Consider the following 47,253-nt stretch of genomic DNA (forward strand, 5'->3'; position numbering starts at 1 on the left):
CATTGTTGGCACCGGTCAGCTGACCTTTACTGCCGAGGCTTCTGAGGGGACTGCAGTCGTTGAGATTGCCGTGACCTCTGATGTGCCGGTTGCTTCTGCTGTTGCCTTTGAGACTTTGACTTCGGCCCAGGTCAATAAGGATGGTTCGGCAAACGAGACTGGTGAAAACACTGTCATCGCTGAGCATAAGGACATCAACGACAAGGCTCAGACCGTAACCGGTGAGACTCCGCAGACCCCGACTACTACGCCGGGTAAGCCGGGCGAGTCGACGGAACCGTCGACCCAGCCGTCCGAGTCCACCACGGAGGAGACTACTTCCGAGGAGACGACCGAGAAGACTACCCAGCCTTCTGAGTCCACCACGGAGGAAACCACTTCCGAGGAGACTACTGAGACGACGACCGAGCGCACCTCGGAACCGTCTGAGGAGCCGACTCCGCTGAACCCGTCCATCAAGACGGTGGCAGAGCTGGAGGGCAACGAAATCGTTGCCGGTGCCGAGGTCACTGACACCGTCACTTACGAGGACCTGGTTCCGGGCGCTGAGTACACGCTGGACGCTTCCTTGATTAATAAGGAAACCGGCGATGTTATTGGTCGCGGTGCAGTCAGCTTCACGCCGACTACTTCCAGCGGCAAGGTTGATGTGGTCATTACGGTTAACAAGAACGTCGACAAGCCTGTTGCAGAGGCTGTGGCCTTTGAGAAACTGACGTCGACCCAGGTCAACAAGGATGGCTCGGTGAATGAGGAAGGCACCTCCAAGGAGATTGCCAACCACGAGGACATCAACGACGCCAACCAGACTGTGACCGGCGATGTCCCGGAGACTCCGGAGACTCCGGAAACCACGGAACCTGAACAGCCGACCGACGAAACCTCGACCACTACCGAGACGACGGAGCCGACCACGTCCACGACCGAGCCGACTCCGAACCCGGGCGGAGAGAAGGAGCCGAGCGAGACTCCATCGACGGAGCAGACCACCGAGAAGACCACTGAGCCGACTGACTCCACGGACACGACGGAGCCGTCTGACCAGCCGAGTGAGACCCCGTCGACCGAGCCAACCGAGCCGACCGACAAGCCGAGCGAGACTCCGACGACCGAGCCTGGTCAGCCGGGCAAGCCAGGTAAGCCGGGCCAGCCGAGCGAGAAGCCGTCTATCGAGACTTCCGCTGGTATCGCTGGTAAGGCAATGGTCGAGAAGGGTGCAGTTGTCATCGACACTGTTCACTTCACTGGTCTGAAGCCGGGCACCAAGTACGAGCTGACTGGTGAGCTGATGTGCAAGGACACCGGTAAGAGCACCGGTGCAGTTGGCACGATGCAGTTCGTCCCGACTACGTCGGCAGGCAGCATCGATGTCCCGATCGTCATCACTGATGATCAGTGCGCCACCCAGGTTGTCTTCGAGACCTTGACTGACGTTGACGGTAAGACTGTTGCTGTCCACCACGACATCAACGATGAAGCTCAGACCGTCACCGATGGCAAGACTCCGGAGCAGCCGAGCGACAACGGTCAGCCGAATGACAACGGTTCCGACAACGGTCAGCCGAACGACAACGGCACCGACAATGGTGCCGACAACGGTCAGCCGAACAAGCCGGGCAAGTCTGGCAACACCACTAACAACAACCTTGACAAGACTATTGGCCAGAACAACCAGAACGTCACCATCATCGGTGGTACTGGCCAGAACGATGTTGAGGATCACGGTAAGGCACTGGCTCCGAACGCCGGTCGTCAGACCATTAAGTCCGTTCCTTCCGGCTCGACCGGTGGGGATGCTCACGCTATGCCGCGAGTGGCTTAAGAAATTGGAGATTCAATGAGCGATCAGTTTAATTCGGACGACGAAGCCCGTCACGACGAAGCCCGCCAGGGCGATGTCCCTAATGGTGATGCCCTCAACGGCGATAGCGCCAATGGCAACGACCGCGACGGTCTTCCCGATGGCGAAGCCGTCACCGACGCTGCCCACGAGGACGGCAACGCCGACGGCACCGACGGCAACGCTGACGACGCTGATACCACCGAGTCCACCTCGGAGGAGTCAGCCACCAAGTCCGGCAAGCACGCAGCTCCGGCGGGAGAGACCCCGTGGTGGAAGCGTCCGCCGTTCATCATTGGCGCGGTTGTTGTGGTGCTCATCATCGTCCTGTTGCTCACGCTGACAGGTAAGGATGACAAGCCATCCAGCTCTCTGGAGGGTGCGCAGGAGCACATTCCGGCGCCGGCTCAGGGAACCCGCGATTCCGTGCAGAGCATGGAAGTGGAAATTGATGGTAAGTCCGCTCCGGTTGATCTCGTCCAATTAACTGATCAGGGATCTCTTATCCCGCCGACGGATGTTTCTCGCCTCGGTTGGTACGCGGCATCGGCAATTCCGGGTGCGGAGGGGCCGTCAGGTTCTTCCGTCATTACCGGTCATGTCAATGCCGCTGACCAGGGCGAAGGCTACGCAGCTCGGTTTGCTGACCTGAAGGTTGGTGACACCGTGACTGTGAAGGTCAATGGTGAGGACCGTGATTTCACGGTCAGCAAGGATCCAGTTCACGTGGTCAAGGGCGCCGATATGCCTGAGTCCGTCAATGACGCTAAGGGCGAAAACCGCCTGGTGTTGATCACCTGTGGTGGTGAGTACGTCGGCGGCAGCCTTGGCTACTCGGACAACATCATTGTCGAGGCTGACCCAGTGCGCTAATCCGCAGTTCAGTCCAAAATCTCAATCCATAACGCCCCGCGCAAGCGGGGAGGAAGGCGCACACAATGCAGAAGTTCATCAGGTTCGCAGGGTGGGCACTGACCCCTATCGTTTTCGCTATCCCGATTTTCATCGCCGCCAATGCAGGCGCGACCCCAGTCGGAGCCGCTAACGACACCGCAACGACCCACCAGGCGCAGCGTTCGATTCTGCACACGGGTAAGGCAGCTGTTGACCGGTTCGTCACCAATCTGGAGGCCGCCGACGGCAAGGACTACGTCAACATTAAATTCACTGGCGACCACAGTGCCGAGGTTCAGATTCTGCCCGACGGTATGACTGACGAAGGCCAGCAGAAGGTCGATCAGATTACGGATGTGTTGAAGCTCAACGGCTACGATGACATTCGCTTTTGGGCAGTGCTCTAAGGCATAGTCCCAGTTCATACGCGCCTCGGCGTGGTACGTGCTGTAACGGCATGTGCCCGCCAAGGCGCGTTTTCTTTATCTTCATCGCCGTCTGCACACGCTTTACGACGGCCTCAGCGACCGCGGCTACACGGTGACGTAGGTGCTCCTTCAGCGGGATGTAGCCACATCAAGTAACTACATTTACTGCTTTGGCCTGCAGGAAAGCGTATTCTTAATCGATTAAATCGAAGGCTTTACTAGGAGTATGGCCAAAAGTTGAATGTTGGAATAACCAAAGGTGGCTAAATGGCTACCACTAAGCGGGGTGGGCGTGACGTGAACAACGTAAAATGATTTCCCCTGGCCGGTGAGGCTAAATCAGTTGTTAGCGTCCTAAAATAAGGGCACCTAATTTGGCGTCACTCAATTGGGCGTATATGTGAATAGCTAGATGACCAGCGACGATGCGGCTACTTTCGCTTGTAGGGGTGACTCGTTGTGGTTGTCGTGTTTGAAAATGTCTAAATGCTAATAACTGCGAATATTAGTGAATAATGAACTACTAAAATATGCGATTCGCTTATTTATGATAGTGAGTTCTCGACATTAATAAACAGTTTTACTGTGAGGATACTGAGTGGTGAACATGCGGGGTTAAAAGTAGGACTAAACCTTCAAGGTGGTAGTCACTGATTAGGATTGTGTAATCGTCTTAAGTGTGAATATCGCTTCTTTGTGATGATGCCTGCTGGGTGGTGATGGGTCGGTGAGGTGGCCGACGGGATTTAATGCCTGAGGCCTGAAGTGGTGTGTCCATACGCCTTTAACCTGCAAGTTCGTGTGCCCAATGCTCTGATAGGTGTCGACAATGGCGATTTATGGGGTAAATTTCAACCATCTCTTGAAGATGTAATCAAACCCACATTGAGCTGCTTTTACTGGGTAAGTAAAAGCCGTTCAATATATTTGACCAGCGTAAATGCTGCAAGTGGTCAACTATGTGCTTATTGATAGCTAATCGCGCATTGTTCGAAGTGGTGCAAGAGTATGAGTTTCTGGTTTGCGGACTAACTCGTTATGGCTATTGTTATGAGTGATCCGGGATAGTTCCCTGAGCGTTGCCTAAGAAATGGGTCGCCGGGAACGCCGTTCTGAAAGGTTCAGGCGCGGCGGTGGCTTGGGTCAAGTAACTCGCAGGCGAAGAAATCCTTCGTTTGCTTGCACTGAAAAGGACTTTTCGCGTGAACAAGTTTTCTCGTACGGCTCGCTCCGTGACGTTCGCTGCTATCGTCGGCCTGTCCATGGGTATCTCTGCTCCAGCTGCTATTGCGCAGGACACTGCTATTAATCAGGCTGCTGGCGATTCTCCGCTGGTGAACAAGGATGCCAAGGGTGCGCTGACTATTCACAAGTTCGGTAACCCGATCAATGAGGGACAGCCGTCGGGCACTGAGGCCGATGTCAACGACGTTAAGGCTAACGGTGGCGAGGCACTTCAGGGTGTTGGCTTCACCGTGTACCAGATCAATAAGACCGCTGACGGTGCTACCGATATCAACGTCACCACCAACGAGGGTCTGCTGGCTGCCTCCAAGCTGACCGCAGGTCAGTTTGCTACTGGTACCCAGGCAACCCAGGAACTGATTGATAATGGCGTTCTGACTGAGGTTGCTAAGGGCACCACCGATGCTGATGGCAAGTGGGTTGTCTCCGAGAATCTTGACCTCGGCGCGTACCTCGTGGTTGAGACCACTCCAAAGGAGGGCTACGACCCGGCTGTTCCGTTCATTGCATTCGTTCCGATGACCAGCAATGGTCAGGTCGGAAATGAAACTCAGGGCGCTACCTGGAACTATGATGTCCATGCGTTCCCGAAGAACTACAAGGACGAAGAGCCGACCAAGACTGTTTCCGATAAGGATCAGAACGCTGGCGATGAGAATCTCGTCTACACGGTCACCGGTACAGCTCGCCAGCTGAAGCCGAACACGGAACGCACCCAGTTCCAGATCACTGACCAGATTGACCCGAAGCTGGAGGTTACCGGCGTAGAGGTCAAGATTGTCAAGGCCGATGGCTCTGCCGACCAGGCTCTGACCGCAGAGAACGACAAGGACGGCAAGTTCTTCGAGGGTAACAACGTCGATGTCGACCTGAACTCGGATGTTGCGAAGTCTCTGGCGGCCGGTGACAAGGTTGTCGTCACCATTACCACCAAGCTGAAGGCTGAATTCCAGAACGCTACCGACATCGCACCGAATAAGGGTCTGGTCTTCCAGAACAACCCGGATGGCACTGAGAATCAGACCCCGAAGGAAACTCCGGAAGTCAAGACCTACTGGGGTGGCCTGCAGTTCAAGAAGGTCGACGGCCAGGGCAACGCACTGGAAGGTGCTGAGTTCCAAATCGTCCGTCAGGATGCTGGCCTTAGCTGCTCCGACATCGATACGACCGCTGCAACCTCCTGGACTCCGGTAAACGGTCAGCAGAACGGTGAGGTTAAGACCACCTTCGTTTCTGGCCAGGACGGCATTGTCAAGGTCACCGGCCTGCATGTTAACGACTTCGAAGACAACGCTGTGGTTACCGACGCTGAGCAGTCGCACTACTGCCTGATTGAGACCAAGGCTCCGAAGGGCAAGGAGCTGCTGCCGGAGGCTCTCGAGTTCAAGCTGGTTGCTACCTCCACCGACCCGGAGCGCGTCTACGAGCTGGCTTCCGTTCAGGTTGGTCCTAACCCGGGCGAGGTCGTTAACACCGACGACACCACCCCGAATCTGCCGATGACCGGTGGTGCCGGTGTTGGCATCCTGGCTGCTATCGGTGCCGCAATTGTGGCTGCCGGTGCTTGGTTCGCACGTCGCGGTTCCAAGAACTAAGTCCGTAACGGACTGAAAAGTCAGCGAGAATCCGCAAACTCGAAAGCTTGCTGACAACCGGGTCACCGTCATAGGTGACGGTGACCCGACCGGGAAAGTAGCTGCCCGGTAGCAAGCAGGGTGTGCGTTGCGCACCCTGCTTGTTGTGGCTTAAAGAACTATGAACGTCGTTAAGCCAAAAGAGCTACCAGATTTTTCCTCGAGCCTTGTGACCGCGGTTCCCGAATGAGGCGGTCGGGTTCGTCAATCGGTAGATACATTTCTATGGAGTAAAGCTGTGAACCCAATGTCCGCGTCTCAGATGGGGGACGAGGCTCAGGTTGAGAAGCCGGAAGCCGGTAAGCACAGGCAGCCGAAGAAGAATTCACTGCTGCTGCCGGCGCTGATTGTGGTGCTCGGCATGCTCGTGATGCTGTACCCGGTGATTTCCACTGTGTGGAACAACCACGGTACGACGAAGGCTGCGGAAGAATACGCGAAGCTGGAGAAGGGCGTTCCACAGGAAGTGCTGGACACGCAGTGGGATTCCGCGCACGCCTACAACGAAAACCGCAACACCGGCCCGATTCTGGACCCGTGGTTGGCTCGCATTGACGACGGCAACGCTGAGTACGCGGCCTATCTGAAGGAGCTGTCGGAAACTGATGCGATGGCGCGTCTGGTAATTCCGAGCATCAAGGTGGACTTGCCGGTCTACCACGGTACTGAAGACAAGACTCTGCAGAAGGGGCTTGGCCACCTCTACGGTTCGGATCTTCCGGTCGGGGGCGAGGGAACTCACTCCGTCATTACTGGTCATACCGGCCTGTCGAATGCGACGCTGTTTGACAACCTGTCGAAGGTCAAGGAAGGCGATGCCTTCTATGTCCAGGTCACGGGCCATAAGTTGAAGTATGTCGTTGACCAGATCAAGGTCGTCCTGCCAAACGAGACCGAAGGCCTGCGCCCGGTCGCTGGTAAGGACTACATCACCCTGATTACGTGTACTCCGTATGGCATTAATACTCATCGTCTGCTGGTGCGTGGTCACCAAGTTCCGATGGATGAAAACGATGCTGCAATTCTGGACCAGACCCACGGCCCTGGTTGGCAGTGGTGGATGTACGCCCTAGTTGCAGCAGCCGTGCTGGTTGGTGCTGGTCTCGGTTGGTGGCTGTGGCGTCAGAAGAAGAAGGCTGATGAGACCGATGAGGTCGACAACAACTCTGAGTCTGACGACAACGTCGACGAAAGTGCCGAGGAAAGCACCGAAGAAACCGCTGCGGACTCCGACGAACAGTCAGAAGCACCGCAAGAGCCTAACGACGATCAAACGTCCTGGTGGGAGCGTGAAGATGATTAAACATTGCAATAGCCAGATTCTTGGCAAGTCCCTAGCATCCGGCCTTATTGCTGCATGCGCTTTCACCGGTATCGGTCTCGGTACCGCGCAGGCGGCAAGGATCGTCGGCGATGCCGATTCGGTGGCTGCTGGACAGACGGCTGGGACCGATAGCTTGAGCATTACGCTCTCGCAAGGCAATCCGGATGATGAGCACTCCGGAGTCACCGGTTCTATTAGCGGTGTGACCATTCACCTGAACCGACTGTCCGGTATTGACCCGCGGGTTCCGGCCGATAAGGCTCGCGTGGAGAAGGCTTCGATTGCTGAGATTCAGGATTGGTCGAAGAACCTGCATTACTCCGCAGTGACGGATGACAACGGTACCGTTCGTTTCAGCAATCTTGAGCCAGGCGTTTATTTGGTGAGTTCCACCGCTCCTGATGGCAACTACCGAGAGATTAACTCCTTCCTCGTTGCCGTGCCTTTCTACACTGTGACGAATAATCCAAACCCTGTCGAAGGCGTGGTAGTGGCGAAATCTCATAAGCCGGGAACTCCGCCACCGACCACTCCGGACGTGCCTCCAACAACTCCGGGTGTGCCACCGACGACCCCAGGTGTGCCGCCGACGGTTCCTGGCGTTCCACCGGTGACTACAACTCCAGGAAAGCCTCCGACGCCGGGGATCCCAGGTATTCCAGGTACACCCGGAACTCCAACAACTCCCACTCAGCCAGGCACCCCGGGAACCTCGGGGCAGTCTGGTGTTCCGGGAACTTCGGGTAGCTCGGAGTCTAAGGGCCCACTGGCAATCACCGGTGTTCAAGCACTCGGACTTGCTGGCATCGCCGCGATGCTTATTGGTGGCGGCGTGGCAATCATTGTTACCGCTCAGCGAAAGAATCGTAAAGGATAACGGCAGAACATGCGAAACACAATTTCGTTAAAGACACTGCGTTCTGTATGGCAGGAGAATTCTGTCGGCGCAGCTATACGCACTGCTTTTGCACTCGTGCTTGTTTTTGCTCTGATTCTGCCGGGGCTTGCTCCGTCGGGGTCCGTGCTGTCAGCACCGAAGGCGGATGCGCAGACTGCGTGGGAGGATTCTGGGACGGCATTTGTCCCGGATACGATGACCTCCGATTACAAGCGGTCATACAACATAACGGTCAATAAGTCAGGCACAATCAACAAGATAGTGTTGGAAGAGCCGAAGCTGATTAAGCCGACAGATCCGATTCAGAGTGGTGCCCGCATCGAGGTGGGCTCTCAGAAATACTCCACTGATCAGGTGCAGTGGAGTTTCGCGGTTGGCCGATGGGAAGCGGTACTTCCGGATGTGCCGGTCACTGCCGGTACTGAAGTCCGTTTTGTTATTGGCTCTTACAACCCGAAAAATCCGCTTCCTAAAATGACCGTCTACGGCAAGTCTGCAGCGCCCGCTCTGACCGAGGTGACGCCTGCTGCGCCGACCGTGGCCGATTCTGGTCAATGCGATGTTCCGAAGACGGTGACAATTCCGCAGGTGGATGGTGTTATCTATAGCCGTCAGGACAACGGTGACACTGTAGTTGTTACCGCAACGCCGGCGGATGGTTATGTGTTCCCTGCAGGTACTCAGACCCGCTGGGAGTTCAATATCGCAGCGGAGCCATGCGGAAGCACCGATCCGACCGATCCCACGGAGCCGCAAAACCCGGATCCAGAGAACCCGAACTTCTCTATCACAGGCGTTGGCGGCATTGAGCTGAAGGACACGAAAACCACCGGTTCTGGTCGTGGCCCGTATTCGTCGACCGCGACTGCTGTGGGCAAGTCGACCTTCGAGAAGGTCGTTGTTCGTCTGGAAAAGCCGGGGCAACGATTTACTACTCGCGATTTCACGTTCAACCTCAATGGTTTCACCGAACCAACTTCCACTGAATTGAACGTAATCCGCAATGATTTGGGCCATCTAGAGTTCGAGTTCTACCCGGTTCGCAATGGCGCGCGCGTGCCGTCGATTGAGCTGACCGACGGCGCTAGCTTCGAATTGATTTCTGCATTCTCCTTCGACCCTGCGGGTGCGAAGGTAAGCATGGACATTCATGGTACGAAGGCTCCCGTGCCAGCGTTCCCTCCGGAAGGGACCGTGAAGCTTCCGCAGTCCGACCATCTGTGCGGTTTTCAGGATGGGGTTCCCTACCTGAAGAAGTGGTGGCGTACCGGCGATAACAACAGTGGTGCCACGCAGAACGTCAGCATGCTGGAAATCAAGTTGAACAATGCATCGGCAATCGATGTCAATGACCCGCGTTTCCGCGTGCAGTTCGGTAACACCGGCAACAATTCTGGTTTCATGAACCTCTACTACGGGTTAGATTTCAGCACCCGCGTCGAGGGCAACTCCCTGTTCATCATCTTCAACAACCCCCTCAAGGCCCCGCCCCACCAGTACTCGGACTTCCACGTCTTCATCCCCGGCGCAAACGGTGGTGCGTGTGATGATTCCGTGCTGACGATTTGGGGCGTTGATAAGGACAACCCGGATACGGGCACTCCGTGGCGAAAGGACACGGGCACTCTCGGTGGAGGAACCGAGGACTCCAATATCCCGAAGGTCAGCTCCACGGGCGTGGACGGGTATGTTCACCTGCTCAATTACGGCACTCAGTGCGAGAGCGGCCGCTACGGCATGATCACGAAGTGGGCTAACGATCAGGGTAATGAAAAGGTGTACTTGAATGGAGACCTGTCGATGGTGTCCGTGGACATGGGCTCCAACATCGGCAAAGTCAGCGACTATCCGAGGCTAAGCGTATCGGTGTACCGCGACCTGAATCTGGGTTCGACATTTGGGATGCAGACTAGGGGCCCGGGCAGCTACACCCTGAGCATTGAGGGCACCCGACTACTGATTAAGTTCAACCAGCCGATCCCGAACAACGGCGCCGCAGCCCGAGCGGTCCGGATTTCCATGGGGAGACCGACGACGGCCTGTGGCTTTAACTCCGTGAAGCTCTACCGTCAGGCCAAGCCGGTGCCTACGAGGTGCGAAGGCAACCCGCTTGGCGCCCCGATTCCTTACATGGGTAACGGACGCGCCGTGTCCCCGCGCCAACCCGCGCGCGAGCTGACTGCTCAGGAGCGTGCGGAGGGCCACCGCGTCTACGTGGCATCCTCTCCGACGAGTGGGCAGGGGCGCTACTCGACGCGCCTGTTCTACCAGAAACAGGGCGCGGACCAGTTCGTACCAATCGGTAATGAGACTGGCTGGGTGATGAACTCGCTGGCGTACAACCCGGACGATAACTGGCTGTATGCCATCTCGCAGGCACGCATCGGCGACAACAAGTTGGTCAGCGACGCCACATCGGGTGATGGAAATAGCTATTCGTGGAAGACGAATGTCTTGCCGCTGGAGGATCCATGCTTCCCGGCCGGTCACCTGCTACAGATCAACCCCGTCACGGGTGAGGTCTTCAACCTCGGGCGCGTGACCAAGCCGAACTCCACGGACTATGCCTTCGCGGGTAAGTACGACCAGCCCTGGCCCAATGACCTCTGGGGAGGCATGACCAATGGCTTTATCGACGGCAACGGCGACTTCTGGGTCGGCAACGGATCACTGTCCGGTAGTGGCGCGCTGTACAAGGTCAACATTGATCACGTCACTGGAGCAGTGCGCTGGGGTAACCCTGGCGATTTGAGCAACGCGCATTCGAACTTTCGCGCGGAGGACTTTGTGTCCCTGCCCAAGAAGGTCGGCGACCAAAGCTTCTCCAACGGTCTGTACGCCTGGGGCATCAAGAGCGCCTGGGCCGGGAACGCCGGCGAGGTGAAGCTCATTCGAGTCGATCTGCGCAACGGTGCTAAGCAAGAATTTGATATCTCCAACTTGCGAACCCCGACCGGCAAGGTCATTGAGGCTGGGAAGCAGTGGGGTAAAGCGTGGACCTACGGTAACGGCGACCTTGGATTCGGAACTGGCAGTAGTGGCGCGAACGCCACCGGTGTGCGTATCAAGGTCACCAATCCAGATTCAGCGAACCCGACCTTCGAGCTCGTGAGCATCGAGAACAACGTGCCTAAGTCGTACAACACTGACGGCACTAGTAACGGTACAGTTCCCCTGAAAACGGACCTTAAAGTGACCAAGGAGTTCTTAGGTATCGACGATTCAGTCACGCCGAAGCGTCTCAAGTGGCGTGCGACGGTTTCAAACCTTGGCCCCGATGGTTCGTCGGGCTTTGTCCTGACTGACCAACTGCCGGCCGGTCTCTCAGATGTACAGTTCTTGAGTTCCACTCACAATGTGAACGTCACTGTGTCTGACCAGGGCAAGGCTTTCCAGGCTGTCTTTGGTGCATTGAAGGCTAACGAGTCCGCAGCGCTGGAGTTCTCCGCTGCTGTTGCTGGTGATACTCCTGCTCGTTGCGTCCCAAATACAGCGACGGTTGTCGGCAATGAAGTTGATCCTGATCCGAACAACAACACCTCGACAGCAGAGTGTCCGCCGGAGTCGCCGGATATTGATATCCGTCTGCAAAAGGTGGATTTCAATGACGAGGCAGTAAAGCTGGATGCGTCATTCAAGCTGTTCGACACTATGATTGGCCCAGATGGAACACCGCAACCAGCCGGTGAAGGTACCGACATTCATGTGACCAAGGACGGTTTGTCTGGTACGGCGACGGTGACTTCTGGCAAGACGTATTTCTTGGTGGAGACTCGTTCTCCGGATGGCTACTCATTGTTGGCAGAGCCGATTCTGCTTTCGGTGACCCGCGGCGAGGATGGTAAGGCCAATATCGAGTTCCAAGACCAGAAGAACGGCTTCCCGGCGTCGATCGTTCCGCCTACTGATGGCTCGGATCCGGATGTGGTGACTATCCAGATTGCGGACATCACCAATGGCGAACTCCCCAAGACCGGTGGTGCCGGTGTGGGAATCTTGGCGCTGATTGGTCTGCTCATTGTCTCCGCAGGTGTGTACGTCGCACGACGCGGTAATAAGGACAAGGAGTAGGACTAAGCCGCGCAGCAAGGCAAGGGCAAGGGCAAAAGGCAGGGGGCTAGGCGCTCAGTCTAAGTCCGAGCCATAACCTAGAGGCCACCAATAAAAAGGAGCTGTTCACGAAATGTGGACAGCTCCCTTGTCGCATCTAGAGCGATCGGCCAAAACTAGAGCGCAGCGCGAGAGCCTTACGACGCGCGGTGGTTGCCGCGGTCGCTGGGGCCGTCGTTAAGCGCGCTAATCAGCTCCCTGCGTGCGCGCGCGACACGGGAGCGAATGGTGCCCACGCGACACCCGGTGATTTCGGCGGCTTCGGCGTAGGAGTAGCCGAGGACCTGGGTGAGGATGAGCGCCTCGCGGCGTTCTTCGGGGAGTTGTTCGAGGAGCATGCGGGCATCGGCAAGCTCGGACCACGAGTCGCCGCTGCTGAGATTGTCCGCGGTGTTTTCGACCTCGACGGCGGACTTCTTCGGCCGCGCCGAATCATGCCGCACCGAATCCACCCACGCGCGACGTGCAAGCGAGAGCAACCACGTGCGCGCCGAGGAACGCGCGGCGAAGCGGGGGAGTGAACCCATGACACGCAGATACGTCTCCTGCGTGAGATCATCGGCGGCTTCCGGCCCGCCCAGATGGGCGACCAGCCGCCAAACATCCTTCTGTGTGAGCTTGACGAACTCCGTCAGGGCAGCGCGATCTCCGCGGCCGGCTTTGAGGGCCAGGTCGGTGATGTACTCGTCGCTAGGGGCGAGTGGCGCTTGCTTCATGCAGCTCAGCATATCAAGTTCTGGGTGAAGCCCATTATTCCGGCCAGTGCGGGCGCGGTCTTGCAAGGGCGTGCGGAGTTCGCCGAAGGGCACCTAATACATCGATAACCTATATCAAAAACAAAAAACCAATAGATAAAACCAAATTGAGCGTGTATGGTGGTGAGTGTCACGGTCTGTAACGGACTTTTTCGACAACTCCTAGCTTTCCCTTCGAATCCAAAGGAGGAACCTCACCCCCATGTCCAACAATCAGCCAGAAAACAAGTACACCGGCGCAAACGAGGCCACAACCCGCCTCAACGGCGCGCCGGTTCCCACCGAGCAGCACTCTGTCACCAGCGGTCGTCAGGGCGGAATTTCGCTTGCCGACGTGCACTTGGTGGAAAAGCTCGCACACTTCCACCGGGAGCGCATTCCGGAGCGCGTGGTCCACGCCAAGGGTGGCGGTGCCTTCGGTGAGCTGACGATTACTGAGGATGTCTCGAAGTACACCAAGGCCGCTGTCTTCCAGCCGGGAACTACCACTGACATGCTGGCTCGCTTCTCCACTGTCGCCGGTGAGCAGGGCTCCCCGGATGGCTGGCGCGATGTCCGTGGCTTCGCTCTGAAGTTCTACACCTCGGAGGGCAACCTGGACATCGTGGGTAACAACACCCCAATCTTCTTTATCCGCGATGGCATTAAGTTCCCGGACTTCATCCACTCCCAGAAGCGTCTGCCGGACTCGGGCTTGCGTGATCCGAATATGCAGTGGGATTTCTGGACTAACTCGCCGGAGTCGGCGCACCAGGTGACCTACCTGATGGGTGACCGCGGTATTCCGAAGACTTGGCGCAATATGGACGGCTTCGGTTCTCACACCTATCAGTGGATTAATAAGGACGGCGAGCGCTTCTGGGTGAAGTACCACTTCAAGACTCGCCAGGGCTGGGACTTCCTCACCGATGAGGAAGCAGCAGAAATGGTTGGCCAGAATGCAGACCACTCCCGCCAGGACCTGTTCGAGGCCATCGAGCGCGGCGACTACCCAACGTGGGACCTGAAGGTTCAGATCATGCCGTACGAGGACGCGGCATCGTACAACATCAACCCGTTTGATCTGACCAAGACCTGGTCGCAGAAGGACTACCCGCTGATTCCGGTTGGTCACTTCACCCTGAACCGCAACCCGCGTAACTTCTTCGCCGAGATCGAGCAGGCCGCATTCGCACCGTCCAACACGGTTCCGGGCGTTGGCTTCTCGCCGGACAAGATGCTGCTGGCACGCGTATTCTCCTACGCTGACGCACAGCGCTACCGCCTGGGTGTCAACCACGACCAGCTGCCGGTCAACCAGCCGAAGTGCCCGGTCAACACCTTCTCGCAGGACGGCTACGGCACCTACCACTACGCCGATCCGTCTCTGCCGGTTCACGGTTCCAACGTTGCTGGACGTGGTCCGAAGGCTGACTCCGCAGATGCTGCTGCAGCCGCTGGTTGCCCGGTTCACTCCAACCACGCTGGCGAAGTTGATGCCACCACCTACGGTCAGTGGGATTCCGTTGGTGAGGAGTTCTACGCCGGTGCCTATGTGCAGCACCCGGAGGATGATGACTTCTCGCAGGCCGGTGACCTGGTGCGCAACGTGATGGATGATGCACAGCGTGACCGTCTGGCAGGCAACATTGTCCGCGCTATGGCCGGGGTCTCCCCGGAGGTGGAAAAGCGCGTCTACCAGTACTGGACCAACGTTGATGAGTGGCTTGGTGCTGAGGTGCAGAAGCGCTTCGAGGCTACGAAGTAGGGCGGCTGGTTAAGCTCTAGACGCAGAAAAGCGCTAGCCCCTCACATGGTGTGAACCATAAGAGGGGCTAGCGCTTTTGAATTTTAAAAATTCTGTCTGTGCACGACAGTCACAGGCCTGCGGCTGCCTGCACACCGCCCGTTTCCGGGCGGTTAAGGAACAACCTTAAGCGTTAGCTACGTTAGGCCTTGAAAGTCGGCAGGCTCGGGGAATCCGGGAACTGCAGCGACGGAGAGCCGAAGGCTGGCTCCTTAGCCTCGGCAGCAGCCTCTTCGCCCTCTTCGACGGACTCAGCGGCGCTGTCGGACTTAACGCCAGTGACGTGAGTCGAGTAGTCGTTGTGGGTGGACTGGTCACGTTCGAAGGTGACGTCCATGAAGTCACGACCGAACGGAGCGTTCCAGTCGCCGGTACGCAGCAGGGTCAGGTCGCCGTCGATGGTCGGGTTGATCTCGACGGTGACGTTTACGGTCGGGCCGGAAGGCATTGCTTCCAGGACCTCAACAATTGGAGTGACGTCCATGTTTGGTGTTCCTTAAAACAGTGATGAATATAGGAAAATCAGTTTTAACTTGACAATAAACCGCAGTCTTTAGTGAAAGACTAGCGGTTTATCGTGTCAAGGATTGGCAGCACCAATGGCCTGCCAGGAAGCCTGAAGGCTTACAGAGCCGAGAGGCCCTTCAGGTCGATAGTCGGGTTCAGGAAGTCGAAGGACTTGGTCTCCTCGGTGTGAGCGTCGGTCTCCGGGTTCAGGAAGTCGGAAACCTCGACGTCGTGGGAGTCGGTGGTGGAGTGGTCATCGGTGGTGGTGATGGAAAGGAAGTCACGACCGAACGGGAGGTTCAGGTCGCCGCCAACGTTAGCGAAGTTGATGTCGCCACCAGCGAACTGGGTGAAGGACGGCAGCGGGGAGCCGATGGTGATCTCCGGGAGAGCCCCAGCGATGCATGCAATGTTCTCTGCGCAAGCCATGAAAGAATCCTTAACTTTTAGGAGTGGATAGAAAACCTGAGCTCGTTCTAGGCGAACTCACAGGAACTAAATCTAACCAACGATTCTGCTCAGTGCAATGGTTTAAGTTGTTGAACAGCCTGTTGGCGCCGTCAACTGCTGGGGTTGAAAATGATTGTTGAGAAAAGTGTCACGCGAAAAACCTGGAAATAATTTCGCCCTCTTATCTTCTTTTAACCGACTGTTTACCGCGACGAACTTGCACAAAAAACTAGTTACAGGAGCGTAACTACATGTGTGCGGTTTCACGTCTCTAAAAATTCCTGGGGGTAGACCTGCGCTTATGTGAAGGCAGTTTACAGAGGTGTCCCTAACGGTGTCCGTTACGGGCGGTAAATAATATTTATCGTCTAGTTGCTGAAACTGATTCGCGCCAATTTAATATTACAAACGCGAAAAAAGTGTAACGCTTGTAGCGTTCGAGGCGAACGGTGGAAGCCTAGGTGAGAATGGGGGTATAAAGTAGGGGTAGCCAATTGGCCCAGCCAGGGAATTCACCGTGCTTTTAGGGCCTCCGCCATAAGAAAGAGGGGCGTAGAAACCTGAGAAAATCAGTGTTCCTACGCCCCTGTATTACAGCCGTATTACTTACCGGCCTTCCGCGCGCCTTTTCGCAGCTCGCGGTTAGGAGTTTGTTACTTCTTCTTATGTACGTAGTCCTCGGCGGAACCATCGCGGGCACCGAGCACGGCGCGTCCCAGCACCTCAGAGGCCACCGTGGCCACAATCAGCACGGCCACAATCGCGATGATGCCGGTAATGAACTTTCCCCACGTCAGAATGCCTAAATCCGCCTCTAGCACGAAGTTGGCCAGCACCAGCGCGGGAATTCCCACCATGATGCCTGAGGACAGCTTATTAACGCGGCTGAGCGCATCCTTAGCACGCCACATCGCCACCACGGAGATCAGAAGGTAGAACGACCCACCTAGGACAAGCACTGTAAACAGTGCGGTTACCAGGAATGATGCGATAGTCATTGCAGTTCAAAACCCCCTAGCGGCGACCGCGAGAAATCACTCGCGACAGACCAACAGTGGACAAAATGCCAAGCAACCCGGCGAGCATCGCAATATCGAACGTGATTGCAGTAGCTCGCAACAGAGCCGTAGTCAGAAACACTCCGACCATTGGGTAGAAGGCTGCGTCGGCAAGCACTGCGCGCGAAACGTTGCCCGGAACGCGGAAGATCAGCACCACGCCCAGCAGCAGCGCAATGGCGCACAGTGCCACGCCGACACCGCCGATGAAAGTGACCACTTCGGGACTAATCAAGGTGTCGTTCATGAGCGGTCTCCTTTACCTTTCTCAGATGCCCGGATCTGGAGCTCCTCCGGCAGCGGAAGACCGTGGTCGACCTCTGCGGCAACGCCCACGACCGCATCCGGGTCAATGAACTGGTTGGAGTCATATTCCTCGAAGACAAACGCCTGCGGGCGCTCAGTACCGCGAAGGCTGGGCTTTAGATGCTCCTCCATGTCATAGAGGGAGTCATACAGCGCGTCCAGATCAGCGCCAAAGATGGCGTGGACAATAAACAGCCTGCCCTTGGCCGTCTCGCGCACGCCACAGACCAGCGTGCCCGGGGTCATGGTGATGGACTCCGCAAAAAGCGTGACCTCCAGGTCAGACTGCACACGCAGTGGCAGGCCAATAAGCACCGGACGCTGCTGCTGGCGCGGGCGCAGAGTATCGGTCACCACGTCCGTGGCAGCCAGAATGACCTGCCAGACCAGCCAGAGGGAATAGCGGATAATGTGCAGAGTCTTCATCAGTAAACACCTCCGATGGCGTTTTGGACTCCGCCGAGCGTGGCCTCACGGTAGCCGTCGATATTCAGCAGCGCATCAGCCGCACCCGTAGTTGCCCACGTGACAGCGCCGACGGCAACGAACATCGCCACCGAGATAATCGCCAGCGCAGCAGACGGCGCAACCAGCGCACCCGGCACGCGTACGGACTCATCCACGCCCTGCATTGGCCGGCCCCAAAAGACCGCGCGCCACATGCGAATCATGGCCAGCAGCGAGCCCAGCGAGGCGATAATAATGGCCGCAATCGCGACAATCGAACGGGCATCGCCAGTCGCGGCGGACGCAAAGACAATGCCAATCTTGCCCCACACACCGGAAAACGGCGGGAAGCCCACAATGGAAAAGCTCATCGCCGCCATCACCCACGCAACTGCCTGGTCACGACGCGCCAGCCCCGAAAGCCTGGAGAGCGTGCCGGTACCGTAGGTCTCTTCCACCGCACCGGAGCCCAGAATCAGAGCACCGACGGTCACCATGTGGTGCACCGCGTAGAAAATACCCGCAGCCAGCGCCGCCTCGGCACCATCGCTGGCATCCGTAAACGCCAGCACGATGAGAATAAACGGCATGCCCGTGACCATTTGGTACGCCAGCACCTCACGCATTGTGGTCTCGGCGAGACCCGCAAACGAGCCGACCAGCATCGAGATTGCCATCACGATAATGATGGGCCAGTGCCACGATGGGTTCATCCCCACAATCACGACGTAAATGCGGAACAGCATGTACACCGCAACCTTCGTATGCACCGCCGAAAACAGGCCCATCACCGCAGGGCTTGTCGACGGATACGTCCGCGGCAACCACGTGTGAGCCGGAACCAGACCAGCCTTCACACACAGCGCAATGATGACAATTCCCAGTGCCACAACACCCGTGCCACCAGGGCCGCCCTCGCTGGCCATATTCGCCAGCATGGCAATATTCACATTGCCCGCCGAACCATAAATCAGCGTGACACCAATGAGCAGCACCGTGGAGGTCAGCAGGTTAACCAGCACGAAGTTACGGCCAGCAGCCAGGCGGTGCCACGTACCCGTCACAGCGATGAGGCCGTAGGAGGGCAGCAGCATGACCTCCATGAACACGAAGAAGTTGAACAGATCGGCAGTCAGGAAAGCACCCGACATGCCGGCCAACATCATCAGCGTCAGGGAGGGGAAGAAGCGAGAGGTGTTCTCACCGGCAACGTGGGCAAACCAGTTGCCAATGGCCACCACCGCGGCGGCTACGCCCAGCATCAGCATGGAGAACGTGTCCGCCAGGAACGGAATGGCGATACCGCCGGGGTAAGCGCCCACGCCGTGGCCGACCGGGCCGTTGGTGGCAACATAGAACATCACCGAAAACGCAGCCAGCGACGACAGTGTCGGCACCAGGATGCCCATGGTCGCGCGCATCCACAGCTTCGGCAGAATAGCCGTGACCGCAGAGAGAATCAGAGGCAGTGCCGCAAACAGCGGCAGCAGCGAGGACAGCGTTGAAGTGGACATTGCAGAGGCTTCTACCATTTCTCGTCACCGCCAATCGAGGATTCGCGCGGGAACTTATCCGGAGCCGGTGTCACACCTGGAGTACCGGTGACCGTGGAGTCCGAGTCCGCCGGAATGTGCTTACCAGCACGGCGACCAGCGGTCGACAGCTGCTGCATAGCCTCGCGGTCCTCGTGAATACGGGTGTCGTCATCATGACCCAAACCAGCCAGAGCCAGCATGAATGCGGTCACAGCCATGGTAATCACGATGGCTGTCAGCACGAAGGCCTGCGGAAGTGGGTCAGCGGTCTGCTCGATGGCGCTGGCACCAGCACCCGGAACATCCTCATTGCCCAGCAGCGGCTCCCCGCGCCAAGCACCGACACCAGTGGACAGAATGATCAGGTTTGCGGCATGGGAAATCAACGTCATGCCAATGACAGTGCGCAGCATGCCGCGCTGAAGCACTAGGTACGTGCCACCGCCTGCGAGGACGGCAGCCATGATGGCGATAATCACTTCTTTGCCTCCTCTGCAACGACGGCATCGTCAATGGTGGCATCAGCATCCGAGGTGTACACACCCATCTTCGGCGGTACCCGCAGGCTCGAGCGGTGCGGGAAGTGCTCCCGCATCACATCATCCGCGCCGGTCACACCAGGACGGTTTGGCCCACCCAGGAGATTCAGGGCAGTTGCCACGATGCCGATGACGGCCAGGTACACGCCGACGTCGAAAAGCAATGCCGTGGTGAGGTGCTGCCCCAAAAACTCGCCGTACAGCGGTGCCAAGAAGGACCCCTTGGCGTATCCGATAAAGCCCGTGGTGATGGCCGTGATGACACCCGCGGCGCTGAGGACGACTGGCGTCTTCTTGCCGAAGACCAGCTCATCGCGATCCTTGGACAGGTAGATCATCATCACTGCAGCGGCACCGATGAGCGCCGCGTTGAAGCCGCCACCCGGAGCCGTGCCACCGCGGTAGAGAACCACAGCGGACAGGACGAACAGCAGCGGTGCCAGCCAACGGACCAGCCAGCGCATCATGATGGAGTTCAGTGCGGGCTCTGCAAGCGGACCCGGCTGATCCAGCAGGTGCGGGAAGCGCGGCATCGAGGTGACAACCGCCGCCATCGCGACACCCGCCATACCGAGAACCGCCAGCTCACCCATGGTATCGAATGCACGGAACTCAACGAGGATCACGTTGACGATATTGGTCTCGCCCGTGACCTTCTCCGTGTTGTCGATGTACCACTGCGCGACCTCCGGCATTTGACGACGGCCAGTGAGGAACCACACCGCGCCAAACGTAGCCAAGCCCACGGCAACAGCCATAACAGCAGCGAAACCGCGGCGGCTCTTCGTGGTCTCAGAAAAAGCGCGCGGCTGGAAGCGCAGGACCAGCATCATCAGCACAACAGTCAGGATTTCCACCATGAACTGCGTCAACGCCACATCCGGAGCGCCCAACATCAGAATCTGCAGCGTGACACCAACACCGGTGACGCTGAGCAGCACGGCTGCCTGCAGACGGTTCTTCGCCCGCAGCGTAGCCCACACGCCAATGAGGACCACGACTAGGGCAATCAGGTCGGTCAGATGGTCGATGCCGTCAATCTTCGGCAGCACCGGAGCGCCGCCAACACCCGGCGCAATAGCGATGACCAGGGCGTATACCGAAAGCAAACCAAGTAGCGGCAGCAGGTGACGCGACGGCTGATGCGACTGCGCCACCTTTGCCATTCCGCGACCAGCGCGCTGCGAGATACTCAGCGACGTATTAATCGCCTCCACACCCGTGAATGGGAAGAGCTTGCGGCCAGTCAAGAACTCATTGACGCGAGCGCGGATAAAGATGAAGCCCACACCCGCAGCCAGCACAATTACCGAGATAATCAGCGGCACATTCACACCGTGCCACAGACTCAAGTGCGCCTCCTGAGTAGTGCCCGGCGGAAGCTGGCCGACGGTATCGGCCACGCGGTTGAGCGGACGATTCAGGATCGCACCGGCAGCGAAGGCCGCCGGGAGGCTGAGCACGCCGGGGATAGCGGCCGGCAGCCACAGGGCAACCGGGGCCTCCGTGATGTGGTCAACATCGCGCGGGCCATCCACGAACGCACCGAAGACCAAGCGTGCCGAGTACGCGAACGTACCAATCGCACCAATCGCCGCCACGGTCAGCAAAATGACCACGCCAGTATTGGTAAATGGCGCGCCCTCGAACGCGGTCAGCATGCCCTCCTTCGACATAAAGCCAAAGAACGGCGGAATTGCCGCCATCGATGCCGCACCAAACACCATCGAGCCAAAGCTCCACGGCATCTGCTTCCACAGTGGGCCCAGGCGACGAATGTCGCGCGTACCCATCTGGTGATCAATCACGCCGGCCATCATGAACAGCGAGGACTTAAACATCGCGTGCGCAATCGTGTGCACAACAGCGGCCATAATGGCGAACTTCGTGCCCACACCAATCGTCGCAACAATCCAACCCAGCTGCGAGACCGTCGAGTACGCAATCAGCTTCTTTAGGTCAGTCTGCTGCAGCGCAAAGTACGCCGTCGCAACAGCCGTCCACATACCCATGACAATCAGCAGCAGCTGCCAGACGCGCACGTCCGCGAACACCGTGGAAAAGCGCATCAGCAGGTAAACGCCTGCCTTGACGACGGCTGCAGCGTGCAAGAAAGCCGACACGGGAGTTGCCGCCGCCATGGCCTCTGGAAGCCAGGCGTGGAACGGGAACTGGGCAGCCTTTGTAAAAGCGCCCAGGGCCACCAGCGCAGCCAAAAGACTGCGGGCGCCCGGATTGGCCTCCCACTCCGGCGAGGCCAGAAGCTCTGTGAGGTTGGTAGTACCCGTCAGCCACACAGCTCCGCCGAGGGCGGCCAACAGGAACAGGCCGCCGGTGAAGGTCAGCAGCAGCGTGCGCAGCGAACCCAACTCACCCGACGAACCCGACCTTGCGATGAGCAGGAACGAAGCCATGGAGACCAGCTCCCACCCGATGAAGAGGAGCATGATGTCGTCGGCAAGCACGAGGAGCAGAACCGCCAGCATGAATGCCGTCATGAGGACGTAGAAGCTCATCGCCGATTTTTTCGGTGGCAGGTACGCGGTGGAGTAGATGAAGACTATCGAGCCCACCAGCAGCGCCAGGAAGCTAAACACCATGGAGAGAGGATCGAGCTTTAAGGCGAACTCAGCTGCCAGATCCGGAGACCAGGGCCTGGACCAGGTGAAGGTGGTGCCGTCTAGTACTGCGCCTGTAAGGCGCGCGAGCTGAACCACCGAAGCGACGAAGAACGCCACGATAGGCCAGCCCGCGTGCCTGCCGAGGAGCTTCACAAACAGCGGTGTCAACGCCAGCGCAATCGCCACCAGCAGCGGGACCGACAGGAGGGTGAAGCTGTTGGTGGTGGTTGTTGCTTGCGCTGCAAGCGTGGTTGCGTGCTCTGTGAGCGTTGTTGTGTGCTCTGCCTGCGCGGTAATTAAGTCAGTGTCTAATGAATGTGCCGTTATGACGTCGGGCGCATTGCCTAAGGCCTCGATTGGGCCCGGCGGTACCGGCACCGATGCCGGTGCTGGTGAGGCTGGTGGTGCGCTTGCCGACGAGGAACTGGCTAAAGAAAAGCTGGCCGAAGCCAGAGATGCCAGGTGCGTCACTTGAAGGCTACTTTCGCATTTTGATTACAATTTCCGTACCCATACAGATTAACAGCCGTGAATTTGGGGCACCTGGGGTAAAAGTGTCAGGCGGGGGCAGGTGGGGTTTGGCTAAATGACCTAGGCTCGCATGTTTGGAGGTTTGGTTTCGCTAAAAGCCCAGGTGGCGGCCGTCGTGAAGCGTGAAAACAGCACGGAGCATGCGAGTCTGCGCCAATTTGACCCCTGTGAATTCGGTTAACCGTTGCTTTTGGCGTGCAGGGTACGAAAAAACCCTCCCTCACCTGAATAAAACCAGGTGAGAGAGGGTTTTACTTGGTCGGGGTAGCGGGATTTGAACCCACGGCCTCTTCGTCCCGAACGAAGCGCGCTACCAAGCTGCGCCATACCCCGAGGCCACAGACACAAAACTGAAACAATGTGCAGTCCCGTGCTTGCGAGGAATTACTTTAGCCCGAGCGTGCTGCAGAATGCAAAACGCCTGCTTAGCAGGAGGTTTAGCGGGAGGGTTTGTGCAGGTCGCGCTCGGTGACCTCAATCAGCGTTGCGGAGGGGCGGCAGAACAGTCGCACCGGCGCGTAAGGAGAAGTTCCCAAACCATTGGAGACATGCAGCCACGTGTGCTCTGTCCAGCGAGACAGCCCGGAGGCCCGCGAACGGTCGATACCGCAGTTGGTCACAATGGCCTTGCCCCCGGGCAAGCACACCTGTCCGCCGTGGGTGTGACCGGAAAGGACCAGGTCATAGCCATCGGAAGCAAAGGCGTCCAACACGTGCGGCTCCGGGGAATGGGAAAGCCCGATGGCGATGTCAGCATCCGGGTTGGGGGCGCCGGCGATCTGCGAGTAGTCATCAAGCTCGTGATGAGGGTCATCCACGCCGGCCAGCGCCACCCGCACTCCGCCTGCGACAAACTCGAGCCGCGCGTGGGTCGCGTCCTGCCAGCCACGTTCAATGAACGCGGCTCGCATGCCACGCCACGGCAGCTCGACACGCGAAGGCTTGCGCTTCTTGCCGGTCAGATACTTCAACGGGTTGACCGGCCGCGGCGCGAAATAGTCATTCGTACCAAACACAAAGGCACCCGGACGGTTCAGCAGCGGGCCAAGTGCCGCAAGGACGCTCGGCACGGCCTTGTCGCTGCCAAGATTGTCGCCGGTATTAATCACCAGGTCCGGATTCAACGCGTCCAGGCTGGCAACCCACCGCTGCTTCAGCTTGTGGCTTGGCAGCATATGGAAGTCGGAGACGTGCAGAATCCGAAATGGCTCACCGGAGCGCTTTCCCGCCCGAGCCAGCGTCCCGGGTGCCAGCACGGGAAGTTGAACGCGGTGGAGTTTGAACGCACGCAATTCCACCTGATTCGCGTAGGTGAACGTCGTCAAGCCGAGTGCTGCGAGGGAGCTAGCGGCGATGGCGGCTCCGCGGAGGAAGTTGTTGGAAGTTGCGCGCGAGTTCATGACAGAGACACTAGCAACTACAGCGGTAATCTATTGGCTATGAGTGAACTGAAGAAAACAATTGTCTCCGATATGACCGCCGCCATGAAGGCTCGCGACAAGGAAACCGTCGCGGCGCTGCGCATGCTCAAGGCCGCAATCCAGACTGAGGAGGTCTCCGGCTCCAAGCACGAGCTCACCGATGACGAGGTGCTGCGCGTAATCGAGCGCGAGGTCAAGAAGCGTCGCGAGTCCGCCGAGATGTACGCCGAAAACGGCCGCCAGGAACTCGCCGACGCGGAGCTCGCCGAGGCTAAGGTATTCGCTCGCTACCAGCCAGAACAGCTTGACGACGACGCCCTGAACAACCTCGTCGCAGAATGTGTAGCCGAGGTTGCTGGCGATGACGCTCCGAACATGAAGATGATGGGCCAGGTTATGAAACTGGCCAAGGAAAAGGCCGCGGGCCAGGCTGATGGCAAGCGCCTTTCCGAGGCCGTTAAGACTGCTCTGCAGGGCTAATTTCCCTGGTCAGGCCCGCCAGCTAGAACGACACTAGAACGGCAGCAGCGGGATGAAATCCCGCAGATCTGGCGCCGGTGGGAGAACTGGGGCCGGGTTGCGGAACGACGGAGTCGGGCGCGGCCGAGGTTGCGACGGTGGCGGCGGTGCCGGGCGACGCGAACCATCCGCAACCTTAATAGTCACAGTGCCGCCCTTGAGCAGCAGCGCTGGCTGATCCATTCCAACGACAATGCCGCGTGGCTCGCCGGTCTGCGAGACCGTGCGTTCCTCCACCTTGTAGCCAGCATTTTCCAAAATGTCGCGGGCCTCCGGCTTCTGCTTGCCCACCACGTTGGGCATACGAGTAATAGAAGTGCCCAGGCCGTAGTCCGGGTCTAGCGGTGGGAGGTGCTTTCCGCCGTAGTCCTCAATAATCGGGCCGACCGCGCCAAACCACGTCTGCGCAGGTTCGCGACCACCAAACAGGTTGCCGTTCGGGCACTGGCGCAGTGGGGAAGTACACAGCTCCGTGACAGTGGGGGTGTCATTGTAGGCGTAGACCGAACCAGCCAAGCCACCAGTGAATCCCAAGAATGCAGCCGACTGATTCGACTCCGTCGTGCCCGTCTTCGCCGCAACCGGACCATCCCACCGGGCGGCCTTTGCCGCGCCCTGAGCCGTGCCATCGGTGGCGTCATTACTCAGCGCATTGGCAATCGCATGTGCCACGCCCGGCTCCACCGCCTGCTCACACGGCGGAACATCCAGCTTGACCTCATTGCCCTTGGCATCCGTTATCGACTCAATCGGAGAGGGCTCACACCAACGACCATTGCTGGCCAGAGTCGCCGCAACATTGGAAAGCTCCAGGTTATTGACCGAAGTCGGCCCCAGCACGAACGAGCCCAACTTGTGCTGCGAGACATAATCCCTCACCGAGGACTCACCGTCGAAGCTGCCCGGATGCTCATACGAACGCATGCCCAGGCGCACGGACATGTCCACCACGTCCTCCACCCCGACCAGCTCTGAAATCTGGATAAACGGCGTATTAGGCGACTGCGCCAGCGTCTGCCGCAGCGACATCGACGGCGGGAAACTGCCCGTATTTTCCACGCAGTACAGCTCCGGCGGACAACCCGCCGCACCGCCAGTACCCAGCCCAGAGGCCTCATACCTGCGAGGCACCGGGAACTGCGTATCAATACCGAGACCCTTTTCCACCGCCGACGTGGCCGCGAAAATCTTAAAAATAGACCCTGCACCATTGCCGACCGGCGTAAACGGCTGCGGCTGCACCGTCTGCATTTCATCCGCATCGAGGCCATATACGCGTGACGACGCCATGGCCAGCAGCCTCCTGGAGTCCTCCCCAGGCTCAATCAAACTCATAACCTCAGCAGCACCATCCGCCTTCGGCGATGCCTGCTTGCGCAAGGAAGCCTGGACGCTGTCCTGGACCCTTGGATCCAGCGTGGTCTTCACATGGAAGCCACCGCGCTTCAGCTTCTCCGGCTCAATACCGTGATCCTGCAGGTAGGCGACCACATAATCACAGAAGAAACCGCGGTCCCCCGCAGTGATGCAACCCTGTGGAAGGCGCTGCGGCTCCGGCAGGACACCGAGATCAGTAGCCTGCGCGTCCCGAGCCTCCTGCTCAGTAATTGCTCCCGTGGAGACCATGGCCGCAATTACGTCGTCACGCCGGGCGCGAGCGCCCTGCGGATTTGTGTACGGATCGAGCCCTGATGTCTGCTGCACCATACCTGCTAGCAGTGCGGCCTGTGGAATATTCAAGTCGGCAGCAGGGATGCCGAAATACGTCTGAGCTGCAGCTTCCACGCCGAACGCGCCATTGCCGAAAGGAACCAAGTTGAGGTACTTGGTCAGAATTTCATCCTTCGACAGCTCATCCTCGAGATCGCGGGCAATGCGAATCTCACGAACCTTACGGCCATAATCCGTCGCCGTGGCCGCGCGGCGCTCTGCCTCCGACTCCGCGTCCACCAACAGCGTGTGGTTCTTAATCAGCTGCTGCTCAATCGTCGACGCACCCTCCTGCACCGACTGCGACATGAAGTTCTTCACCGCTGCACGCACGGTGCCCTTCCAGTCCACACCAGAGTGCTCATAAAAACGGCGATCTTCCACACTGACCAGCGCCATTTTCATAGTCGGTGCAATGCGATCCGAGGGCACGTTGATTCGCCGCTGATCATAGAGCCACGCAATTGGCTGATCATTGCGATCCGTAATAGTGGTGACCTCCGGCGCATCCTTGGTAATAACCGAACGCGATGCAGCCGCGAACTCATCGGCTGTGCGCGCGACAAGGTAAGCCGAGCCGCCCACCATAGGAAATAGGGCGCTGGCCACTATCAGCGCAGCCAACACGGTGGCAACGGAGAGCTTGAACAGCGTCGAACCTTTATTCACAGCATTCACACTACAAGGTAGGGCGGATTGGACCGAAGCGGATTTTCGAATTTATCGCGGTGAGGATCGCGGAGTCTTGCAGAGAGACAGCGCCTGGTTGAGGCTCGGTGGTGCACGAGCGACAGTTCCATAGAAGCAGAAGCACAATCGTGTGGCGCTTTGCCTAAAAAAGAGTCGATAGTGATGCAAATCACCCCCGTATTTTTTAGGGTGAAAGTGGTGCGACCAGCGAAATCGTAATTAAAAGTGTGACGCGTACACCCTCTCGATGTGACGCAATCGACATTGGGTGAACACTGTGAATAGACTTACAACAAAATTTCAGCACTATTTAGTTGAAATTATTTAGGAATAACGAAATCGCAGGCACGAGGAGGCTACAATGACCGCCACGATTCCAGATCGCAACCGCACTGCCCTCGCACCAGAGTTTGAGCTTGGTGTGGAGAGCTTCCGCGATCGGCAGGAGTGGGTACCGCGTGCGAAGTGCCGCGATATTGACCCAGATAAGCTGTTTGTCCGCGGCGCAGCTCAGCGCGAAGCCGCAGTTATTTGCCGTCACTGCCCGGTGGTTCTGCAGTGCCGTGCCGACGCACTGGATAACCGCGTCGAGTTCGGCGTCTGGGGTGGCCTGACCGAGCGTCAGCGTCGTGCCATGCTGCGCGAGCACCCGGAAATCACCTCCTGGGCTGACTTCTACGCAAAGCAGTACGCTGCCTCGCGCGAGGCAAAGCTGGCCAAGTAGCCGATAGAGTGTGTTCCATGACTACTAAATGGGAATACTTCACCGCACCGCTGCTCATTCACAACACCAAGGCCATCCTGGACAACTTCGGCGAGGAGGGCTGGGAACTGGTCACAGTTATGCCCGGCCCGACCGGTGAAAACCACGTCGCGTACTTCAAGCGCCCGAAGGCTGACTAAGAGCTGACTGAAGGCTGATTTAAATGAGCAACTCTGAATCCCGCACCCCGTCCCAGGCTCTGGAAGCACTGGGACTTACCCTCCCAGGCGTTGCCGCACCGGTTGCCGCCTACGTGCCCGCAACCCGCACTGGCAATCTCGTTTTCACCTCGGGTCAGCTGCCGTTTGTCGACGGCGAGCTCACCCACGTCGGCCACGTCGGCGCAGAGGTCAGCGCTGAGGAGGCCAAGGAAGCCGCACGCACCTGTGCTCTCAACGCGCTGGCCGCCGTCGATGCTGAGGTCGGACTCGACAACATCACCCGCATCGTGAAGGTCGTAGGCTTCGTCAACTCCGCCGCCGGCTTTACTGGGCAGCCGGGCGTTATCAACGGCGCCTCCGAGCTCTTCGGCGACATCTTCGGCAAGCGCGGCCAGCACGCCCGCTCTGCCGTGGGAGTCAACCAGCTTCCGCTGGACGCGCCAGTGGAAGTTGAAATCATTGTCGAGGTGGCTGACTAGCCCCCAATTGCTACTGCTGGCAGCGCAAATGTGGCATTCTCCGGGCCGTCGTAAAGCATGCGTACACCCAAATGTGCTGCCTTCCGTAGCGCGCCCCAATCCAAGGTTTGCGTAAGCACGTAGACTAGTTGGCATGGAGCATCCTGCGTATAGCCAACTGCGTCAGATTTCTCAGTCTGTGGGCGTCGTTCTGTGCCCGAACCCCAGCTACTCTTCGCTGGAGGGCACGAACTCCTACATTATTAAGGCTGAGGGGGATAGTCGCAGCGTTGTTATCGATCCGGGCCCGGAGGACGAGGGGCACTTGAACGTCCTCCAGCGCTACGCCGGCGACGTTGCGCTGATTCTGCTGACGCACCGTCATGAGGATCACGCTGACGGCGCCGCACGTTTCCGCCAGCTCACCGGCGCGCCAATTCGCGAGATGGAAAGTCAGTACTGTGCGGGTGGGCAAGATCCGCTTGTCGACGGCGAACGTATCGTCCTCGACGGAATAACTCCGCAGATTGAGGTCGTGGCAACTCCTGGCCATACCGCTGATTCTGTCTGCTACTTCATTCACACTGGTGATGGCGAGGATGATGTTGAAGGCATCGTCACTGGTGACACGATTGCTGGTCGCCACACCACCATGATCTCCGAGACTGACGGTGATCTGGGTCAGTACATGGACACGCTGCGGATGCTGGATTCTCGCGGTAAGGGTGTCCGTCTGCTGCCGGGCCACGGCGCAGACCTGCCGGACATCACTGTGATGACGCAGAAGTACATTGAGCGCCGCAAGCTGCGCCTGCAGCAGGTGAAGGATGCCGTGGCCAAGCTGGGCGAAGAGGCTACGGTCGACCAGATTGTGGATGAGATTTACACCGATGTGGATCCGGTGCTCCGCCACGCGGCTGAGCAGTCCACTCGCGTGACGCTGCGCTACCTGCGCGATCACGGGGAGTAATTGCTTGTTGCTTGTTGCTTGAGCGTGGGCTTTGAGTTTGGGCGTGGGCTTTGAGCTTTTGGTTCGAGTCGCATAAAAAGAGCGCGTGACCTGCAGTTTTACGGGTTGCGCGCTTTTTGTTTTGCTTGGGCGGGGTGTGCTGTTGGTTGTGCCGTCGGTTAGGTGGGGTTAAGCCTGCGACTTATGGCTCAAATATGGCCTATGGCTCGAAAATGAACATATGGCTCCGTATACGTGACCAAACGTTACTTTGGCGCCATAGGTTGCTTTGGAGCCATACGTGGTGTGGCTCCGTGCTCCGTGCTCCGTGATGCACAATGCACAATCCACGGTGCAATTTCGGCCTGCGTTCACAACTGTGCGCTGGGCCTCACGTCATGTGATGCCAATGTGAAACCCGAGAACTCATGTATAAGTGCAACAGCTCCTATGCATCTGAGCACCCCCAGTCACGAGCACCACAGGAGACACCAAAAATCCCGCGAGCCTCATGGGCCTCGGGAAATCGGGAACCCGGGGCAGGATAGGAGGCTGCGGGATGCGGGATGTAAGAGTTTGTGCGGGCTTACGTGAGCCTTTGCGTGCTCCTATGGCCTTGCGATAGTGGCAGCGCAGCTAGCGCATGCGACTAGTCACAAGCGCCACTAGCTAACGCGCGCGGCGGGCCAGGCGCTCAGTATCCGAGATGAGCACCGACTTGCCCTCTAGGCGAATCCAGCCGCGGTGGGCGAACTCGGCGAGTGCCTTATTAACGGTCTCGCGGGAGGCACCGACCAGCTGTGCAATCTCTTCCTGGGTTAGGTCGTGGTTCACGCGGAGCGCGGCACCTTCCTGAACACCGAAGCGGTTGGCCAGCTGGAGAAGGGACTTAGCCACGCGACCTGGGACATCGGTGAAGATGAGGTCCGCCAGCGAGTTGTTGGTGCGACGCAGGCGACGAGCCAGCATACGCAGCAGCTGAGCCGGAACATCTGGGTGAGAGGAGACCCATTCCTGCAGCTGATCTGCACTCATGGAGGCTGCGGAGACCTCGGTAACACAGACGGCCGAAGAGGTACGCGGACCCGGATCGAAGATGGAGAGCTCACCGAACATGTCGGACGGGCCCATAATGGTCAACAGGTTCTCACGACCGTCGGCAGAGCGACGTGCCAGCTTCACCTTGCCATCAATAATGATGTAGAGCCGGTCACCCGGCTCGCCCTCATTGAAGATGGTGGTTCCACGAGGGAAGCGAACCGTCTCAAGCTCGCCGAGCAATGCCTGCACGGCTTCCTGATCCACTCCCTGAAAAACACCGGCGCGGGAGAGAATCTCCTTAACGTCATCCACGGTAAAATTCTCCTGTCTCTGGTCGCTGGCCACCGTACTTGCTAGCAACCGTCCTGTTGACACTCAGACGAAAACGGCGGTGGGACATATTAGAGTGAAAAGCTGCCCCATCCCACTACAGTTGGTCTTTCCCGGCAACGCCGCCAACCCCCGATTTCTGGCACGTTCAGCGACGGGCCCGTTCTGGTATAACACCGACATCAAATATGTCAGCACCAAAAAGGCCCGAAAACGCATCGCGCACACCACGAGTACGTCACGACATCACCAAGATGTGATTAAGACCACTGTATCAAAAAAGTGCAGGCCTGCGTGAACATATTTGGTAAAAAGCCGCTGAACTGTACATTTCTAAATCTATTTCTGGTAACAGTGTTCGCACGTGTGTCGTTTTCGCATATTCCGTAACACACGCCGCAGCACAGGCCACAGCACACGCCGCCGATGCCTGTTCGAAAAGAGCAATCCGGGGGACTAGATAAGATACGACCATGACAACCAGCAACCAGGCATCGTCGATAAGCAAGCCCCAACCAACCCACCCGCAGGGCTCGCTGACGTCGAAAAAGCGCAGGGCCGTGGGCGCGCATCCGGCGGCGCGGGGCACCGAGACGCGGCTGGGGATGGTGCGGCGGGCGCGCAGGATTAACCGCACGCTAGCGGTGGCGTACCCAAATGCGCACTGTGAGCTGGACTTTCGTAATCCCTATGAGCTCGCGGTGGCGACGATTCTGTCGGCGCAGTGCACGGATGTGCGGGTGAATATGACCACGCCGGCGCTGTTTGCGCGCTATCCCAGCCCGGCGGAGTTGGCGGTTGCGAACCAGGAGGAAGTAGAGGAAATCGTCCGGCCGACCGGCTTTTATCGGAACAAGGCGGCGAGCATTATCGGCTTCGCGCAGGGTGTGATGGAAAAACATGGCGGCGAGGTGCCGGGCACGTTGGAGGAACTGGTGAAGCTGCCCGGCGTGGGCCGGAAAACGGCGAATGTAGTGCTCGGAAATGCTTTCGGGGTGCCGGGTTTGACTGTTGATACGCACTTTGGGCGCCTGGTGCGGCGGATGGGGCTCACCGAGCAGGAAGATCCGGTGCGCGTGGAACATGAAATTATGGAGATTCTGCCGCGGCAGGAGTGGACGTGGTTTTCGCACCGCCTGATTTTCCATGGGCGCAGGGTGTGTCATTCGCGCCGGGCGGCGTGTGGGGCGTGTTTCTTGGCGGCGGATTGTCCGTCGTATGGCGTGGCGGGGCCCGCGGAGCCGGAGACGGCGGAGAAGTTGATCAAGTCCGATGACCGCGAGTGGCTTCTCTACTTGGCAGGTCTTAATGACGACTACAGTGGGGAAGAACTTTCCGCGCTTGACGACGGTGCCAGCGAGCGCAGCCAAGAAGCGACACAAAACTAGGCGAGGAGCAGCTTTTTCGTGACTGAGCAGGACAAGCAGAGCCTTAGCGGTGACCAGAATGAGGGGCAGCCGCGTGATGTGAATCGGTCGGCATCGCTGATTACGCTGCTCATTGCTGGAATTAGTGTCGTTGGTCTGGTGATCTTCGCGATTGTGAACACCACTGGTGGTGGCTCAGAGGCAGATTCGGCAGCGGATCCGGCATCGGAGACTGCGGCTTCGGGTTCGGCATCGGCGCAACCCTCAGAGCCGGCGATGTCGAAGGATGAAATTGCGGCTGTGGCCGGGAGCAATTCGCTGGCCGGAGTGCGGCTCCCAGCGCTGGTCGGCGATGATGCAGCCACTTCGCAGTTGGTGGATATGGGCGAGCTCGTCGAAGGCAAGCCCACCATTGTGAATGTGTGGGCGTGGAATTGTGCGCCGTGCCGGAAGGAATTGCCACTGATTGAGCAGTGGGCGAAGGACAACCCGGATGTGCAGGTGTTGACGGTGCATGCGGCTCGGGAAGCGAAGAATGGCCGAGCATTCCTGCAGGAAGTCGGCGTGAACCTCCCGGCGTACTCCGACACTGTGGATGTGGTGGGGCCAGCGCTGAATCTTCCGCGCGTGGTGCCGCTGACCGTGATTTTTAAGGCCGATGGCACGGTCGCGAAGGTTCACCCAGGCGAGTTCACCAGTGCGCAGCAGATTACGGAAGCGGTGCGCGGAGCGCTAGGTGGTGAGTCTTAAGTGAGTGACATTGAGTCGTGGAAGAAGGATTCCTCCTCAGGGCTCTACCTGCCCAAATGGTTGACTAATAGCCTGCCGCCGCATCTTGTTGATGCAGGTCATACGGATGGTCCACGCCTGGTGGAAAGTACTAGCCACAGTGGTCAGGGCGTGGGTGGGCGCTCCGGGACGTCGTCAAGCGTGAAACGCGCGTTTGCGAAGCTGCGGCGAGACTCCTCGACGCAGGAGAAGCCGCTGAAGAATCCGGCGCGATCGGCCGTGTTGGTGCTGCTCAGCGGTGATGCGCAGGCGCAGCAGCGGCCGGAGGATGCCAGTGTGGTGTTGCTGCACAGGGCGACGACGCTGCGCTCGCATGCAGGTCAGATGGCATTTCCGGGTGGTCGTGTGGATCCGGGGGACGTGGATGAGATTGATACCGCGCTGCGTGAAGCCGAAGAGGAAACTGGGCTCAATCGCAAGACGGTAACGCCGCTGCGAGTGCTGGATTCGATTGATATTTCGCGTACCGGCTTTGCGGTCAAGCCGGTGCTGGCATATTGGAATGAGCCGCATCCGCTGTGGGCAGTCGATCAGGCAGAGACGGAATCGGTGCTCAATGTGCCAATCAGTGACTTGGTAAATCCGGAAAACCGCATGATGCTGGGTTATTCTGGCTGGCAGGGACCGGCTTTCAAGGTCGGTGACTTCGTCGTTTGGGGCTTTACTGGCGGGGTGCTGTCCTACCTGTTGGACGTGGCCGGTTGGTCGGAGCCATGGGATGAGGCCAATGTGCAAAAGCTCCTCCCCGTACTTGCTCGCTCCGCCAATGGCGAAAAGCTGTCTGTGTTGAAAGGACGCCGTAAACGATGACCACAATTCCAGTGATTGACCTCGCACTGGTGGCGGTGTTTATTCTCGCGCTGGTTGTCGGTTGGCATCAGGGCGCGGTGTCCACAGTTTTGGCCATTATCGGCATTGTGCTGGGCCTTTTCATCGGCGTGCCGCTGGCGCCGCTGGCGATGGCACAGGTCGATGGCCGCGCGGCGAAAGTGGTGCTCGGTCTTGGCGTTGTGGTGGCGCTGGCCGGTATCGGCCACGCAGTGGGCACGGTCGCGGGCCAGTCGCTGCGCAATGTGATCCGCTCGCCGCTGGCGGTCGGGCTGGATTCGAGCCTCGGCGCAATAGTGCAGTCAATCGCATCAATGCTGGTCATCTGGATGATTGCCGTGCCGCTGGCCGCTGCTGTGCCGGGGCAATTCGCCGATATGGTCCGTGAGTCCAAAGGCCTGAACTTGGTCGATGAGGTCGCGCCGAAGGAGCTGGGCGATGTCTTTGGTGGCATCATCCGTCAACTTCGTGATGACGGCATGCCAGCCATCGCGCCGCCGTTTGGCTACAAGCAGGAAATTCCAGACGAGCCCGCCGACCCCAGCGTCATCTCACAAGAGGTCGTCGACGGCATCCGCCCGTCCATTGTTCGCGTGATGGGTGAGGCCCCGCAGTGTGAGCGCCTGCTGCAGGGCACGGGCTTCGTGGTCGCCCCGGATCTGATTGTCACCAACGCGCACGTTGTCGCAGGTGCCACCACGGTTCGGTTGGAAACGGTGGTCGGTATGGCTGACGCGAACGTCGTGCACTTCGATCCGCTTGACGACGTCGCACTGCTGCGCACCACTGACTTGCCACTAGAGCCCATTCAGTGGGCTGACAGGGAAGCCATGCCGGGCGATGACGCAGTTGTCCTCGGCTTCCCGGAGTCCGGGCCATTTAAGGCCACGCCTGCACGAGTGAGCGAGGACATCATCATCCGTGGGCCGGATATCTATTCGTCGACACGCCATGAGCGCCGCTCCTACGTGCTGAAGGCCGATGTGCGCCACGGTAACTCCGGTGGGCCGCTTATCACCCCGCAGGGCCAGGTTTTGGGCCTTGTATTCGGTGCTGGTGTGAACAATGACCAGACCGGCTATGCGCTGACTCATGAAGAGGTGCAGCCGCATATTGATGAATCGATGGCGAACTTCGCGCCTGTCGGCACGGAGCAGTGCGTGGCCAGCTAACAGTGCGTGGCCAGCTAGGAGTACCGTGGCAGCCAGTCCAGGTGCTCCTCGATTGCGCGCACCACAGCCGCCGGGTTCTCCTCCGGCAAAAAGTGTCCGCTGCCAGGGATAACTTCCACATTCGGGCAGCTGAGTTCCGCAAGTGCTCGCGGAGTGCGCGTATCGGCCTCGCCGACAAGCAGCACAGTGCGTTCGGCACCCACATCCACGGTGCCCACATCGCGCGAAGTGCTTGACCGCGACCCCTCGACCGCATTTAGCCACTTTCTAAAAGCAGTCGGCGCGGGTTTCGTCCACCACGCAATGTGGGACAGTGCTGGGCGGAGAGCACCAGCAGCCAGGCTCTCTCGCATTAGATCGGCTGTCTCCTGGCCAACGGGGCTTTCTGCGAAGCCCTCCCCAGTCGCAGCCATAGCGTCGGCCACCATGCGGTTAATAACGCGCTGTTGCCGCTGCTTCTGAGCTTGCACACTGAACTTATTGCGACGCAGCCGTGGCATGCGTGGCCGCGAGTTCCACCATGACCGGCTAATCAGTGGTGCCATACTATTGCGGAAATCCTCTGACCACGGGTTTTTCAGCTGGCTGAGCCACACCTTGGGGTGCGCGGCACCGCAGCCGATAATGCCAGCAACCAGATTCGGCTGAGTTGCGGCAAGAGTCCAGGCCACCCAGGTGCCGAAGCCCTGGCACACCAGCAGTGCCTTCGAATGTCCAAGAGAGCGAATGGAACTGGCAATGTCCTGGGCCGCTTCCAGTGGATCGTAGCCGTTGGGAGTGCGGTCGGACTGACCGTAGCCACGCATTGAAACAGCTACTGCGTGAACGGGTGGGTGGTTCACGGAGCCGTCGTCAAGCAATGGCAGAACCTTGCGCCATTCAAACCAACCGCCTGTTGAACCGTGAATGAACAGCACAAGCGGGTCGGTGGGGCGACCGCATTCTGCGACGTGTAGGCGCTGGCCTCGAATGTGAATCATGCGGTGGCGCCAGGGACCGGGGAGAGTATCAACGCGGGAGGTCATGAGGATTATCTACTTTGTCCGAGAAGAAAAAGACTGCGGATAAAACCATAAGGATACGACAAAAGGGCGAGACCAACTAGTCCCGCCCAATTATTCTCAGTGACCTTTAGGTGTAAAGGCCGCCCTGCTTGGAAGATGCATTCGCAGTTGGCTTCTGTGCGAAGGCCTTGAGCTCCTGCACCGACTCAATTGTCTTCTCCGGCTTGCGGATGGACTTCACCTTCTTCAGACCCATCATCGCCGCGACACCGGCAACGACCAGCATCAATACGAAGACGATGAGGAATGCAGCCCAGGTCGGCATCCACTCAGCGAGCAGCCAGCCCAGGAAGAAGAAAAAGAAGAACGAGGAGTACAGCGCAACGACACCGGCTACCGCGAAGAAGCCGCCACCGACGGCGCCCTTCTTAGCTTCACCTGCAATTTCGGCCTTTGCCAGCTCAACTTCGGAGCGAACCAGAGCGGAAATCTGAGAGGAAGCGTTAGACACGAGCTGGCCGATGCTGGCATCGCCGGAGGCGTTAGTGTCAACATCGCTCAGCGGAATAGCGGTAACACGCGGCTCGGTGCCGTCGGTGAAAAGACCCTTCGTATCGTCGTTGCTCACGTGTACTTCCTCCTACGAAGATCGTTGGAAAATTTTAAAAACTGCAGTTACAAACAGCCATACTACCCATCATCGAGTAATAAGCATGTGACAAGGGCTGAAAAATTGTGAACTTGCTGGAGATTTTCTCATCTGACAGTGAATCTTTATAAGTTTGTCACTTACTGGATACTGAAGAATTAGGGTGAGGGGCATGAATAATCAGCCTGAGAACTTGCAGGGACCTGGCGCTGGGGCCGGCGCAAAGGGCGGTCTGGCCGGAATGAGTCTGGGCGTCTCCAGCGTGTCCGCGAAAAAGCGTGCCGAACGCGAGGCCGCCGGTGACTCCGAGGCACCCGCTCCTGCCCCTGCTGCTCGTGCGCCTCAGCTTGACCCCTCTGACCCGCTGGCGCCGCTGTGGCAGCTCGACGGTGTCGCACACGCCGCGGATGTCGCATCGAAGGCCATCCAGGCCGTGCACCGTCACAAGGCGAATCTGCGCAAGCACAACGTCACTGGCTCCGAGTCGGTGCTGCGTGGTGCGCGCGCGTCGGCGTGGCTGGAGGGCGGTGAGCCCGCGCTTCCCGACGACGGCAACGTCACCGACCCCGTGCTGGCTGCAGCTCTGCGCGTTGCAGACGCCATCTCCCCGGAGACTATCGGTGAGACCACCCGTGTGTGGCAGCGCGCTCCGCAGCAGGTCCTGGCTAAGTTTGCTCTCAACGCCTCTCCGGCAGGCGCCACGGAGGACGGCTCCGAGGCACGTATGAAGGCCGGTCGCCCGGTTGGCGATGACAAGCTTTCGTCTGCCATGAAGGAGCAGCGCCTGCACATCCTCGGCGACTTCATCACCGGCCGCACCGCTGTCCATGCTGGCGTGCTCTCTGCGGTGGTCCATGGTGAGCTGCTAACTATGCGTCCATTCGAACACCACAATGGCATTATCGCGCGTGCTGCCTCCCGTCTGACCACCGTTGCCACCGGCTTGGATCCGCGTGGTCTGGCTGTGCCAGAGGTCTACTGGACTCGCCACCGCAATGAGTACTTTGAGGCTGCGGAAGGGTTCGCGTCGGGAAGCCCGGAGGGACTGCGCGCGTGGATCCTGATGCACCTGGAGGGCTTGAAGGCAGGTGCGGTAGAGGCGCGCGGTATTGCTGACGCGGTGTAGTCGGTGAGAGCGGCCGACGGTGTAGTTGGGGGTGTAGCTGGGGGGAGCTAATCGCCCTTTGACTTGGGATTATTGCGCAGAGCCAGCCAGCCCGCGCCGACTCCGAGCGCCAGCGCGCCGGCGGCTGCCGTGATTGCCATATCGCGTTTCGACGGCGCGCGCAGCAGCGGCACGGGATTGCGGAATTGGCGTATCGGCCACTCATTTTCCTCCGCGATCTTGCGCAGCCCGCGGTCGGGGTTGACCACGCGGGGGTGGCCTACCTCATTCAGCATGGGCTCGTCGGTCACAGAGTCCGAGTAGGCATAGCATTTATCCAGGTCAAGACCGTATTCTTCCGCTATACGACGGACGTGTGTGGCCTTGTTCTCGCCTCGGCAGAAGAACTCCAGCTCGCCGGTGAAAACTCCATCGCGGATCTCCAGCTCCGTTGCGACCACGCCATCAGCCCCGAGTGCCTCCGCGATGGGTTCGACCAGCTGGCGGGCTGACGCCGAGACAATGAATACCCAGTGTCCCTTGTTGTGATGCTCCCGAATCAGTTCCAGAGCTTCGGCGTAGATGTACGGCGTGATGTTGGTGTGTAGAGATTCCTTCGCAACCTGCTGTATTTCCTCCGCCTTGTGGCCGCGCACGATGGCCGAGAGCTGTTCGCGGGAGGAATCCATCTGGTCGGCCGTGTGCCCCTGCGACATGTAGAGGGCGTGGCTGAGAGCCAGCTGCATCATTGTTGTCGGGCTGATGATGCCGCGCTCAAGCAGTGGTTTGTTGAAAGCGTATGCCGAGCTCCGCGCGATAATTGTCTTATCCAGGTCGAAGAATGCCGCCGTGTCTGTGGGCTGCGGCGAGCGCTGCGATGCCGGATTCTCTGCTGCGGCGTTGTCCGTGGCTGAGTTCTTGGCCTTATCCGCGCTGGTATTCATACCGTTTTACAATACCCATCTAAGTGTTCATGGGGGAGCGACTAGTAAGAATTACGTGGTGAGCGTGATGACGAACATAATTGTTGGAAAATTCTGCTCAAGGTATTTGCAGAATCCTGGTGATATGTAATACTTGAGTTCGGCAGGCCCCTTCTTCTTCCTAGCGAAAAGACTGCGAGGCCGCCCCGGCTCAATCCCCCCCCCGAGCCGGTTATAGACGCCCTGCGCCAATCCCCCCCCCGGCGCGGGGCGTCGCCCCTTTTTCGGCCAGTTGCGCTGTTTAGCCGTACGGCGGGGCCGGGGGAGTTTTGCCAGGCGGTGTGGGAGCTTTGGCTAGGGGACCAGCCCAAATTGAGAGTTATCCACAGTCTGAAATTCATCCACAGGCAAGGCCAATTTTGGGCTTTCTGAGCCACGCTGAGTCCGGGACATCGTGCACTCTGTGGCCATGGCAATCAAGAAACTGGCCAATGCAACGCGAACGGATGCACTTACTGCGCCGGTGGTCAACGCAGTCGATGATGAGACACTTCGAGAGGAAGTCGCACTCATCGTCGCAGCTACCGGTCGTGCTTGTACGGAGGAGACTGTACCCGCGACGGCGGCCGCGACAGACGCAAGCGTGTCATCGGCTCTGTGGCGTCGAGCACCAGCGGTGTTTATTGACGCCGCTGCGGCCACACGGCTAGGGGCTCGTCCTCACTGTGAGGGCGCAATTTTCCTGGTCCACAGGGACGTAGAACCGGAGGATGCACAGGCTGCAGAGCTTCTTGCGCCGGTCTACAGTGCCAGTCTGCCTGCAGACAATGTGGACATCGTCGAGCTACTCGGCCGTGGCGAGTGCGGTGAGCGCGGTGAGCGAAGCCTGAGCGGGGCACTTCCGGAGACCAAGCCGACCGCGCAGCCAGCGCGTCAGCCGCAACCGAAGCTGCAATCGAAGCTGGACAAACCACAGCGGCCACCATGGGAGCTCGAGTCGGATTATTCTTCTGACCAGCCGGTTCGTGAGGGCTCCGGTGCTTGCCTGATGTTCGTTCCCGCTGTTGGTGGCGCCGGTGCTTCCATCACTGCCGCAGCATTTTCGTTGGTGCTCTCCCGGGAACGGCCTGTGTGCCTGGTTGATGCGGATGAGACCGCAGGTGGCCTTGATTTGGTACTCGGTATGGAAGCAGCACACGGGCTGCGCTGGCAGGACTTTTCGGCCACCGATGGTCGGCTCGACGGCACGGCGCTCTATGAGGCGCTGCCAGCCTGCCCATCTTCGCCAGCATTGCGGGTGCTGACCTGGGCTAGGGCTCGACAGGCAGACAATCCCGCGCCCAACCAGCCCCATCCCATCCACGAAATTGCCGAGACCATCAATTGTCTCATCCGCGCCGGGCTCACCGTCATCGTCGATTGCCCCAAGCAGCCTGAGTACTTCATAACTCTGGGCGCGGTTGCGGATGAAACCGCGATTGTGGTGCCCACCTCCGTGCGTGCCATCGCTGCCGCAGCCCGGCTGGCGGAAATCTGCGCGCAGTCAGGCTTTGCAGCAAGCGCGGTGGTGCGACATCAACGGCATCGGGATGTGACAGTCGAAGATGTTGAATATGTCCTCGACCTGCCTATTGTCGGCGAGATTGAGTACTGCAAGCGGGTTGCACGAGAGCTCGATGTAGGTGGGCTCGCAGCAAGCGTCGGCAAGCTGACGCGTGGACTCGCGGATCTGTTTGCCGGTGGTGTCGATGGATGACGCGATGCTGCTGGGCAGGGTGCGCGCGGTGCTGGCGGATCGGCCAGGGACGGCCACGCACGGTGAAATTGCGGAGATTATTCGTGCGGAGACCGCCGGAGTGGTCTCGGACGTGAAAGTGCTGGAGATCCTGCGCACGATTCGTGAGGAGTCGGTAGGCGCGGGCGTGCTGGATGCGCTGCTGCGGCGACCGAGCGTCAGTGATGTGCTGGTCACCGGCCCAGGCGAGGTCTGGGTCGACGCCGGTGAGGGCCTTACACGCACCGACATCACATTTGCCTCCGAGGACGAGGTGCGCGCGTATGCCGTGCGGCTGGCGTCGCGCTGTGGGCGCAGGCTTGACGACGCCCAACCCTGGGCCGATGGGCACATCCCGGGCGGAGTGGGTGGCAGTGGCGTGCGAGTCCATGCGGTGCTGGCACCGCCGTCGGCAACCGGCACGCAGGTGAGCCTGCGTGTGCTGCGCCCGGCGCGGAGAGGGCTGGCGGAACTGTGCGATGCCGAGCTCTTTCCACCGGAGCTGTTGCCGCTGCTACGAAGGATTGTCACCGAGCAGTTGTCATTCATCGTGGCCGGCGGCACGGGTGCGGGAAAGACCACGCTGCTGGCGGCGATGTTGTCGGAAGTGCCAGCTGACCAGCGGATTATCTGTATTGAAGACACTCCTGAATTACAGCCGCAACATCCGCATGTGGTGAAGCTGGTGACCAGGGCGGCCAACTTGGAGGGCGCAGGTGCCATCGGCCAGCAGGAACTGTTGCGCCAGGCGTTGCGAATGCGGCCTGACCGCATCGTCGTCGGCGAGATTCGCGGCGCTGAGGTCGTGGATCTGCTGGCGGCGCTCAATACCGGGCATCGCGGTGGGGCGGGCACGATTCACGCCAACCGAATTGGTGATGTGGTCGCTCGCTTTGAGGCACTGGGGCTGATCGGTGGGCTCCCGCGCGCCGGGCTGCATGCGCAGTTGGTCTCTGCAGTGCAGGTGGTGCTGGTAGTCGAGCGCGCGGGCATGCGCAGGCTTGCGCAGATTGGTTTGTTGCAGGGCAATCCGCCAGAGGTCATTCCAGTGTGGACTGTCGCGGATGGGCCTGGGCCGGGGTGGGGGAAGTTACAAGAACTGTTGGCTGAGACCACGGGGGAGGGGTCATGAAACTCTTCGGAGAAATTCCCAGTTCAGCCACGCTAACCGTGTTGGTTGGTTTCGCTGCGGCGCTGGTTGCGTGGCCTGATGGGACGGGATCGACGCGCACGCGGGCCCTGGCACAGGTCGGGGATGAAGACGCGAAGGGTCTGGCAGCGAGGTGGAATCACAAGAATTGGGTTGCTGCTGCTCCGCATTTGCTCATCGTTGTGCCAGCAGTAGGGTTCATGGCTGTCGCGGGGATACCGGGACTGGTCGCAGGCGCATTGCTCGGTCGCACCGCGGGGGCCATGGTGAAAGCTGGGAGGACGCGGCGCGGTGGTCGTCGTGAAGCGGAAAGCGCTGCTGAGGCGTTGGAGACCATCACCGCGCAGTTGCGGGCGGGCGTGGCGACGGCACGGGCGCTCGAGGTCGCCGCAGCGGAAGTTCGCAGGGCAGACGGCACCGCGGTTGCGGACCAATTGGCTCATGCCGCGCGCCGAGCGCACTTCGCCGATCCATGGGATGACCTGGAGGAATCCTCGGAGGAATTACAGCGAATCGGACGTGCGTGGCAGGTCGCGCAGCGCCGTGGACTCAGTTTGGCGGGACTGCTGGACTGTGTGCGTGGTGATGTGCGGGCGCGGCAGGCGCATCGCTCTCAGGCGCAGGCAGCGCTGGCGGGACCGCGGATGACCATTGCCATTCTTGCCTCGTTGCCGGTGTTTGGGCTGGTCATGGGGCAAGCGTTTGGGGCGGCACCCGTGAGTTTCCTAAGTCATGGACTTGGCGGGGTTGTGCTGGTGGTCGGCGTGGTGTTGGTGTGCGTGGGGCTCGAGTGGTCGGTGTCGATTATCGATCGGGCGGAGGCAGGTCGATGACTGCTGCAGCACTGCTGGTCGCAGCGTATTTATGCTTGCCGACGTTCCGTCCCGCGGCTTACCGGTTGCCCGAAATAGCCGGGAATGTGTCCGAGCCTGTGGGCAAACGGAAGGTAGCGGTGTGGTGGTATCGGACATCCCAGTGGGTTCGGGCACGTGTACGAGCGTTGGCCAAGGATGGCCGGATAGCCCCGGCGCTGCTGCTCGATGCTGCGGCTGCACTGGATGTCATGGCCGCGTGTTTGAGTGCGGGCCTGCCGCTATCACAGGCTATGGTTGCTGCCGCCGACGGTGTCAGCCCTGAATTGGCAGAGCCACTACAGCGCTGTTCAGCACGCCTATCCGTCGGGGCACGTTCGGCATGGGAAGCGCTCAGTGGCACCCCGGCGCTGGCGCCACTGGCGACTGCTGGCCGCAGAGCGGCGGAGTCGGGCACCTCGCTTGCCGATGCTCTGGCAGACACTGCCACCACGTACCGCGAACAGGCACATGACGCAGCTCAGGCTGTGGCGGAGCGTGCCGGCGTGCTTATTGCTGGCCCACTCGCCCTGTGCTTTCTGCCCGCCTTTGTGGTTTTAGGTTTGATCCCCACAATCGCAGGGCTAGCCGACGACATGTTTGCGGGGATGGTGCCCTGATGAGTACCTACCGCTTTTCCAGATTGGCGCGCGGGCCGCCTGGGGAATGCCCGTTCCCACATCCCACACCCGACACCCCACATTCAACATCCCACACCACATCCGGACTCTCTAGGAAAAAAGGAGAACCACATGTCCATCACGTCCGACACGTCCGACAAGGAAAACCAGTCTGCGGTGACCAAACCGCTGACTAATTCGCTAACTAACCCGCTTTCTGCAGCACAATCTTTCTTCGCCCGCCGCGTCCAGACTCTAGCGAAGGAGGAAGACGGCATGTCAACGGTGGAATATGCACTCGGCACGATTGCTGCTGCGGCGTTTGGAGCGCTGCTCTACACCGTTGTGACCGGCGGAGATATCACTGAAGCGCTGACCGGAATCATCGAAAGGGCACTCAACACCGATGTCTAGCCGCATCCGCTCCGCGCTTACTCGGTTGCATGCCGACGAGGATGGCCAAACCACCGTAGAGACCGCTTTTGGCCTGGCTGCATTGGTCATTGTCATGATGACGGCACTGTCGGGTCTGGTCACGGTCGCTACGTATCTCGGCCTTACCGATACCGCCGGTGCCATCGCCCGAGCTCAGGCGCGGGGCGATGCGGATACCGTGGCCGAACTTCGCTCCACCGCCGGCGGCGAGGTTGCCATCTCGGAGGCCTCTGGCACCGTTCGGGTGACTGTCACAGGTCAGGCAGGGCCGTTCTCCTTGCATGCCACAGCAGTCGCGCTAAAGGAGCAGGCGGCGACATCATGAACCACACATCCCAACAAATGAGAGCCACACTACGACGCCTGCGACGCGAAGAAGAAGGCTCCACCACAGTCGCTGCAGCCCTTTTCATTGCGGCTTTTGTAGCGCTGACCATGGTCGGAGTGGCTGCAGGAGTCGGTGTGGTCAAGGCTCGTCAAGCAGCGGTAGCTGCAGATTTAAGCGCGGTGGCAGGAGCTGTTGCCGCGCAGGAGGGAGATCACGCCTGCGAGGCTGCGCAGAAAATAGCCTCGGCCAATCAAGCAAGAGTCCTGACCTGCGACATTGACGGGGAAGACGTACAGGTCAGGGTGGAAAGGAGGGATAAGGAAGCCACCTCGAGGGCGGGACCGGCACCGCACGCTACTGACCGTCGTTAAGCGAGCGTGCGATACCGCTGAGCACCTTGATTGCGCCTGCCTTGTCCAACGGATCATTGCCGTTGCCGCACTTGGGCGATTGGATGCAGGAGGGACAGCCGGATTCGCACTCGCAGGCGGCGACGGCGTCGCGGGTGGCGCGAATCCACTGGGCAAAGGCCTCGTAGCCACGGTCGGCGAACCCCGCGCCGCCGGGGTGGCCGTCATAGACAAAAACAGTCGGCTGCTGCGTGTCGGCATGCTGCACGGTGGAAACACCACCGATGTCCCAGCGATCGCAGGTGGCTATCAGCGGCAGCAGGCCAATTGCGGCATGCTCGGCTGCGTGCAGCGCGCCGGGCGCAATATCGGAACTCACTCCCCAGGAGCGCAAGGTTGACTCGGGCATGGTGTAGGCCACAGCGCGGGTGACCAAGCGCTGCGGGGGATAGTCAAGCTCAACGCTATCGAGAATTTCGCCAGTATCCAGGCGGCGAAGATAGGAGGTGACCTGGTGAAAGACCTCGACCTGGCATGAGGCGACCTGAAGGCCGTGGTAGTGGCGCATGTCGTCGATATCCAGGATGCGGATGGTGGTATCCATCCGTGAACTGGTGGAATACCGCGGCTGCTCCGGGTGCACGAGGGCGACGAGGCTGTCGAAGTCCAGCTGGTCCACAAGGTAGGACTCACCGCGGTGGAGGTAGACGGCACCGTCGTGAACCTGCTGCATGGCGCGGCCAAGATCGATGGTGCCAAGCAGTCGGCCATCGGTTTGGTCGACAATCGCGACCTCCTGGCCATCGCCACCGCGGACGTTCACGGCATCGTGAGCAGTGGCAATGCGTGGCCCCTCATCGCGGTCGGTGGGGTAGTAGGTGGGCTCTTGGCCCTCCCACGTGCGCTTGCGCAACCACCCGGCGGCCACCATGTCTTCGGCGACAGGCAGGGTTCCCCACGCCTGCAGCTGTGACGTGGTCAGGGGTTTTTCAACGGCAGCGCAGTAGAGATGTGACCACACCACATGCGGGTTGCGCGGGTCGAAGACGGTCTTCTCCACCGGCCGACCCAGCAGCGCGGAGGGGTTGTGGACCAGGTAGGTATCCATGGGGTCATCGCGGGCCACCAGGATGACCAGCGCACCCTGGCCACGACGCCCCGCGCGGCCCGCCTGCTGCCAGAAGGACGCCACAGTACCCGGGAAACCGGCCTGTACCACTGCGTCGAGGCCGCCGACATCGATACCGAGCTCAAGCGCATTGGTGGTGGCGACTCCAAGCAGGGTGCCGTCGTCAAGCTTGCGTTCGATGTCGCGGCGTTCCTCAGCGAGGTAGCCGGCGCGGTAGGACTCGATGCGCTCGGCGAGGTCACTGCGGTGGCGGTGCTCCAGGCGTTCGCGCACGCCGAGGGCAATCTTCTCCGCGCTGCGGCGTGAGCGGGTAAACGTCAGCGTACGAGCACCCTCAACGAGCAGGTCAGCCATGATATCGGCAGCCTCTGTCGGAGCGGGTCGGCGGACAGGCGCGCCATTTTCGCCCTCAAGGTCGGGGAGCAGGCCGGGCTCCCACAGCGCGATGGTGCGCTCGCCGACGGGAGCGCCATCTTCGGTGATGGCTTCAACCGGCTCGCCGATGAGGCGACGTGCCTGGTCAGCGGGGTCATTGGTGGTGGCGGAGGCAAAAATCACGGTCGGTGAGGCACCGTACTCGCGGGCTAGCCGCAGCAGCCTGCGCAGAATCTGCGAGACGTTGGCGCCGAACACGCCTCGGTAGGCGTGGCATTCATCAACGACGACGTAGCGCAGATTGCGAAGCATGCGCGTCCACCGAATGTGGTTGCCAAGAATCGAGGCATGCAGCATATCCGGGTTGGTAAACACCCACCGAGCATGGTCGCGGATGGCGCGCCGGGCATCCTGTGGGGTGTCGCCGTCGTAAAGCGAAATCAGTGAGCTCAGCGATGCCGGTGCCGTCTGACGGGCAGTGGCCAACTGATCGGCGCCGAGTGCCTTGGTTGGCGAGAGGTACAACGCGGTCGTCGCGGGGGTAGTGGTCAGTTCGGTGAGCACGGGCAGTAGATAACCGAGCGACTTGCCCGACGCCGTGCCTGTCGACACCACGCAATGCACACCCTCACGTGCGAGATTCGCCGTGGCCACCTGATGAGTCCACAGCTTCTCAATTCCACGGTCCACCAGCACTTCTTTAAGCCAGCTCGGCACCCACTCTGGCCACGGCGCCGTGATGCCCGCACGCGCCGGCAGGTCCGCAATATGCGTCACTGTCGCCCGCGGATGCGCCTTGATCACAGGCCCCAGCAGCTCGCGCCCAAACGACTCCATCACCAACGACCTTCCCAGCAAACGCGCACTTCACATGCTTTACGACGGCCCCAGCGCCCCAGCCGCCCCGCGGAATTACGTGACATGCCCGCGGGGGTGATAAAAACCTGTTTGGAATCGGCGCGGGGCCTGAAAGCATGGCAGACTTTTCGAGTGTATCGCCCGCGGTGTGACGCCCGGTCGATTGCGAGTTTTATCAAATCCTGAAGTTGGGAAGTTTTGTAATGGCACAGGGTACTGTGAAGTGGTTCAACTCGGAGAAGGGCTTCGGGTTTATCGCCCCAGCTGACGGTGGCAACGACGTGTTCGTTCACTACTCCGAGATTCAGGGCACTGGTTTTAAGACTCTTGAGGAGAACCAGGCCGTGGAGTTCGAAATCGGTGAGGGCCAGAAGGGCCCGCAGGCACTGGATGTGAAGCCTCTGTAAGTCGAGGCCGTTCGAGGTCCGGCCGGTAGGACTTCTGGCCGGTAGGGCTACCCACGCAGAATTCAGTTTCTGCGTGGGCTTTCTTGTTTCTACGGGGCTTGCGCGCGCGAAAGTAACGGTTAACCGCATTCACGGGGGGGGGTGTCCCTATGTTTTTGTCAAGTGTCAGGCCGATGTTGGCGAGTACAG

42 protein-coding genes and 1 tRNA gene are annotated in these 47,253 nt (G+C 59.4%); 26 read left to right on the forward strand and 17 right to left on the reverse strand.

The features are described 5' to 3' along the window. The 7 genes from Q4E11_RS09415 to Q4E11_RS09445 form a co-directional block, all read left to right on the forward strand. A partial coding sequence (locus Q4E11_RS09415) for a VaFE repeat-containing surface-anchored protein (RefSeq protein ID WP_303165378.1) occupies positions 1 to 1,822 on the forward strand: 1,822 nt, incomplete at its 5' end. Positions 1,823 to 1,837: 15 nt separating this feature from the next. Continuing rightward, positions 1,838 to 2,713, forward strand: a complete 876-nt coding sequence (locus Q4E11_RS09420) for a class F sortase (RefSeq protein WP_303165379.1) — start codon at positions 1,838 to 1,840, stop codon at positions 2,711 to 2,713. A gap of 65 nt (positions 2,714 to 2,778) precedes the next feature. Next, positions 2,779 to 3,141 carry a hypothetical protein gene (locus Q4E11_RS09425; protein WP_303165380.1) on the forward strand — a complete coding sequence of 121 codons (363 nt, stop codon included), beginning with the start codon at positions 2,779 to 2,781 and terminating at the stop codon, positions 3,139 to 3,141. A 1,223-nt stretch (positions 3,142 to 4,364) separates the two neighbouring features. Then, complete coding sequence (locus Q4E11_RS09430) at positions 4,365 to 6,002, forward strand: SpaH/EbpB family LPXTG-anchored major pilin (protein ID WP_303165381.1); 1,638 nt, start codon at positions 4,365 to 4,367, stop codon at positions 6,000 to 6,002. 301 nt (positions 6,003 to 6,303) lie between these two features. Further along, entirely contained in the window at positions 6,304 to 7,344 is a 1,041-nt protein-coding gene (locus tag Q4E11_RS09435) for a class C sortase (protein ID WP_303165417.1), read from the forward strand. Next, positions 7,337 to 8,242 carry a SpaA isopeptide-forming pilin-related protein gene (locus Q4E11_RS09440; RefSeq protein ID WP_303165382.1) on the forward strand — a complete coding sequence of 302 codons (906 nt, stop codon included), beginning with the start codon at positions 7,337 to 7,339 and terminating at the stop codon, positions 8,240 to 8,242. Before Q4E11_RS09435 ends, Q4E11_RS09440 begins: the two co-directional genes overlap by 8 nt. Positions 8,243 to 8,251: 9 nt before the next feature. Further along, the gene (locus tag Q4E11_RS09445; RefSeq protein ID WP_303165383.1) at positions 8,252 to 12,334 is read left to right on the forward strand and encodes an LPXTG cell wall anchor domain-containing protein; all 4,083 of its coding nucleotides are present in this window, start codon (positions 8,252 to 8,254) and stop codon (positions 12,332 to 12,334) included. A 176-nt stretch (positions 12,335 to 12,510) separates the two neighbouring features. Here Q4E11_RS09445 and Q4E11_RS09450 read toward each other — a convergent pair whose 3' ends face one another. Further along, entirely contained in the window at positions 12,511 to 13,089 is a 579-nt protein-coding gene (locus Q4E11_RS09450) for an RNA polymerase sigma factor (RefSeq protein WP_303165384.1), read from the reverse strand. 241 nt (positions 13,090 to 13,330) lie between these two features. On the opposite strand from Q4E11_RS09450, the gene Q4E11_RS09455 reads away from it, so the two are divergent. Beyond that, entirely contained in the window at positions 13,331 to 14,875 is a 1,545-nt protein-coding gene (locus tag Q4E11_RS09455; RefSeq protein WP_303165385.1) for a catalase, read from the forward strand. A 181-nt stretch (positions 14,876 to 15,056) separates the two neighbouring features. Here Q4E11_RS09455 and Q4E11_RS09460 read toward each other — a convergent pair whose 3' ends face one another. The 10 genes from Q4E11_RS09460 to Q4E11_RS09505 all read right to left on the reverse strand — a co-directional run bounded on the left by Q4E11_RS09460 (position 15,057) and on the right by Q4E11_RS09505 (position 24,308). After that, complete coding sequence (locus tag Q4E11_RS09460; protein ID WP_303165386.1) at positions 15,057 to 15,398, reverse strand: hypothetical protein; 342 nt, start codon at positions 15,396 to 15,398, stop codon at positions 15,057 to 15,059. Between the two features lie 140 nt (positions 15,399 to 15,538). Further along, a complete protein-coding gene (locus Q4E11_RS09465) occupies positions 15,539 to 15,850 on the reverse strand; it encodes a hypothetical protein (RefSeq protein ID WP_303165387.1) in 312 nt (103 codons plus the stop codon). A gap of 674 nt (positions 15,851 to 16,524) precedes the next feature. Next, a complete protein-coding gene (locus Q4E11_RS09470) occupies positions 16,525 to 16,869 on the reverse strand; it encodes a monovalent cation/H(+) antiporter subunit G (RefSeq protein WP_303165388.1) in 345 nt (114 codons plus the stop codon). 16 nt (positions 16,870 to 16,885) lie between these two features. Continuing rightward, positions 16,886 to 17,176 carry an MnhF protein gene (locus tag Q4E11_RS09475; RefSeq protein WP_303165389.1) on the reverse strand — a complete coding sequence of 97 codons (291 nt, stop codon included), beginning with the start codon at positions 17,174 to 17,176 and terminating at the stop codon, positions 16,886 to 16,888. After that, a complete protein-coding gene (locus tag Q4E11_RS09480; protein WP_303165390.1) occupies positions 17,173 to 17,661 on the reverse strand; it encodes a Na+/H+ antiporter subunit E in 489 nt (162 codons plus the stop codon). Before Q4E11_RS09480 ends, Q4E11_RS09475 begins: the two co-directional genes overlap by 4 nt. Next, a complete protein-coding gene (locus Q4E11_RS09485) occupies positions 17,661 to 19,196 on the reverse strand; it encodes a monovalent cation/H+ antiporter subunit D family protein (protein WP_303165391.1) in 1,536 nt (511 codons plus the stop codon). The genes Q4E11_RS09480 and Q4E11_RS09485 overlap by 1 nt, the downstream gene beginning before the upstream one ends. A gap of 11 nt (positions 19,197 to 19,207) precedes the next feature. Next, positions 19,208 to 19,696, reverse strand: a complete 489-nt coding sequence (locus Q4E11_RS09490; RefSeq protein ID WP_303165392.1) for a sodium:proton antiporter — start codon at positions 19,694 to 19,696, stop codon at positions 19,208 to 19,210. Then, positions 19,693 to 22,848, reverse strand: coding sequence for a DUF4040 family protein (locus Q4E11_RS09495; RefSeq protein ID WP_303165393.1), 3,156 nt, complete (start codon positions 22,846 to 22,848; stop codon positions 19,693 to 19,695). The genes Q4E11_RS09490 and Q4E11_RS09495 overlap by 4 nt, the downstream gene beginning before the upstream one ends. 316 nt (positions 22,849 to 23,164) lie before the next feature. Further along, positions 23,165 to 23,241: transfer RNA gene (locus tag Q4E11_RS09500), tRNA-Pro, on the reverse strand. A 104-nt stretch (positions 23,242 to 23,345) separates the two neighbouring features. Beyond that, positions 23,346 to 24,308 (reverse strand): metallophosphoesterase, encoded by a 963-nt coding sequence (locus Q4E11_RS09505; RefSeq protein WP_303165394.1) that lies wholly within the window; start codon positions 24,306 to 24,308, stop codon positions 23,346 to 23,348. Positions 24,309 to 24,347: 39 nt separating this feature from the next. On the opposite strand from Q4E11_RS09505, the gene Q4E11_RS09510 reads away from it, so the two are divergent. Next, positions 24,348 to 24,809: a GatB/YqeY domain-containing protein gene (locus Q4E11_RS09510; RefSeq protein ID WP_303165395.1), complete on the forward strand. Its 462-nt coding sequence runs from the start codon at positions 24,348 to 24,350 to the stop codon at positions 24,807 to 24,809. 33 nt (positions 24,810 to 24,842) lie between these two features. Here Q4E11_RS09510 and Q4E11_RS09515 read toward each other — a convergent pair whose 3' ends face one another. Next, positions 24,843 to 27,227 (reverse strand): transglycosylase domain-containing protein, encoded by a 2,385-nt coding sequence (locus Q4E11_RS09515; protein ID WP_303165396.1) that lies wholly within the window; start codon positions 27,225 to 27,227, stop codon positions 24,843 to 24,845. Positions 27,228 to 27,609: 382 nt separating this feature from the next. Here Q4E11_RS09515 and Q4E11_RS09520 point away from each other — a divergent pair, with 382 nt between their 5' ends. The 4 genes from Q4E11_RS09520 to Q4E11_RS09535 all read left to right on the forward strand — a co-directional run bounded on the left by Q4E11_RS09520 (position 27,610) and on the right by Q4E11_RS09535 (position 29,600). Beyond that, positions 27,610 to 27,972 carry a WhiB family transcriptional regulator gene (locus tag Q4E11_RS09520; protein WP_303165397.1) on the forward strand — a complete coding sequence of 121 codons (363 nt, stop codon included), beginning with the start codon at positions 27,610 to 27,612 and terminating at the stop codon, positions 27,970 to 27,972. 17 nt (positions 27,973 to 27,989) lie between these two features. Then, positions 27,990 to 28,151 (forward strand): hypothetical protein, encoded by a 162-nt coding sequence (locus tag Q4E11_RS09525; protein ID WP_303165398.1) that lies wholly within the window; start codon positions 27,990 to 27,992, stop codon positions 28,149 to 28,151. Positions 28,152 to 28,174: 23 nt separating this feature from the next. After that, positions 28,175 to 28,651 carry a RidA family protein gene (locus Q4E11_RS09530; RefSeq protein ID WP_303165399.1) on the forward strand — a complete coding sequence of 159 codons (477 nt, stop codon included), beginning with the start codon at positions 28,175 to 28,177 and terminating at the stop codon, positions 28,649 to 28,651. Between the two features lie 133 nt (positions 28,652 to 28,784). Beyond that, a complete protein-coding gene (locus Q4E11_RS09535) occupies positions 28,785 to 29,600 on the forward strand; it encodes an MBL fold metallo-hydrolase (RefSeq protein ID WP_303165400.1) in 816 nt (271 codons plus the stop codon). Positions 29,601 to 30,248: 648 nt separating this feature from the next. On the opposite strand, the gene glxR is transcribed toward Q4E11_RS09535, so the two are convergent. Further along, on the reverse strand, positions 30,249 to 30,932 hold the full coding sequence (gene glxR, locus Q4E11_RS09540; protein ID WP_303165401.1) for a CRP-like cAMP-activated global transcriptional regulator GlxR: 684 nt from the start codon (positions 30,930 to 30,932) through the stop codon (positions 30,249 to 30,251). A gap of 491 nt (positions 30,933 to 31,423) precedes the next feature. Here glxR and nth point away from each other — a divergent pair, with 491 nt between their 5' ends. From nth to Q4E11_RS09560, 4 genes are read left to right on the forward strand one after another with little or no spacing between them, the layout of a single operon-like run. Next, a complete protein-coding gene (gene nth / locus Q4E11_RS09545; RefSeq protein ID WP_303165402.1) occupies positions 31,424 to 32,338 on the forward strand; it encodes an endonuclease III in 915 nt (304 codons plus the stop codon). Between the two features lie 18 nt (positions 32,339 to 32,356). Further along, positions 32,357 to 33,067: a TlpA disulfide reductase family protein gene (locus tag Q4E11_RS09550; protein WP_303165403.1), complete on the forward strand. Its 711-nt coding sequence runs from the start codon at positions 32,357 to 32,359 to the stop codon at positions 33,065 to 33,067. Beyond that, complete coding sequence (locus tag Q4E11_RS09555; protein ID WP_303165404.1) at positions 33,068 to 33,916, forward strand: CoA pyrophosphatase; 849 nt, start codon at positions 33,068 to 33,070, stop codon at positions 33,914 to 33,916. Next, positions 33,913 to 35,106, forward strand: coding sequence for a MarP family serine protease (locus Q4E11_RS09560; protein WP_303165405.1), 1,194 nt, complete (start codon positions 33,913 to 33,915; stop codon positions 35,104 to 35,106). The genes Q4E11_RS09555 and Q4E11_RS09560 overlap by 4 nt, the downstream gene beginning before the upstream one ends. 14 nt (positions 35,107 to 35,120) lie before the next feature. Here Q4E11_RS09560 and Q4E11_RS09565 read toward each other — a convergent pair whose 3' ends face one another. Continuing rightward, positions 35,121 to 36,131, reverse strand: coding sequence for an alpha/beta fold hydrolase (locus tag Q4E11_RS09565; protein ID WP_303165406.1), 1,011 nt, complete (start codon positions 36,129 to 36,131; stop codon positions 35,121 to 35,123). A gap of 106 nt (positions 36,132 to 36,237) precedes the next feature. Further along, positions 36,238 to 36,738 (reverse strand): phage holin family protein, encoded by a 501-nt coding sequence (locus Q4E11_RS09570; protein WP_303165407.1) that lies wholly within the window; start codon positions 36,736 to 36,738, stop codon positions 36,238 to 36,240. Between the two features lie 193 nt (positions 36,739 to 36,931). Here Q4E11_RS09570 and Q4E11_RS09575 point away from each other — a divergent pair, with 193 nt between their 5' ends. Then, the gene (locus Q4E11_RS09575) at positions 36,932 to 37,885 is read left to right on the forward strand and encodes a hypothetical protein (protein ID WP_303165408.1); all 954 of its coding nucleotides are present in this window, start codon (positions 36,932 to 36,934) and stop codon (positions 37,883 to 37,885) included. A gap of 47 nt (positions 37,886 to 37,932) precedes the next feature. On the opposite strand, the gene Q4E11_RS09580 is transcribed toward Q4E11_RS09575, so the two are convergent. Next, positions 37,933 to 38,808, reverse strand: a complete 876-nt coding sequence (locus Q4E11_RS09580) for an HAD family phosphatase (protein ID WP_303165409.1) — start codon at positions 38,806 to 38,808, stop codon at positions 37,933 to 37,935. Between the two features lie 448 nt (positions 38,809 to 39,256). Here Q4E11_RS09580 and Q4E11_RS09585 point away from each other — a divergent pair, with 448 nt between their 5' ends. The 7 genes from Q4E11_RS09585 to Q4E11_RS09615 all read left to right on the forward strand — a co-directional run bounded on the left by Q4E11_RS09585 (position 39,257) and on the right by Q4E11_RS09615 (position 44,316). Continuing rightward, entirely contained in the window at positions 39,257 to 40,543 is a 1,287-nt protein-coding gene (locus Q4E11_RS09585; protein WP_303165410.1) for a hypothetical protein, read from the forward strand. Continuing rightward, positions 40,503 to 41,693, forward strand: a complete 1,191-nt coding sequence (locus tag Q4E11_RS09590) for a TadA family conjugal transfer-associated ATPase (protein ID WP_303165411.1) — start codon at positions 40,503 to 40,505, stop codon at positions 41,691 to 41,693. Before Q4E11_RS09585 ends, Q4E11_RS09590 begins: the two co-directional genes overlap by 41 nt. Then, entirely contained in the window at positions 41,690 to 42,544 is an 855-nt protein-coding gene (locus tag Q4E11_RS09595; RefSeq protein WP_303165412.1) for a type II secretion system F family protein, read from the forward strand. Before Q4E11_RS09590 ends, Q4E11_RS09595 begins: the two co-directional genes overlap by 4 nt. A gap of 98 nt (positions 42,545 to 42,642) precedes the next feature. Further along, positions 42,643 to 43,182, forward strand: coding sequence for a type II secretion system F family protein (locus Q4E11_RS09600; protein WP_303165413.1), 540 nt, complete (start codon positions 42,643 to 42,645; stop codon positions 43,180 to 43,182). A gap of 189 nt (positions 43,183 to 43,371) precedes the next feature. Further along, positions 43,372 to 43,596: a DUF4244 domain-containing protein gene (locus Q4E11_RS09605; RefSeq protein ID WP_303165418.1), complete on the forward strand. Its 225-nt coding sequence runs from the start codon at positions 43,372 to 43,374 to the stop codon at positions 43,594 to 43,596. Then, positions 43,589 to 43,942 carry a TadE family type IV pilus minor pilin gene (locus tag Q4E11_RS09610; protein ID WP_303165414.1) on the forward strand — a complete coding sequence of 118 codons (354 nt, stop codon included), beginning with the start codon at positions 43,589 to 43,591 and terminating at the stop codon, positions 43,940 to 43,942. The genes Q4E11_RS09605 and Q4E11_RS09610 overlap by 8 nt, the downstream gene beginning before the upstream one ends. Next, positions 43,939 to 44,316, forward strand: a complete 378-nt coding sequence (locus Q4E11_RS09615) for an Rv3654c family TadE-like protein (RefSeq protein ID WP_303165415.1) — start codon at positions 43,939 to 43,941, stop codon at positions 44,314 to 44,316. Before Q4E11_RS09610 ends, Q4E11_RS09615 begins: the two co-directional genes overlap by 4 nt. On the opposite strand, the gene Q4E11_RS09620 is transcribed toward Q4E11_RS09615, so the two are convergent. Next, positions 44,300 to 46,636, reverse strand: coding sequence for a DEAD/DEAH box helicase (locus Q4E11_RS09620; RefSeq protein ID WP_303165416.1), 2,337 nt, complete (start codon positions 46,634 to 46,636; stop codon positions 44,300 to 44,302). The two genes, Q4E11_RS09615 and Q4E11_RS09620, sit on opposite strands and share 17 nt — an antisense overlap. 224 nt (positions 46,637 to 46,860) lie before the next feature. Here Q4E11_RS09620 and Q4E11_RS09625 point away from each other — a divergent pair, with 224 nt between their 5' ends. Further along, positions 46,861 to 47,064, forward strand: a complete 204-nt coding sequence (locus Q4E11_RS09625; protein WP_005511370.1) for a cold-shock protein — start codon at positions 46,861 to 46,863, stop codon at positions 47,062 to 47,064. Positions 47,065 to 47,253 lie beyond the last annotated feature (189 nt).

It is taken from the genome of Corynebacterium sp. (assembly GCF_030532195.1).
Taxonomy (GTDB): Bacteria; Actinomycetota; Actinomycetes; order Mycobacteriales; family Mycobacteriaceae; genus Corynebacterium.

Bases quoted from the DNA above. Each gene is read 5' to 3' on its own strand.
- Q4E11_RS09485 (WP_303165391.1), bottom strand. From the start codon at position 19,196: ATGTCCACTTCAACGCTGTCCTCGCTGCTGCCGCTGTTTGCGGCACTG.
- nth (WP_303165402.1), top strand. From the start codon at position 31,424: ATGACAACCAGCAACCAGGCATCGTCGATAAGCAAGCCCCAACCAACC.
- Q4E11_RS09525 (WP_303165398.1), top strand. From the start codon at position 27,990: ATGACTACTAAATGGGAATACTTCACCGCACCGCTGCTCATTCACAAC.
- Q4E11_RS09535 (WP_303165400.1), top strand. From the start codon at position 28,785: ATGGAGCATCCTGCGTATAGCCAACTGCGTCAGATTTCTCAGTCTGTG.
- Q4E11_RS09520 (WP_303165397.1), top strand. From the start codon at position 27,610: ATGACCGCCACGATTCCAGATCGCAACCGCACTGCCCTCGCACCAGAG.
- Q4E11_RS09625 (WP_005511370.1), top strand. From the start codon at position 46,861: ATGGCACAGGGTACTGTGAAGTGGTTCAACTCGGAGAAGGGCTTCGGG.
- Q4E11_RS09425 (WP_303165380.1), top strand. From the start codon at position 2,779: ATGCAGAAGTTCATCAGGTTCGCAGGGTGGGCACTGACCCCTATCGTT.
- Q4E11_RS09480 (WP_303165390.1), bottom strand. From the start codon at position 17,661: ATGAAGACTCTGCACATTATCCGCTATTCCCTCTGGCTGGTCTGGCAG.
- Q4E11_RS09575 (WP_303165408.1), top strand. From the start codon at position 36,932: ATGAATAATCAGCCTGAGAACTTGCAGGGACCTGGCGCTGGGGCCGGC.
- Q4E11_RS09610 (WP_303165414.1), top strand. From the start codon at position 43,589: ATGTCTAGCCGCATCCGCTCCGCGCTTACTCGGTTGCATGCCGACGAG.
- Q4E11_RS09475 (WP_303165389.1), bottom strand. From the start codon at position 17,176: ATGAACGACACCTTGATTAGTCCCGAAGTGGTCACTTTCATCGGCGGT.
- Q4E11_RS09465 (WP_303165387.1), bottom strand. From the start codon at position 15,850: ATGGCTTGCGCAGAGAACATTGCATGCATCGCTGGGGCTCTCCCGGAG.
- Q4E11_RS09595 (WP_303165412.1), top strand. From the start codon at position 41,690: ATGAAACTCTTCGGAGAAATTCCCAGTTCAGCCACGCTAACCGTGTTG.
- Q4E11_RS09420 (WP_303165379.1), top strand. From the start codon at position 1,838: ATGAGCGATCAGTTTAATTCGGACGACGAAGCCCGTCACGACGAAGCC.
- Q4E11_RS09460 (WP_303165386.1), bottom strand. From the start codon at position 15,398: ATGGACGTCACTCCAATTGTTGAGGTCCTGGAAGCAATGCCTTCCGGC.
- Q4E11_RS09565 (WP_303165406.1), bottom strand. From the start codon at position 36,131: ATGACCTCCCGCGTTGATACTCTCCCCGGTCCCTGGCGCCACCGCATG.
- Q4E11_RS09455 (WP_303165385.1), top strand. From the start codon at position 13,331: ATGTCCAACAATCAGCCAGAAAACAAGTACACCGGCGCAAACGAGGCC.
- Q4E11_RS09440 (WP_303165382.1), top strand. From the start codon at position 7,337: ATGATTAAACATTGCAATAGCCAGATTCTTGGCAAGTCCCTAGCATCC.
- Q4E11_RS09560 (WP_303165405.1), top strand. From the start codon at position 33,913: ATGACCACAATTCCAGTGATTGACCTCGCACTGGTGGCGGTGTTTATT.
- Q4E11_RS09435 (WP_303165417.1), top strand. From the start codon at position 6,304: ATGGGGGACGAGGCTCAGGTTGAGAAGCCGGAAGCCGGTAAGCACAGG.
- Q4E11_RS09620 (WP_303165416.1), bottom strand. From the start codon at position 46,636: ATGGAGTCGTTTGGGCGCGAGCTGCTGGGGCCTGTGATCAAGGCGCAT.
- Q4E11_RS09530 (WP_303165399.1), top strand. From the start codon at position 28,175: ATGAGCAACTCTGAATCCCGCACCCCGTCCCAGGCTCTGGAAGCACTG.
- Q4E11_RS09450 (WP_303165384.1), bottom strand. From the start codon at position 13,089: ATGAAGCAAGCGCCACTCGCCCCTAGCGACGAGTACATCACCGACCTG.
- Q4E11_RS09505 (WP_303165394.1), bottom strand. From the start codon at position 24,308: ATGAACTCGCGCGCAACTTCCAACAACTTCCTCCGCGGAGCCGCCATC.
- Q4E11_RS09585 (WP_303165410.1), top strand. From the start codon at position 39,257: ATGGCAATCAAGAAACTGGCCAATGCAACGCGAACGGATGCACTTACT.
- Q4E11_RS09580 (WP_303165409.1), bottom strand. From the start codon at position 38,808: ATGAATACCAGCGCGGATAAGGCCAAGAACTCAGCCACGGACAACGCC.
- Q4E11_RS09615 (WP_303165415.1), top strand. From the start codon at position 43,939: ATGAACCACACATCCCAACAAATGAGAGCCACACTACGACGCCTGCGA.
- Q4E11_RS09510 (WP_303165395.1), top strand. From the start codon at position 24,348: ATGAGTGAACTGAAGAAAACAATTGTCTCCGATATGACCGCCGCCATG.
- Q4E11_RS09470 (WP_303165388.1), bottom strand. From the start codon at position 16,869: ATGACTATCGCATCATTCCTGGTAACCGCACTGTTTACAGTGCTTGTC.
- Q4E11_RS09445 (WP_303165383.1), top strand. From the start codon at position 8,252: ATGCGAAACACAATTTCGTTAAAGACACTGCGTTCTGTATGGCAGGAG.